Genomic DNA, 56,748 nt, shown 5'->3' on the forward strand with positions numbered 1-56,748 from the left:
CGCACTGAGCAACCCGACATCCCGCGTCGCGTTGTCCGACGAACGCCTCACCTGATACAGCGCCCCGTTGTACGAGGCATACAACGCCCGCGTCGTGCTGTGCGCGGCCACACACGGCGTACCGCCCGCAGCGTAGATGTCGCACGGCCCGTTGGACGGCGGCGGGGGCGGTGTGGAGGTCCGCGTCGGGGTCGGTGTCGGCGAGTTCGGTGGGGTGGGTGAGTTCGGCGGGGTGGGCGATCCGGTGACGCCGCCGGTGCAGGTCGTGCCGTTGAGGGCGAACGAACTGGGTGCCGGGTTGCTGCCGGTCCACGTTCCGTTGAACCCGAAGCCGGTGTTGCCACCGGTCGCGATGCCACCGTTGTAGGACACGTTGGTGACGGTCACCTGGGAACCCGACTGGGCGGACGAGCCGTTCCACAGTTGGGTGATGGTCTGGCCGGCGGTGAAGCTCCAGGTCAACCGCCACCCGCTGATCGGGTCACCGAGGTTGGTCACCGTCACGCTCGCGCCGAACCCGCCGGGCCACGAGTTGGTGACCGCGTAGTTGACCTGGCATCCGACCGAGGCGGCCGAAGCCAACTGCGTGCCGGTCAGGCCGGCGGCGGCCAGGATGAGCGCGCCGACGCCGGCGATCAGCGTCCACAGCCGGCGGGGGAAGCTGGCAGGTCGCACGGTACTGTCCCCTTCTCTGGATGATGACTTCCGCCGCCGCGATCCGACGGTCCAGGAACGACCGCGTCGCGTGCCCGCCGCCCTGCCCGGACATCCTTCAGGGGCGGTGGCACCGGCGGTTCGGTCGATGACGCGCGCGACGCGTTCGACTCCGCGCGCCGTTGCCGGTTCTCGCGTCAGTGGGTCGCGAACCGGCCGGCGCCGCCAGGAGTGAACCGTCCACACGCGACCGACGGTCCGTCAATCGCGATCGCCGGTGGTGGGCTCCGGCGCTCTCGGGGCCCACCACCACGTACTTATGATCGCCGATGTTAGCGGTAACAAGTGCGGCGGTCAAGACGGGCTCGGGTCGCGGCCCGTGCGCGCCGCGCGGCGATTCCCACCAAGGCTCATCCCAGCCGGGCTCAGCCCAGACCAGCGAGGCCCAGCCCAGCTCAGACAGCGAGGCTCAGCCCAGCGACACCAGGCGGGCGCCGCCGTCGGCCTCGATGACGGTACCCGTGAGGTTGGCGTTGGTCGCCGCCACGACGGTGACCTCGGCGATGTCGTCCGCGGTCGCGACCCGTCGGGCCGGCAGCACCTTGGCCGCCTGGGCGAAGTACCCCTTCCGGGCCTCCTCCGGCAGCCCGCTCCACCACGGGGTGTCCACCACGCCGGGCGAGACCGCGTTGACCCGGATCGGCGCGAGCTCCACGGCCAACGGCTTGACCATCGCCTCCACGGCGCCGTTGAGAGCCGCGATGCCGGCGGTGCCGGGCATGCCGGCGCGGGCGGTGATCGCACCGAGCAGCGTGATCGAGCCGTCGGGCGCCAGGTGCGGCAACGCCGCCTGGATGGTGGTGATGTGTGGCCAGAACTTCGCGTCGAAGGCCCGGCGCAGCATGTCCAGGTCCAGCCCGGCGACGGGGCCGACCCCCTCGCTGCCCGCCAGGCTGACGATCAGCCAGTCGATGCGGCCGATGGACTCGACCACGGCACCGATGGCGGCCGGGTCGCCGCCGTCGGCCCGGTGGCAGGTCAGCTCCGGGTCGCTCGCGGCGACGTTGTCCAGGCGCCGCTTGTCCCGCCCCACCACGTGGACGGCCGCGCCGAGGACGCGCAGCCGCCGGGCGGTGGCCAGTCCGATGCCGGATGTTCCCCCGACGACCAGTGCGGTGTGCTCGCTCATGTGCCTCTCCTATTTCGAACCGTGACGTCTCGTCTCGAATTAAGGTAGCATGGTCCCGTGAACGATCAACCGGCGCCGGAGGCGGCGCCCGAACCCGGTCGCCCCGGACGCAGGCGCAGCGAGGCGAGCCGGCAGGCGATCCTCGCCGCGACCAGCGAGCTGGTGGCCGAGGTCGGTTACGCGAACCTGACCATCGAGGGCATCGCCGCGCGCTCCGGCACCGGCAAGCAGACGATCTACCGCTGGTGGCCGTCAAAGGCGGACGTGCTGCTCGACGCCCTGATGACCAAGGCGGAGCTGCACATCCCGATACCGGACAAGGGCAGCTACGCCGACGACCTGCGCGCCTTCCTCACCGCGAGCTTCGCGCTCGGTCGGGATCGCCGGATCATGGACATCCAACGCGCTCTGATGGCGCACGCGCAGCTCGACGAGGATTTCGGCCGGCGGCTGCGCACCGAGGCCCTGCAACGCCGGCGCGACGCGCTCGCGGTCATTCAGGGCCGCGCCCGGGATCGCGGCGACCTCCCACCGAGCCCGTCCCCCGGCACCGCCGCCGACCTCGTCTTCGGCGTCATCTGGTACCGGGTGCTCGTCACCCACCAGCCGCTGGATCAGGCGCTGGTCGACGAGCTGGTAGCCATGCTCGCCCCGGCCGCGAACGGCGGCCGGCGCCGCACCACGTCATCGAGACCGAGACAAGGAAGCAACGGATGAACCAGCCCCGCACCGTCCTCATCACCGGCGCCACCGACGGGCTCGGCCGCGCACTCGCGGACCGGCTCGCCGCCGGCGGCACCACGCTGATCCTGCACGGCCGCGACCGGGACCGGCTCGACCGCGCGGCCGACGAGATCCGCGACGCGCACCGGGTGCCCCGGCCGCGCACCGTCCTGGCCGACCTGGCCGAACTGGCCCAGGTCCGCCGGTTGGCCGCCGACGTGCGGGCGGTCACCGACCGGCTCGACGTGCTGGTGAGCAACGCGGGCATCGGCGGCGGCGAGCCCGACGGCCGCACCCGGCGCACCAGCGTCGACGGGTACGAGCTGCGCTTCGCGGTCAACTACCTGGCCGGGTTCCTGTTGACCGTCGAGCTGCTCCCGCTGCTGCGCCGATCCGCGCCGGCACGCGTCGTCAACGTCGCCTCGATCGGCCAGCACCCGCTCGACTTCGACGACCTGATGATCGAACGCGGGTACAGCGGCGGCCGGGCGTACGGCCAGAGCAAGCTCGCGCAGATCATGTCCGGGTTCGAGCTGAGCCGGCGGGTGCCGGCCGCCGAGGTCACCGTCAACAGCCTGCACCCGGCCACGTACATGCCGACCAAGATGGTGCTGAAGGAGATCGGGTACCACATCGACGAGCTGGACGAGGGCGTAGCGGCCACCGAACGGCTGGTCACCGACCCGGCCGTGGCCGGCACCACCGGCCGGTTCTTCGACCGCACCCGCGACACCAGGCCCAACGCCCAGGCGTACGACGACCACGCCCGCGCCCGGTTGTGGGCACGCAGCCTCGACCTCGTGGGACTGCGCGACACCGAGACGACCTGACGTCCACCGCCCCGACCCAGGTCGCCGCTCGCCCGGTGATTACCAGAAATTCTTAAGGTTGTATCCAGGCGGTTCGGATTTCGCAGGGCTATCGTCACCCGGGACGGGGTGGGCGGCGATCGGGTGGCGGCGATAAGGAGCGAGGATGGCGCAGAGCGCGGAGTCGGGTCACGCCGCGACGGTCAAGGACCGTACGGCCACCGCGGAGGGCGGGCGTGGCGGGCACGTCGCGCACCTTGAGGGGCAGATCGAGGTGCTGCGCGGCCAGGTCGCCGCGCTCGAGGCGGCCGACGAGCACCACCGCGCCGAACTGAGCGCGGCCGTGGCCGAGGCGGCCGAGGCGCGCGGGACCCTGCGCGAGTCGCAGGCGCGCCTGAAGGAACGGCAGCAGGTCATCGACGATCTCCGCAAGCGCCTCGACACCGTGCAGGCCGCGCAGGCCCGCGCCGAGCAGGAGCGTTCGGCCGTCATCGAGGCGCTGGGCCGGCGCGCGAAGCGCCGGCTTGCCGCCACCGGCTGATCGGCGCGCGGCCCATCCGCTCATTCGCGCGCGGCACGACGCGCTGATCGGCGCGTGGTGCCGCGTGACTGCCTGGTCCACTGTGGCCAGTAGCGGGGATGGCCTGGTGTTCGCGGGTTGATACGCTCGGCGGCCGGTCGGTCCACGGTGGACCGCCCGCCGCCCGCCGTCCGCAAGGGAACATCATGGCAAACTCCTCGCGCCGCGACATGCTGCGCTCCGCGCTCACCGTCGGCGGCCTGACCGTCGCCGCCACCGCGCTGGTCCCACCGGACGGCGCCGCCGCGGCGACCACGACCGGGCTCGACTGGGTCGACGTGACCAGCCATGGCGCGGATCCGACCGGCGCCGCCGACTCGACCCAGGCCATCAACGCCGCACTGGCGGCGACTCCGGTCGGTGGCGTCTGCTACCTGCCCGCCGGGACCTACCGCACCTCCAAGCCGCTGGTCGTGCCGCCGGCCGTCACCCTGCTCGGCTCGCACGGTACGCATCTGGACATCACCACCTGTGCCATCAGGCCGTCGTCGAACTTCACCGGGCTTGCGCTGCCGGCGACCACCGTGGCGGGTGCCGCCTATCCGGCGGCCACCGTCTCGGCCGTCATCGTCATGCTCGACCAGGTCGCCGGCGGATACTCGGGACCGTCGCAGGAGCAGCGGATCGCCAACGTCTCGGTGGACTGCTCGGACCTGCCGGCCGGTAGCGGGATCGACGGGATCACGGCGGTCGGCTACGTCCACGGCGTGTGCCTGGACAACGTCGCGGTGAACAAGGCACCGGCGCACGGCTTCACCGCGACGGGCCGGGACGGCGGAAACCCCTATAGCTGGCGGCTGACCCGGGTGGCCGTCAACGCGGCGGGAACCTACGGGTTCAACGTGGCCAACCTCACCGACTCCACGTTCATCGACTGCGAGGCCATCGGCACCGGCGGGTCCGGCTGGTACATCGCCGGGGACAGCAACTCGCACTTCACCAACTGCCGCGCCGAGTGGGCCGGACTACACGGCTTCGAGGTGCACTCGTCCGGGCAGTCCTCGTACACGTTCACCGCCTGCTCCACCGACCGCAACTCCCACAACGGCATGTACATCGCTGACTCCGGCGGGGTGGGGCCGATCCTGCTGACCGGCTGCATGTTCAACCGCGACGGGCGCAACGGCGGTGCGGGCGGCGGCGGCTTCGCCGGCCTGGCCGTCTCGGGCAGCACCTCCCCGATCGTGGTGAACGGCTGTGTGACCGCGGTGCACGCGGACGATGGCGGCACCGGGGTGGAGTCTCCGCAGTACGGCATCTCGGTGAAGAGCGCCAGCTACGTCGCGGTGGACGGCGGCTTCTACTGGGGCGTGAGCGCCGGTTGGTTCGACGGCGGCGGCAACATCACGCTGCGGCGCGGACCGAACATCGCCGAGGCGACCGGGCCGCAGACGGCGCCGAAGCTGAACCTGCGCAACTCGTGGGGTACCGACAACGGCTCGGGGCTGGCGATCGCGCTCAACGGCGCCGACCAGACCGGGCTCACACTGTCCAATGTGGACAGCAACATCAACCAGCCGCTGCTGTTGATGACCGCGGGGGCCTCGGCCGCCGACGCGCTCATCAAGGGGCGGGTTGCCGGCGACACCTCCAGCCGCGTCGTGTTCAGCGCCGCCGGGTCGCTGTCGCTCGGGCCGGGCAACGCGACCACCGACGCCACCTGGGGCCGGCTGGCCAAGGCCCAGATCGGCAGTGCGGACTCGGACATCGTGGCCGGCCTCGCCGGCAAGGGGCTGCGGGTCAAGGAGGGCACCAATGCCAAGATGGGTACCCTCACCCTCAACGGCACCACCGCGGTGACCGTCGCCACGACCGCCGTCACCGCGAGCAGCCGCATCTTCCTGACCGTGCAGACGCCCGGCGGCACCCCGGCCGGCGTCGCCTACGTGTCCGCCCGGACGGCGGGCAAGTCGTTCAGCGTCAAGGGCGCGGCGAACGACAAGTCGGTCGTCGCCTGGCTGATCATCGAGCCCGCCTAACCGATTTCGAGACGCACCCTGGCCGGGCGCGGCGGCAGGCGGTCCCCCTGCTACGGTAAGCGGGGAGTTCCCCGATTGTCCTAGGAGGAGCATGCCACCGCCCGCCGCCGGGCCGGCACCGGATCAGGCACCGCCACGCCCGCGGCGCGCCGACGCGCAGCGCAACTACGACCGGCTGCTCGCGACCGCCCGCGAGGTGTTCGCCGAGCACGGCGCCGACGCCCCCCTGGACGACATCGCCCGCCGCGCCGGCATCGGCAACGCCACGATGTACCGGCACTTCCCGACCCGCCGCGAGCTGATCATCGCGGTGTACGCCGACGAGGTGACCGAGCTGTGCGCCCGGGGCGAAGCGCTGCTCGCGCACGAGGCGCCCGGCGAGGCGTTGCTGACCTGGCTGCGGGCCTTCATCGCGCACGTGGCCACCAAACGGGAGCTGGCACAGGCCATTCCCAACGATCGCGGCGGGCAGCGTTCGGCACTGTTCGACGGCTGGCACGACGCGATGCGCGCGACCGCGTCCCGGTTGCTGGCCCGCGCCCAACGCCGCGGTGCCGCCCGCGCCGGCCTCGATCCGGCCGACCTGCTGACGCTGGCCAACGGCATCGCGCTGACCAGCGCCGACGCCGACCAGGCCGGACGCTGCCTCGACCTGCTGCGCGACGGCATCGCACCGCTACCGGCGGGCCACCGGGCGCGAATCGCCGAACCGGGCTGAGGTCCGCGGGAGCACCCGGCCGCGCCGCAGAGTGCGCCCGCGGACCAGGGGCATCCGGCGGCGGCCCGTGCCGCCACGCTCTCGGGCGCGACCTGCTCCGGCTCGGCCGCGCCCGTCGCCTCGCGTCAGTGCCGGAACAGCCGCACGCCGGTGTGGCAGAGCGTCATGCCGTGCTCCCGGCACGCCGCCACCACGTCGCCGGAGCGCGCCGCGCCGCCCGGCTCGGCGATGTACCGCACCCCGTGGCGGCGCGCGTGGTCGACGTTGTCGCGGAACGGCAGCGCCCCGTCCGACGCCAGGCTCACCCCGTCGAGCCGGGCCAGCCAGTCACCGCGCTCGGCGGCCGCCAGCGGCGCAACGCCGGGCAGGTCCCCGTCGAGATAGCGGATCCGCTCCCCCACCCGATCCTGCACCCGCGCGGTCGCCTCGACGGGCACCGCGCGTACCGCCGGGTGCCGGCGCAGCCACCAGGTGCCGGCCTTGGCACCGGCCAGCCGGACACAGTCCACCCGGGACTGCTGCCCCGCCCCGACGCCCAGCGTCATCCCGTCGCGCACATACGCGACCGAGTTCGACTGGGTGTACCGCACCGTGATGAGTCCCAGCAACAGGTCGTCGCGGGCCGGCCCGGGCAGCGTGCCGCACACCGGGTCGGCCAGGTGCGCCGGGCCGAGTTCGATGTCGTCGCGCGGCGCCACGAACCGGTACCCGTACTCCTCGCGTACCTGCTCGGCCGGCGGCCGAAAGGCCGGGTCGGCCTCCAGCACCAGGAAACCGCCGCCCTTTTTCGCCGACAGGGTGGCCATCGTGCCCGGGGCGTAGCCGGGCGCCACGATTCCGTCGCACACCACGCGGCGCAGCAACTGGGCCAGCGCCTCGTCCACCGGTTCGGAGACGGCGACGAAGTCGCCGTACGAACTCTTCGGATCGGTGTCCCTGGCCCGGACGTACGCGCTGGCCACCCCGCTGAGGGCGGCACCGTCCACGCCGTAGGTCTCGGCCATCACCGCGTCGATCGGCCCGGCGGTCGCCGCCCCGGCCGGTGAGACGTGCTTGAACGACGCGGCGGCCGGGCGGCCCAGGGCACCCGCGGCCTCCCGTACGAGTTGCCACGCACCGAGGGCGTCCAGCAGATTGATGTAGGACGGCTCGCCGTGCAGCACCCGCAGCGGCGGGTGGGCCGCATCGAGGGGGGTGGCGGCGGCCGGCCGCTGGTGGGGATTCATGCCGTACCGCAGCGGAACGGCGGACGGTTGCGACCTCGGCGGTCGCATCATCGGCGGGCGCGTCATGGTTTGCCTCCGGCGCATCGAGCCTCGCGCGTCGCGGATGCCCAGGCGGTCGGCGCCGACGTGTCCTGCGGCCGCTTCCCGGTGGTGACCCACCTTCGCCAGTCGCGGCCACCGCCACGTTAACAGTTCGCGCCCGCGTCAGGCGCGCGCGGCCCAGTCCGTCGGTTGCAGGCACCGGACGGTCAGCTCCTCGGGGCTGCCAGGCTCCGGCCGCACATCGAACGCCCAGCCCGCCACCGCCGGCAGCGACATCAGGATCGCCTCGACGTTGCCCCGGGTCTCCAGCCCGAACCGGGTGCCCCGGTCATACACCAGATTGAACTCCACGTAGCGCCCGCGCCGCAGCAGCTGCCACTGCCGCTCCCGCTGGCCGTAGGGCGTCGCGCGGCGCCGCGCGACGATCGGCTCGATCGCGTCGAGCAGCACACCGCTGCCGTCCCGGACGAAGTCGAAGCAGCGCTGCCAGCTGACCCCGTCGGCCCCGGACAGCCGGTCGAAGAAGATGCCGCCCACGCCCCGCATCTCGGCGCGGTGCGGCAGGTAGAAGTACCGGTCGCAGGCTTGCTTCCAGGCCGGGTACCAGCCCGGATCGTACCGGTCGCAGCAGGCTTTCAGGGTGGCGTGGAAGTGCGTCGCGTCCTGCTCGAAGGCGTAGCACGGGGTCAGGTCGGCACCGCCGCCGAACCACCACGTGCCGTCCCGCTCGCCGCCGTCCACCTCGAAGTACCGGAAGTTGGCGTGGAACGACGGCGTGTACGGGTTCACCGCGTGCAGCACCACCGAGATGCCGGTCGCCACGAACGGCCTGCCGGCAAGCTCCGGCTGCGTGTCGGCGATGCTGGCCGGCACCCGGGCGCCGTGCACCAACGACACGTTCACGCCCCCGCGCTCGAACACCCTGCCCTGCTCGAGGATGCGCGCGGTGCCGCCGCCCAATTCGGGGCGGCTCCACGGCGCCTGCCGGAAGGTGGCCCGCCCGTCCATCCGCTCGAACCCGTCAACCAGCCGCGCCTGCTCCTGCCGCAGGAATTCGACGACCGTTTCGGCCCTGCCCATCCCGATGTGCCTCCCTGGCGCCATCGCGTCGCGTGAACGCGGAACCGGTCGGCCGGCCCGCGTGCCCACCGGCGGATGCGTGATCCGCGCCACCGCGCCTGCCGCGCGCCACGGTACCGCATCCACGCACCATGGCCGATCTCACATCCGAGCCGCTCGGATTGGTCAGAAGCGCGACTGGGTAGTCGGTGAAGCACGGCGACCGCTGGCGGCCGCCGGGTACTGGTTGGTGAAGGGGGCGCACATGACGACAACGACCGCCGCCGCCGGCGGGCCTGATGTGTTGGAGGCGTTGGACCAGCGGTCACCGACCGGCTTCTACTGGTCATTGACCATATTGGCCACCATCGGTGGGTTCCTGTTTGGATTCGACACCTCGAACATCGGATCGGCGCTGAACTTCGTGCCGTATCACCTCAGCGGGTTCGCCCTGGGCTATCTGGTGGCGGGTGCCTCGCTGGGCGCGGCGGCCGGCGCGATCCTGGCCGGTCCGCTGACCGACCGGCTGGGACGCAAGTACCTGCTGATCGCGGATGCCCTGATCTACGCGGTGGGCGCCCTGTTGTCCGCGTTCACACCGGACGCCGCGGTGCTGCTCGCCGCGCGCACGCTGATCGGCATCGCGGTCGGTGCCGACTCGGCGATCGCGACCGCCTACATCGCCGAGTACGCGCCGCGCAACCGGCGCGGGTCGCTGGGCATGCTGCAGCAGTGGATGGTGACTGTCGGCATCCTGGTGGCGTACGTGGTGGCGCTGGTCATCTTCAAGACGATGCCGCACAGCGCGGGGACCCTGGACTGGCGTCTGATCCTGGGCCTGGGTGCGGTGCCGGCGCTGATCGGGTTGGTGCTGCGCACCCGGATGCCCGAGTCACCGCGCTGGCTGCTGCGCCACGGCCGCTACGAGGAGGCGCGCAAGGCCGTCGCGATCCTGGGTGTGCAGGCGACCACCGAGGACGTCGAGCGGGCCGCCCGCCGGCTGGAGGCCAGCGAGCACGGGCGCGAGCGCGCCAAGTTCCGGACCTGGACCCCGGGCGTGCGCCGGGCGCTGATGGTGGTCTGCGTGTTCTTCGTCTTCCAGCAGATCACCGGCATCAACGTGCCGCTGTACTACGGCCCGCACCTGCTCGGCCCGCTGTTCCAGGGCAGCGACACCTCGAAGGTGGCCACCACGGTCGCCGGCGTCGAGGTGACCGCCATCATGACGGTGGTCAACGTGGCCGCCACGTACCTCGCGTTCCGCTACATCGACCGGATCGGGCGGCGCCGGCTGGCGATCGGCGGGTACCTGGGGATGGCCGTGTTCGGGGTGGTCGCTGCCATCGGCCTGGGGCTGATGACCGGGACGCCGCGCACGGTCGTGGTGATGATCGGCCTGTGCATGTTCATCGCCAGCTTCGCGGTCGGCGTAGGCGGCACCGGCTGGCTCATCCAGGGCGAGGTGTTCCCGACCGCGGTGCGCGGCCAGGCCGCCGCGATCGGCGCCACCGTCGACTGGCTCGCCAACTTCGCGCTCATCGAGGCCTTCCCGACCTGGCAGTCGGCGATCGGGCTGGCCTGGGTGATGGTCTGCTTCGCGGTGCTGTGTCTGATGGCTGTCGCGTTCGTCGGCCGGTTCCTGCCGGAGACCAAGGGCCGTTCGGTCGAGGAGATCACTGCGCTGTTCGATAAGCAGGCGGTCACCGGCGCCGCGGTCGCCTGACGCCGAAATATGCTCCACTGTGGATGGTGGGTCGTCGCGGATACCCGTGGCGACCCACCATCGTGTTCACCGCGATTCCGGTGCGCACATCCCCGCTGCCGCCGGGTCGGCAGGCGCGACGGCAGCGGGGATGGCTCGACGGATCGATCGCTCAGGCGCCGAAGGCGGCCAGGGCGGCCCGTACCGCAGCCGCGTCGGCCGCGACCCCGGTCTCGTCGCTGAACTGCCCGTACAGCCCGGCGTACGCGGGGGTGTTCGGCTGGAAGGCGCGCGAGTCGCGCAGCGAGCCGCCGTCCACCGCGTCGTACCCGATCTCGTCCAGGAACGTGGTGACCCTCGCCTTGGCCTGCGCGTCATCGCCGGCGATCGGGAGGGCGGTGCGATCCGCCGAACCGGCCGGGCGGGCCAGCGATCCGAGGTGCTTGAAGTAAATGTTGTTGAATCCCTTCACCACCTTGGCGTTCGGCAGGTGCGCCTGAAGCAGCTCGCTGCTGGCGGCCGAGTCGTCGTCCAGCTCGGCAACCTGCCCGTCACGCTCGGGGTAGTAGTTGTTCGTGTCGATGACCACACGCCCGGCCACCGCGTCGGCCGGCACCGACCGGTACGCCTTCAGCGGGACGCTCACGACCACCAGGTCGCCGGCCGTCGCAGCCTCTTGAGGGGTGGCGGCCCGAGCCCGGGGGCCGAGCTCGTCCACGAGGTCCTTGAGCGTCTCGGGTCCCCGGGAGTTGCTGAGGACCACGTCATACCCGGCCGCTATCGCCAGTCGGGCTACGGTGCCACCGATGTTTCCGCTACCAATGAAGCCCACAGTCGTCATGGTTCTGGGCAACCATCGGAGGGCGGCCAACATTCCTTGATGTGGTGACACCCACGGCGGGCCCGTCCCGGTGAACCAGCCGCCGGCGCCGGCCGTGAAGCATCCTGGGTGTTCAGTCCGGCAGCAGCGGCACGGCCGGCCCGCCGTCGCGGCCGAGCAGGGCCGCCCGGGTGACGGCCGAGGAGCCGAACCGCTCCCGCACGGCGTCCACCGCCGCGTCGAGGTCGGCGTCGGCCTCGGCCCCCGGGTGCAGCGGCAACTCCAGCTGGATGCCGCCGTCATCGAGGTTGCCCACGGCCACCCCGACGAGGGTGAGGCCCCGGTCGCGCACCATCGGCATGGCCGCGGCCAGCAGCGCCCGGGCGGTGCCGAGGATCGGACGGGTCCCGGAGGTCGGCCAGGGCAGCGTCTGTGAGCGGGTGATGCGGGAGAAGTCACCGAAGCGTAGCCGCAATACCACCGTGCGTCCCGGCCGCCCCGCGGCCCGCATCCGCCCGGTCACCCGGTCGACGAGCCCGGCGAGTACCGCGTCGAGTTCGGCCGGCGAGCGGTGGGAGCGGCCCAGGGCGCGCTGGGCTCCGATCGAGCCGCGGCGCCGGCCGACCTGGACGGGTCGGGAGGGGCGTTGGGCGTAGTCTCCCCCACGCCCCGGCCCGGCCGCGCTTCCCTGTGGGTCCAGGCCCAGCGCCAGAGCGTGCAGGTGCCGCCCTGACCCGGGGCCGAGTACCGAGACCAGCGCCGCCTCGCCGAGCCGGGCCACCTGCCCGACCGTGTGGATGCCGCGCTCCCGTAGCTTGCCGGCGGTGACCGGGCCCACGCCCCAGAGCGCCTCCACCGGCAGCGGATGCAGGAAGGCCACCTCGCCGTCTGGCGGCACCACCAGCAGGCCGTCCGGCTTGGCCACCCGGCTGGCCACCTTGGCCAGGAACTTCGTGCGGGCGACGCCGACCGTGATCGGCAACCCGACCCGGGACAGCACCTCGCCGCGCAGCCGGGCCGCTATCTCCGCCGGGCTTCCCGAGATCCGGCGCAGGCCGCCGACATCCAGGAACGCCTCGTCGATGGACAGGCCCTCGACCAGCGGCGTGGTCTGCCGGAACACCTCGAAGACCGCCTTGCTGGCCTGCGCGTAGGCCGACATCCGGGGCTCCACCACGACGGCCGACGGGCACAGCCGCCGGGCCTGCCGTCCGCCCATCGCGGTGCGCACCCCGCAGGCCTTGGCCTCGTAGCTCGCGGCGAGCACCACGCCCGACCCGACGATCACGGGCCGGCCACGCAGCCGGGGGTCGTCACGCTGCTCCACCGACGCGTAGAACGCGTCGAGGTCGGCGTGCAGGATGGTCGCCTCGCCAGGCACCCCCGCATCATCGCACATATGTTCTAATTCGTGGGTGGGGAGTGGGGATTTCAACGGTGTGCCTTGCAGGGTTCCTCGCGATGGCCAACATCGGCGTCACCCGGTTCGGTGCTACCGCCACCGCCGCCATCCTCGACGATCTCGCTCACCGCCAGAACCACGGCCGGCCGGCTGCCTGATCTGGACCTGGCGCTACGGCGGAGGTCGTCCCTGACTGCCGCTCATCGCCAGAGATGCAGGACGACCGGACGGGTCCGTTCGGTGAACTCGTCGCCAGCTTCCCTCAGCAGCGCGCGGAGGTCGCGGTCGAACGCGGACAGCTGGTCGCCGAACAGGTGCGGAGTGGATCTCGACAGGGAGTACACGGAGGCGACAATGTCGTCTGCCGACCGGTGGACGATGCGGCTCGGTAGCTCAATGTCGCGGGGACCCTCGAACCCGGCTGCCCGATAGATCTCGTCCTCGTTGCCGGGCGAGTCTCCCGGTACGGTCTGCTTCGGACCTAGGTACGTCTCGATCAGATCGGTGATCGCGTCCCAGGGCGGGTCCTGTTCACCGGTGGCGACGCCCCGGTGGGTCGTCGCGCTCACATGAACCAGGGCGCCGCCGAGCGCCAGGAGACGGCGTGCCGCTGCGGCGACCCGTGGTCGGTCCATCCAATGGAACGACTGCGCGAACGTGATGACGTCGACGGATGGCAGGTCGGCCGGTAGGTCCTCGGCCCGAATGCACCGCCATGACGCGTTGTCCACGTGATGCGCAGCCGCCTGTCTGGCGGCCTCATGGACCATCTCCTGGTCCGCATCGACGCCGATCGCCCGTGCGAAGTTCGGCGCGAGGAGGAGAGTCAGCGATCCGGGTCCGCATCCGACGTCGAGCAATGTGCCCGTGCCATCAAGGCCGAGTTCCGCGACCAGGACGGTGGCGAGCTCCGGCGGGTAGGCCATCCGGCCGGTGGCGTAGTGAGCGGCGCTTCCGGCATACAGCGACGGATCCCAGGACCAGCTACGGTGGTGGGCCGACTCACCGGAATTGTGAGCGGGCATCCGGGCAGAATGCCGGACGCCCGCACGTCCCGCAACCGAATTGTGCGCAGGGCTGAGGCGGGCAGGGGGCAGGATTTCAGGCGTCGCGCCGCAAGGACGACAGACCCCACAGCTCGGCGACACGACCGTTGTCCACCCGGAAAATCTCCAGCATGGTCGGTGACTGTCCGCCGGGAACACCGCGCACGCTCGTGCGGACGGCGACCCGGTCCGCCTCGACGATCAGGTCCTCGACGACCATCTGGACCTCGGGGAACGCTTCGTGGAAACGTTGCCACGCCCGCGCGACGCTCTCCGGTCCGGTGGCGGCCAGGGGATGGCTGTAGAAATCCGCTGTGAAGATCTCCTCGACGGCCCCGTAGTCGCGATCGTTGAACGCGGTATACATGCGCCGGGCCGCGGCCCGCACCTCGTCGGTCATCGGCTCTCCTGTTCGGTCACGTTCGCGCGCACGCGGCGCAGGACGCGCAGCACGACCTCCTGCTCGTGGGTGGAGACGCCGTCGAGCAGCCGTTCCTGGTACGACTGGTGCGATCGCGCCAGGTCGTTGGCCATCCGCTCGCCACTGGCAGTGAGTGCGGCCAGGGTGTAGCGGTTGTCCCCCGGGTCGAGGCGACGGCCAACCAGTCCTTCGGCCTCGAACTCCTTGACCAACCTGGTGACGGTCGCACCGTCGATGCCCAGTGCCTGGCGTAGGTTGCTGTGGCTGATCTCGCCGTCTCGTCTCAGCCGCACGAGCAGTTGCACTCGAAGCGGACTCATGCCCACGTGCCGCGCGAACGCCTGTCGCAGCTCGGCGTGAGCGGCGCCGAATTCGCGGAAGAACCTGTCCTCCGACGTCTCCTCACTCACCAATACTTTATACCTGCAACTCTTGATTACCTCAAGAGATTCCGCTCCGGGCGTGGGATCGCCCGTTCCCGGCTGTCGCGTCACTGTCAAGAGTATTTGACATGGAGTCCGGTCCGCTTTACATTCGGATGGTGTCAAAGATTCTTGACTCTGCGGAGGTCGCGATGTCGTACGAAGAGAAGGGCGTCTGGACCCAACTGCTCTCCTTCGCCTGCGCCTATATCGCCTATCTCGCGGTCGTCGTGCCCCGCCTGGTGCACACATCGGTCGCGCACGTGTCCTACGTCGCGCCGCTGGTGGTGACGACCGTGGCGTCGATCCTCATCGCGACGGTGGTCCGCAGCGCCCTGGAGGTGGCCAGGCCCAGCGATAGCAGCAAGGCCGACGTGCGGGACCGGGACATCGCCCGCTTCGGTGAACACGCCAGCCGCTGGTGCGTGATCGGTGGCGCGACCGCCGGGATCATCGGGGCGTTGGACCACTGGGCTTACTTCTGGATCGCCAACGTCATCTGGCTCGGGTTCGTGCTGTCGGCCGTGGTCGACTCGGTGATCCGGCTCGTCGCCTACCGCCGAGGGCTGTGACCGGTGGCACCGAGCAAACCCACCCGGATCACCAACCGGATCCGCGTGCTGCGCTTCGGCCACGACGAGATGACCCAGGCCCAACTGGCCGAGCGCATCGGCGTGACCCGGCAGACCGTCATCGCCATCGAACAGGGGCGCTACTCGCCGTCCCTGGAGGTCGCCTTCCAGATCGCCCAGGTCTTCGGCGTACCCCTCGACGAGGTTTTCCAGTACCCCGACGGGTCGACGGGCCAATGAGTAAGGGCAGCCGGGAGGCGGAACTCGTCAACGGATTCGGTGACCGGCATCAGTTGCGCACGGCCGACCTTCCAGACCCGGCAGCAGGTCCCGGCCAGGTCCGCATCTCCGTGCACGCGGCCGGGGTGAACCCCGTCGACACCGGCAACCGCCGGGACGGGAGTTGGGCCGGACTGTCCACGCCCTGCGTCCTCGGGTACGACGTGGCCGGCGTGATCGATCAGGTCGGACCGGGAACCACGGACCTGTCCTGTGGTGATCGGGCCATGGCCATGACGCGGTTCCGCGATGGCGCCGGCGGTTACGCCGAGTTCGCGGTCGTCGACGCCGCCGGAGGCAGGTGGTGCTACAGGTCCGCGACTGACACGCGCGGTCGCGGCGCTCACCGACGCAGCAGTTGCCGCACCCGGGCGGCCTCCCGGGTGAGGTGGTCGCGCTCCGGCACGCTGGTGGCGGCCCCAGATGCCTCGGCATACAACTCGGCGGCGTACCCCAGGTCGCCGGCGCGTTCGTGCAGGTACGCCGCCACCGCGGCGTAACGGGGCAGGTCGGGGCTCGCGTCGGCCAGCGCCGCCAGGCCGGCCCGCGCTCCGTCGGCCTCCCCGACCGCCACCGCCCGGTTGAGCCGCACCACCGGGCTGCCGGTGAGGAGCAGCAGTTCGTCGTACCACTCCACGATCTGCACCCAGTCCGTCTCGGAGGCGCTGAGCGCGTCCGCGTGCAGGGCGGCGATCGCCGCCTGCGCCTGGTATTCGCCCAGCCGGTCCCGGCCCAGCGCGGCCTGCAGGATCGCCACCCCCTCGGCGATCAGGCCGGTGTCCCAGCGCGATCGGTCCTGCTCGCGAAGCGGCACCAGGCGACCGCCCGGCCCGGTGCGCGACGCGCGACGCGCGTGGTGCAGCAGCATGAGCGCGAGCAGCCCGGCGACCTCGGGCTCGTCGGTCAGGGCGACGACCTGGCGGGTGAGGCGGATCGCCTCGGCCGCCAGGTCGACGTTCCCGCCGTACCCCTCGTTGAAGACGAGGTAGAGCACGCGCAGCACCGTCGCGAGATCACCGGGCTGATCGAGCGGCAACCCCGCGATCCGCCGCTTGGCCCGGCTGATCCGCTGCGCCATGGTCGCCTCGGGAACGAGGTACGCCGCGGCGATCTGCCGCGTGGTCAGGCCACCGACCGCGCGCAGCGTCAGGGCGACCGCCGAGGCCGGCGGCAGAGTGGGGTGCGCACACAAGAAGTAGAGCCGTAGCGTGTCGTCCACGCCGGGCGCCGGGCCGGCGGGAGGCTCGAGCTCCACGGCGAGTTCCCGCCCCCGCCGCGACGCCTCCGCACGGGCGGCGTCGAGAAACCTGTGCCACGCGGCCGTGACCAGCCATGCCTTCGGATCGCGCGGCGGATCGTCCGGCCAGGTCTCCAGCGCCCGGATCAGGGCCTCCTGCACGGCGTCCTCGGCCGACGCGAAGTCTGCCCCGCGCCGGACGAGGACACCGATCACCGCGGGTACGAGATCCCGCAGCAGCGACTCGTTCACTCGGTCGCGCTGGGCGAATCGGTGAGGAACGGTCGGACCTCCAGCCACTCGTGGATCGGCTTGCCGCCGGGGCCGGGCGCGGCGGACAGCTCCCCGGCCAACTGGACCGCGCGATCCCAGGACTCCACGTCGATGACCATCCAGCCGGCGATGAGGTCCTTGGTCTCGGCGAACGGACCATCGGTCACCGGCGGGCGCCCCTCGCCGTCATACCGCACGAACGCGCCCTCGGGCGCCAGTGCCTGGCCGTCGACGAACTCACCCATCCCCTCCAGGCGGGCCGCGAAGTCGCGCATGTACTGCATGTGCGCGTCGACCTCCTCCGGCGTCCATTGATCCATCGGCGGCCAGTCGACGGTGCGGGCCGGGCCACCTCGGTAGTGCTTCAGCAGCAGGTACTTCATGGTGGTTCTCCTTCATCCTCGGGCCCGTCGTGGGCGCTCGTGCCCCTGGGACGGAGCCGGCGCCGCGTTCTCGACACCGGCGGCGTACCGAACTCCAGGACCTGCTTCCGCCCCCGTACGGCCGGCGGGTTCCCGCTGGGTACAACCTGACCACGGCCGTCGGGGATCCTCAACCGGGCCGACTTCAACAATGTGTTGACAAACAGTTTGTTGAAGGACAGGCTGGGAGCGTGCGTGAGGGATCAGACGACCAGTCCACGGCGGCCCTCGAGCGGTCGGCGCGGCAGCGGTTGACCGCCCGAGGCGGCACGGACCTGCCCCGGTTGCCCTGGCTGGCCGACGGGCAGCCGCACGACGCGTTCACGCTGATCCGCCAGGCGTTGTGGCGAGCCAACGCCGACCGGGAGGCGCTGGAGCTGCCCGACGACCTGATGGCCGCGATCGCGCTGCTGGCCGCCGCACGCGCCGAACTGGACCAGCTCGAGGCGGGCCTGCTGTTCGTCGCCCGCGCCGAGGGGTTGACCTGGGCGCAGGTCGCGCGGCCGCTGGGCCTGCGGACCGCCCAGGCTGCGCAGCAGCGGCACGAGCGCGTGCTGGCCCGGCTCGACGGGGACACCGATTCGTGAGCGTCGTCCCGCTGATCCACGCGGGCCCCGCCTGCGGCCGCAAGGCCCACGCGCTCGCCACCCTGCGAAGCGCCGGCCTTGCCGTCCCGGACGGGTTCGTCGTCACCGACCCGGCCGTGGATCCCGGCTGGTGGCGGAGCACCTGGGCCGGCTGCGCGGCCGGGTGTTCGCGGTCAGGTCGTCGGGGCTGACCGAGGACGGCGTGGCGGCGTCCTTCGCCGGGCAGCTGGAAACCGTCCTCGGCGCCCGGGGCCTCGACGAGGTCCTGACCGCGCTCCGGCGCTGCGCCGCCTCGCCGCGCACCGACCGGGCGCGCGGCTATCGGGAACACCTCGATCTCGCCGACGAGCCCTCCGCGCCGGTACTCGTGCAGGAGTTCGTCGAGGCCGGCCACGCGGGCGTGCTGTTCACCCGCGACCCACGCACCGGCGCCGACGCGGTGGTGATCAACGCGTCCTGGGGCCTCGGGGAGTCCGTCGTCTCCGGCGCGGTGGTGCCCGACGAGATCATCGTGACCGGGCCGGCGCACCCCGCCCGGATCGCCGTCGGCGCCAAGCAGACCCGGCTCGACCTGGGCGAGCACGGGCTGGCGCGGGCACCCGTTGCCGCACAGGACCGCGCCCGGTGCTGCGTGGCGCCCGACGAGGTATCCCGGCTCGTCGCGCTCGGCCGGCGGTGTGCGGACATCTTCGGCGGGGCGCAGGACGTCGAGTGGGCGGTGCGGGACAACCGGATCTGGCTGCTGCAGGCACGCCCGATCACCGCCCTCGGCGCCTCCGCGGCATCGGGCCGCGCGGGCTCGGCTCCCCCGCTGGTCACCGGCGTACCCAGCAGTCCCGGCCGGGCCCGCGGACCGGCCCGCCTCGTGCGCTCGTCCGACGACTTTCCCCGCCTCCGGCGCGGCGACATCCTGGTCTGCCGGACCACCGATCCGGCCTGGACTCCCCTGTTCCGGCTCGCCGGCGCCGTCGTCACCGAGACCGGCGGCGTGCTCAGCCACGCGGCCATCGTCGCGCGGGAGTTCGGAATCCCCGCCGTCGTCGGCGCCGACAAGGCGATGAGTGCCCTGACCGACGGCGCACCCGTCACCGTCGACGGCACCGTCGGCACCGTCGACGTCAACGCCAACGTCACCGGCACCGAGGCAGGTGGCCGATGAACGGGCCGTCGCCCACCGACCTGCTGGTGCTGCACACCGTACGGCTCAAGGGGTTCGCCGACACCGTCGCCGTCGCCGCCCGGTTCGGCCTCGACCCTGACCAGACCCGCGAAGAACTCCTCGACGCCCAGGCGCGTGGCTGGATCAGCCGGTCCTCCTTCGGCGACCTGACCGGGTGGTCGCTGTCCGACCTCGGGTACCGGCACAACGAAGCCCAGCTGCGCGACGAACTCGACCGCACCGGCGCCCACGCCACCGTCGCCGCCGTCCACGAACGGTTCCTCCCGCTCAACGCCCGAGCGGCCGAGGTCTTCACCGCGTGGCAGTTGGGCGGCGGGAGTCCCACACACACCCTCCACCTGCTCGCCGACCTCGCCGACGAACTGCGCCACCTCGAACGGTCCCTGGCCGCGCGGCTGGGCCGGTTCGCCGGGTACCACGACCGGTTCACCGCCGCGCTGGCCCGGGCGAACGACGACCCGGCATGGCTCACCAGCATCGAGGTCGACTCGTGCCACCGGGTCTGGTTCGAGCTGCACGAGGACCTGATCGCCACCCTCGGCATCGCCCGGTAGCCGAGACGGCGCGCGGCTACCGGGTCCGGCGCCTTCCAACATCCCGCGCGGCGGCCGCGCCCGCTGACGCCGTACCACACGGTCGCGCCCCGACCCGTAGATTGAATAGATGGACGAGAGCACGCGCAACGGCGGCTCCGCCGCCGTCGAGCAGACCACGGTCGTCGTCATCGGGGCCGGCCCGACCGGGTTGACTCTGGCAAACCTGTTGCAGCGCAGCGACATTCCCTGTGTGCTGCTGGAGCGGCGCAGCCGGGATTTCGTGGAGAACCGCCACCGGGCCGGCATCGTGGACGCCCGGGTGCGCCAGCTGTACGAGGACTGGGGTCTGGCCGACGTGCTGGGCGGGCCGCCCGACGACGGGCTGCTGGAGTTCCGGGTCGACGGGGTGGCGCACCTGGTCGACCACGCGCGCCTGTCCGGCGGCCGGTACGGCTGGCTGTGCCCGCAGCAGGTGCTCGTCCGGAACCTGATCACGACCTTCACCGACGGTGGCGGCGATCTGCGCTTCGACGTGCCCGACGTGGCCATCCACGACCTGACCGCCGACCGCGCCAGGGTCACCTGCACCGGCCCGGCGGGCGAGCCGACCACCATCGAAGCCCGGTACGTCGCCGGCTGCGACGGTGCCCGCGGGCCGAGCCGGGTCAGCGTGCCGCCCGGCACGATGGCCACGTACACCTTCGACCACGAGGTGAGCTGGCTGACAATCATGGCTACCACGCCACCGCCGCCGCACCCGTTGCTGTCGGTCAGCGACCAGGGCTACGCCGCCCACTTCTACCGGGGACCACAGGCCAGCCGGTACTACCTCCAGTGCGGTCCGCAGGACGGGCCGCCGGAGTGGCCGGCCGAGCGGCTCTGGCCCGAGTTGCGCGTGCGGCTCGGCGACGCTCAACTGCCCGACGGCCCGATCACCGAGATCCGCCGGGTGGACATGCGCAGCGAGGTCTGCGAACCGATGAGTCACGGCCGGATGTTCCTGGCCGGCGACTCCGCGCACGTGATGACGCCGATGGGCGGCAAGGGCATGAACCTGGCGGTACTCGAGGCCGAGACGCTCGCGCTCGCGATCCGTGCCGCGGTGCGCGACGGCGACGAGGCCGGGCTGCGCGGGTACAGCACCACGTGTCTGGAGCGTGCCTGGCGGTACCAGGAGTTCTCCCGCTGGATGCTGGAGATGCTGCACGATTCCGGCGACTCGTCGAGGGTTGGGCCGTTCCGCCGCCGGCTGGCCCGCACCCGGCTGGCCGCGCTGTTCACCGACTCGACGGCGGCGCGGGTGTTCGGCGAGATGATGGCCGGCGTCGGCAACTGATGCCGGGCCATCGGCCTACGTCGAGCCGGCGCCGGGCCGGCGCCGGGGCGGGCGGGCCGGCGTCGGGGTGGGCGGGCCGGCGTCGGGGCGGGCGGGCCGCCACGGGATACTGGGGCGATCGGCCGGGCGCCCCGGCCGCCTGGACGTCCGACGAAGGTTGGTCAGCGATGACACAGCAGCCCGCCGAGCACCCGGTCGACGGGGCCGCCGACGCGTACCAGCGGCTGGTGTCGCTGCTCGACGGCGCCGGCGCCCGGTACCGGGTCATCGAGCACGCCCCGGAGGGTCGCACCGAGCAGGTCAGCGCCCTGCGCGGTAACTCGATCGAGTCCGCCGCCAAGTGCCTGGTGGTCATGGTCAAGATCGGCAAGAAGACCAGCCGGTACTTCCTGGCCGTCGTGTCCGGTGACGCGCGGGTGGACCTGCGGGCACTCAAGGAGCAGGCCGGCGGCACGTACGTGGCGTTCGCGTCCACCGACAAGGCCGAGGCGCTGGCCGGCAGCGTGAGCGGCACCATCCTGCCGTTCAGTTTCCACCCCGACCTGGAACTGGTGGTCGACCCCGGGCTGCTGGCGCACGACGAGATCTTCTTCAACGCCGCCCGGCTGGACCGCTCGCTCGCCCTCGACACCCAGGACTACCTGCGGCTGGCGGAGCCGCAGGTCCGACCGATCACCGCCACGGCGGACGCGCCCACCGCCTGACCTGAGCCGGCGCCCGGCCCGCGCACCACGGCTATCCGCACGCCGCCCCGGGCCGGCGTGGTACGACATCCCCAGAGCCGGTGCCCCTCGACCGGTCGCCTCCGCGCGGGCGGAGGCCCGGTCACACGGGGGAACGGGCGGACGACCTGACGGCCAGCGGCGAGCGGACCGAACCGCCGAGGCGCGGGGGTCGCGCTGGCACTCCTGGTGCCGGCGATGCTTCCGCTGCCGCCGATCGCGGCCGCCGGCGCGGCCGCCGCCGTGCTCGCCGCGGTCGCCAGCCTCGACCTGCTGCGCGCCCGGAGGTACCCCACCGAGACGCCCGCCCCGCCACCGCTGGGCGGACAACCCGCGGCCGGCTGACCCTGCGGGCTACCGGCCGCCGCCGGCCACGTCGCGTGGCCGCTCGGAGCTAGGCTCCCGTACGTGCTGGATCCCGCCGTGTCCTTCTTCCCCGGCCGTGATGACGCAAGGCTCGCCTACCGGGAGGTGGGTGCGGGCAGGCCCCTGGTCCTGCTGCACGGTCTGCTGGGAGACGCGACGCTGTGGCTGCGCCGCGGGCAGGCCGAGGCTATCGCCGCAGGCGGATACCGGGTCATCATGCCGGATTTCCGCGGCCACGGGAGCAGCGCGAAGCCTCACGACGCCGCCGCCTACCCCCTCGACGTCCTGGCCGACGACGGCTTCGCCCTCCTCGAACACCTGGGACTGGACGACTACGACCTCGGTGGGTATTCGCTCGGCGCGCGCATGGTGATGCGGATGCTGGTGCGCGGCGCGACACCGGGTCGGGCGGTCGTCGGCGGTCAGGGCCTGCGTGAGGTACTCGGCACCGGTGGCGGCGCGGGGGAACTGCTGCGGCGAGTGGTCGCCGGATCGGGGACGTTCGAGCCGGGGTCGTCGGAGGAGCGCTTCGATAGGTGGTTGCGGTCGAGCGGCGAGGATACGGTCGCGCTGCTTCACGTGCTGGATTCGATAGTTCCCACGCCCGCCGAAACGATCGGCCGGATCCAGGTGCCGACGCTCGTGGTGGTGGGTGCCGACGACGAGCGCGCCGCCTCCGCCGACGGACTGGTCGCGGCGTTGCCGTACGCGACTCGGGCCATGGTGCCCGGGGACCACGGGACGGCCGCCGCCACACCGGAGTTCGCCGCCGCGATCGTGGACTTCCTCGCCGGCCGGTAATCGAGGAGCGCGATCATCGGGGCGCTCGGCGTCGCGCCGTTGTCCCGAATCTGACCGCGCTATCGCTTGACACTTCGGCGACGCCACCTCCACGCGTACCCGCCGACGAAACGCCGCGCGCCGGTGCCCGAACCGTCCGCGGATTGTCGTGCCTAAGCGCGCGCGGAGGGTCGCCGTTCGGTATCCTCACTCAGCGCCCACCTGAGGCGACGGACGGTACCGAATGGAAGTTCCGGGGCACACGGCGTAGTGATCGGGGCATTACGCAGGCGATCCGGGATGGTGGCGTTGGTGAGGTCCTGCCCATGAATGGCTCCCCGATCGAGGCACCGGATGACCCCGGATCGCCGCGTAGCACCGGAACAACGAACGGCACCGGAACGACACACGGCACCGGAACGACGCACGGCACCGAATCGACGAACGGCACCGGCTTGACGAGCGGCACCGAGTCGACGAGGAACACCGGGGCACGCGGGTGCGGCCGTGAGTGACCTGTCGCGCCATCAGGTGGCCAGCCTGCATACCCTCGCTCAGCGGCAGCAGGCGCGGGCGCAGTGGGACGCCGCGCTGGAGACCCTGCGGCGGGCCGAACGCATCGCCCACGACGCGGGAGTCACCGGGGGTGCGCAGCTGCTGTCGACCGAGCGCATGCTCGCCGAGGTGCTTCGGGAACTGGGCGACCTGCCGGAGGCGCACCGGCTGGCGGCGGCGCTGGTGCCCCGCTGTGAGCGGCTGCTGGGCGCGGGTCATCCGGGCACGGTACGGGCCCGTGCCGTGCTGGCCACCGTGCTCTACGACTCCGGCGACCGGGATCACGCGTACGCCCTGTGCCGCCAGGTGCTCGAATCCGGCAAGGGTACGGACGGGCCGGCCGCCCGTGCCATGCTGCTCACGCAGTCCAATCTGGCCCGGCTGCATCACGATCGCGGGGAGCACGACCTCGCGTTGGCGATGCTGCACAGGGTCCACGACACGTTCCGGCGCCGATACGGCGACGAGGATCTGGACACTCTGCGGCTGGCCGCGCAGTTGGCCGGCCTGCACCTCGCCGCCGGCGACCGGCAGACCGCGCGCCAGCTGCTCACCCGCGCCCACCACCGGACCCGGGCACTGCTCGGTAGCGGTCACCCGCTCACCGAGCGGCTGGAGGCTCGGCTGGCCGAGGTGGAGCCGCCGATGCCCACCCACCCCGAGCCGGAGGCCGAGCCCCCGCGTCGACGCCGGTGGCTGCGAGGCATCCGCTCGGACGGCGACAGCCTCGCACCCGATCTCGGTCATGACTCCACTGTGGACGATCGGAGCCGGCCGCATCCCGCCTCCACCCGGGACACCGGTGCGGCGGAGAGACCCGAACCTTCGCGCGACGCGGCGATCCCGAAGGCTCCCGGCGCGGAACAGACTCCTGGTGGGGCTTGGGCTTCCGGTGGGACTTGGGCTTCCGACCCGGCGGAGAGCGCCGGCCGCCACGCGGCGCGGCCGGCCCATCGGGATGGCCCCGGAAGCGGCGCGAATCCGTGGGCGCCACCGGCGGCGCCGCCCCGGTTCACAGACCGGCGTCCGGAGACGCCCCACGACAAGCCGGCTCCGGCCAAGGAAAATTCTCCGGCCGAAAAACCCGCTCCGGGCCAGGAACCCGCCCCGGACGGAAGGAATACACCGGACGGAAGGAATGCACCGGTACCGCGGCACGCGGCGGTACCGGCAGCACAGCCAGTGGCGGAATCCACGCCGCCGTCTGCGGCGCGGCCATCGTGGCGGCCGTGGGCCCGGGAACGACTGGCCCGGCAACGGCTTGTCTGGCAACGCCTGCGCGCCCAGCGCCGCCTGGCCGCGCGCCGCCGGGCCGGGCGCCGGCTGGCTCGGCAGCGCACGGTTGCCCATCCCGCCGGCCCGCCACGCCAAGACCGGATGCCACCACGCCAAGACCCAAGGCCGCTACGCCAAGACCCGACGCCGCCACACCAAGACCCGAGGCCACCACGCCAAGACCCAAGGCCGCCACACCAAGACCCGACGCTGCCACGACAGCAGGCCCGGCAGGCGCCGGAGCACCAACCCCTGGCATTCGCGTCCGGCCCGCCGCGACAACCGACCCGATCGGCGCCGACCCACCAACCCACCGCGTCCGGACCGCCCCGGTCGCGGCGGCAACCGCAACCCTGGCAACGGACGGATCAGCCGCGGACCGACCGGCAGCGCACGGTCCGGCAGTGGCCGCCCGCGCCGGTACCGCAGCCCCAGCGCCTGCCCCCACCGCTCCGCGAGCGGAATCGCGGCCTGCGGCGTTACGGCAAGCCGCTAGTCCTCTCAGCGGCGGCGCTGGGTGCCGCCGCGGGGGTGGCCGCCGCCGTGATTCTGGTCGCGCCGTCGATCCTGCCCGGTCCGCACCGGGCGGGGGAGGCGCTGGACCGCTCCCCCACCTCCGCGCGCCCGACCGCGATGGCACCGGCGGGCCTGGCGATGCGGGACCATGGTGGCAGCATCACGGTCAGCTGGGTCGACCCCAGCAAGGGGTCCGCCACGGCCGTGGTCACCTTGTCCCACAACGGCACCCCGGTCGGCTCGGTCGTATCACTCAAGCGCGGAGTCACCAGTTACACGGCGACCCACCTGGATCCGACCGGCAACTACTGCTTCCTGATCGCGCTGCTCGCGCCGGGCGAGACAACCGCGTCGCCGACCTCGGTCTGCACCACCCGCCGACCGGCGACCGTCACCACACCCACGACCGCCCGGTAGGGGCCCGGCCCGCGTCCGGGCCGAGCACCCACCAGCCGCCCGGCCCGCGTCCGGGCCGGGCGGGCACCGTCTCAATGACGCCGCATCGAGGGCGCCGTCTCAAGAACCGCCTTGAGGACGGCGGGCGGATGGTCGCCGGGACCGTTCAGGCGCCCGCCGGCTGCGAGGCCGACTCGGGCACCGCCGGGCCAGGCACGGCCGGCTCGGGTACGGCCGGGCCGGACGACGCCGCCGCCCCGGGGACGGCCGAGGAGTCGCGGCCACGGCCCATCAGCATCAGGCCGGAGCCGGCGCACAGCGCCGCCAGCCCCGCCGCGATGGCCCAGCCGACCTTGAACTCGTGAATCGCTCCCGTGCCCACGCCGCTGCCCAGCAGGGTCACCAGGATGGCCACGCCCACCGCCGAGGCGATCTGGCGGTTCGAGTTGACCAGCGCCGAGCCGGTCGCCGACCGGTGGGCCGGCAGCGACGTCACGCCCGCCGCGACCAGGGTGCCCATGGCCAGGCCGACGCCGGCTCCGCCGAGCACCATGCTGGGGAACAGGTCGCCGAGGTAGTCGGGCCGGACCGCGACGAACACGACCCGCCACAGCATCGACGCCGCGAACAGGATGCTGCCGGCGACGATCAGCGGACCGGGCCCGAGCCGGCGCATGGCCCGGGCGGAAGCCACCGTGACGAGCGGTACGAGTGCCGGCCCGGGCACCATCGCCAACCCGGTACGCAGCGCCGACCAGTGCCACGCGTCCTGACACCAGAGCACGTTGGACAGCAGCATGATGGCGAAGGAGACGCTGAACAGCGCGACGCCCCCGCTCGCGATGGCGAACCGGCTCTCCCGCAGCAGGTGCAGCTCCATCAGCGGGGTGTGGTGGTGCAGGCTGCGCCGGACGAACCAGGCTCCGGACACCACCGCGACGGCGAGCAGCCCGGTGGTGCGCGCGGATCCCCAGCCCCAGCCGGGCGCCTGCACGAGCGCCCCGGTGAGTGTCGCCACCGACACCGTCACCAGCACCGCGCCCAGGACATCGGGGATCGGGCCGGATTCCCGGGACGCGGAGCGCGGCAGGGTACGCAGGCCGGCGGCGAGCGCGGCGACACCGATCGGCACGTTGACGATGAACACCCACCGCCAGTCGACCTCCACCAGCAGGCCGCCGAATACCGGGCCGGACGCCGCGGCCAGACCACCCACGGCGGCCCACCCCCGCGCGGCCGCCGGTCGGCTCGACGCCGGTACCGATGCCATCAGCAGCGCGAGCGAGGTCGGCAGCTGGGCCGCCGCGCCGATCGCCTGGAGCACCCGGGCCGCCACCAGCAGCGGCAGCGACGGGGCCAGGGCACATCCGATCGAGGCGAGGGTGAAGACCACGATGCCGGCGAGGAAGACCTGCCGCTGCCCGATCCGGTCGGCCAGCCGCCCGGCCACCACAAGCAGCGCCGCGAGCGTGATGGAGTACGCGTTGAGTACCCACGACAGGCTCGCCAGCGACGCGGGGTGCCCGCCCTTCGCGAAGCCCGCGCCCATCGAGGGCAGCGCGACATTGACGATCCAGAGGTCGAGATTGGTCATGAACACGGCCAGGACGACGACCACGGTCGGCACCCAGCGCCGCCGAGGCGCCCTATGGTTTGAATTTCGAACCGTCACCTGGGCAGGCTAACATCATCGGTTTGGAAAGCAAACCGTGTTGTGTCACGATGGCACGCATGGCACGACGTACCGAGCCCGCGGCCACCGCCACCGATCCGCACGAGGCGGCGCGCATCGATCCGGCCACCCTGCCGGGGCGGCCCTGCTCCATCGCCGCCGCCCTGGACGTGGTCGGCGACCGGTGGTCCCTGCTGATCGTGCGCGAGGTCATGTTCGGCAACGGGCGGTTCACCCAGCTGGTACGCAACACCGGCGCGCCCCGGGACCGCATCGCGGCCCGGCTGCGCACACTGGTGGACGCGGGCGTGCTCGAACGGCACGCCTACCAGGACTCACCCCGGCGGGAGGAGTACCGGCTCACTCAGGCCGGGCGTGAACTCGGCTCTGTGACGAGCGCGCTGCTGGCCTGGGGGGACAAGTGGGCGGTGTCCACGCCGCCGATGCGCCAGACCCACCACGACCACGCGTTCACGCCGAGCGTGCACTGCGCGGAGTGCGGCGAGCCGGTGACGCGATCCGACATCGTCCGCGAGGTGGTGGCCGACGGTTGGGACCTGCGCGGTCCGCTGGACGACGCCGACGACGCCCGGTCGTGACGCCGATCGAAGCGGCCGGCGCAGCGCCGGGTAGGTAGGACGCGGACAGCCACGCGGCGGATCGGGGCCGGCCGGGCAGGGCCGGTCAGCCCGCGCTGTCGGTGTTCGGCGCGAGCAGCGGGGTGTCGGCGAGCCGGTCGATGGCCTGCGCCAGCGCGTCCAACGCCGGCGTGGCGCGGGTCAGCGCGTTGCGCTGACCGGCCGTCAGGGTGGACAGCGCGAGGTTGAGCACGGCACTGTTGGTCGCCTGCCACGCGTGCACCGCGCGCAGCCCCTCCTCGGTGACGCTCAGCGAGATGGCGCGCCGGTCGCCGCCGATGGCGGCGGCACGGCTGATCATCCCCAGGTTGGTCAACGCGTTGACCAGGGTGGTGACGGTGTTGGGCCGCAGGTTGAGCCGGCGGGCCAGCTGACCGGGCCGGGTGCCGGGGTGCTCCGCCACGCTCGCGAGCAGCTCAAGCTGGGCGACCGAGAGCTGGTTGCCCGGGTCGGCGACGCGGGCGCCCCGGCGCAGGGCGCGGCGCAGCCGGCTGATGGTGTCGGCCAGGGAACTGCCCGGTGGATCCGAACTGTCCGGGGCACTCGCCGCCACCGGCGGGCTGATGCTCATCGCTGCGGACTCCTCGACGCCGTGGTACCGACCCGCAGGGTACCCGTGAACCGGCCGGATCCACCGCAGCCGGCGCGGAACCGCGGCGCCCCTCACGCCGCACCCACGCCGTCACCACCGGCGGAGACATCGGCGGGGACCCCGGCGATGACCTCGGCCGGGCCGGCGTGCGGTGCCCGGCCCGCCGCCCGCCCGGCCAGCGTGGCGAGCAGCGCGCAGGCCGCCAGGATCAGCATGGTCAACGGCGTGTCCAGGCCCGGGTCGGCGGTGGCCTGCCCCAGGTGCAGCGCCAGCGCGACGGCCGTGACCCCCAGCGCGGTACCCAGGCCGCGGGTCATGTTCACCATGCCGCCGGCGGTGGCCGCCAGCCGGTTCGGGATCGCCGCCATGATGGCCGCGTTGTTGGCCGGGATGTACACGCCCAGCCCGATGCCCAGCAGACCCAGCAGCAACACGGTGACCGGGACCGGTACCGAGGCCGCCAGCGCGGCGCCCGACACGGTCGCCACCAGCCCGCCCGCCACGCAGCGGCGCCGGTCCGACCAGCCCCCGGGCAGCAGCCGGTCGGCGGTCGCCGCGGCCAGGCCGAACCCGGCCGGCAGGGCGGTGAGCAGCAGCCCGGCGTGCAGCGCGCTGTCGCCTCGCGCGGTCAACGTCTGCGGGAACAGCACCAGCGGGCCGAACAGCACCATGTACCCGCACAGCGCCCCGCCCAGCCCGGGCGCCACCCCGTGGGAGGACACCATCGACAGGTCCAGCAGGGGCGAGGCCGCCCGGCGCTCCCACCACACCAGGCCGGCCACGGCGGCGACGGCCAGGAGGCTGAAGCCCGCCAGGGTGGCCGGGGACAGGTGCAGGCCGGAGCCGGCGGACAGCGCGATCAGCGCGCAGGTGCTGCCGACCGCGAGCAGGGCCACGCCGGCCGCGTCCAGCCCGCCCGAGGGCGCCCGGTTGCGGGTACGCGGCAGCAGGAACCAGCCGGCCGCCAGGGCGATCACCCCCACCGGCACGTTGATGTAGAAGATCCACCGCCAGCCGACCGACCCGACGAGCAGCCCGCCGATGGTCGGCCCCAGCGCCAGCCCCAGCGCCTGCGCGGCCGCCTGCACCCCGAGCGCCGCGCGCCGGGACGAGGGCGGCACGCTCGTCGCGACCAGCGCGACGCTGTTGGCCTGCAGCATGGCCGCGCCCGCCGCCTGGACGACCCGCAGGACCACCAGCGCCGTCAGCGACCAGGCCAGCCCGCAGGCCGCCGAGGCCGCGGTGAACACCACGAACCCGGCCAGATACACCAGCTTGCGCCCGGCCCGGTCCGACCAGCGGCCCACCGGCACCAGCAGGGCCACCAGCGTGAGCAGGTAGGCCAGCGACACCCACTGCACCGCCGCCAGCCCGATGCCGAAGTGGCCCTGCAGGGCCGGGAAGGCCAGCGTGACGATGCTGGCGTCCAGCTGACCCATGAACGCCCCGAAGCACACCGTGATGACCGCGAACCAGGGTGCCCACCGGTGCTCGCGCACCACGCGCGGCCGGGCCGGCTCGCGCAGCAGCAGGGTCACCATGCCGGCCGGCCGTTGGGGTCATCGTGGGCAACGCTCATGGTCATCTGGCTCACGGTGGTGCTCTCCGGCGCTGGGATCTACTTCTGCTACAGAACCTCTAAAGTTCTATCACAGAAGTATCCGGCGCCGCCCCTGGCGACCGGGTGGGCTACGTGACGGCCGGCACACCGCCGGGTGGGCCGCACGACAACCGGCACGCCGCCGGGTGGGGTACCCGGCGGCGTGCCGTTGAGGATGTCGCTTGCCGGTCAGGCCTCGGGGAACACCAGCCCGGCGTTCACTCCGTCGGCGAGCAGGAAGTATCCGAGGAAAGTGACGCCGTCGGACTGGGCGTCGAAGCGCGCGATGCGCACGCCCTCGGGCTCGTAGAACACGTCGCCGGGCGTGAGCACGGTCGCCGGCCCGCCCTCGATCTGGTAGACCACCGAGCCCGTCTCGATGCTGCCGAGGACCGGCCCGTTGTGGATGTGCAGGCCCGCGGCGTACCCGGGCGCGATGGTGATCCGCCGGATCTCGACGCGCTGGGTGGCCAGTGGCTCCGGCAGCCGCTGGTCCAGGACGATCACGCGACGCAGCGGCTCCGGGTCGGCCCGTTCCCCCGTTCCGCCCAGGTACTCGGCGTCGGCGACGGCGTCCGCGAACTCCGTCGCCCCGCCGTCGGCCGGCAACTCCTCGATGGCCAGGTGAGTCATCGCATCCTGGGGCGTCGCGCCATGCCAGTGCCACTCGCCCGCCTCGACCCGCACGCTGTCGCCCGTGCTGATGGTCTCGACCGGCCCACCGCGGCGCCGCACGAGCCCCGTGCCCTCCGTGACCACGAGCACCTGGCCGCCCGGGTGGCGGTGCCAGCGTGTGCGGGCGCCGGGCGCGAAGTGGACGCTGTCGACCTGCGTCCGCGATGGACCCTCGGGGGTGGCGAGCCCTTCGACGCGGGCCGAGCCGGTGACCCACTCGGGCGACGCCGGCACCTGGGTGTGCGGAGCGCGGGATATGCGCATGTTTTCACTCCTTCGATCTCGTGCGGTGGCAGGACGATCGAGGCGCAGTGTACATACTAGTAGGTACAGGAGCCGCACGGAGCGGCCGGCACGCACTCGCCACTCAGCTGAGGTGGGCGAAGCCCCAGCGGGGGCGGGCCGCTGGATCCGGCTTCGCCGCGAGGTCGTCGGCCACCTCGCCGGCGTACCGGGCCGAGTCGTCCACCGGCCGGTAGCTCAGCTCGGCGCCGGCCAGCGACCGGTCCCAGAGAGCACCGGTGTTGGCCGAGATGCCGTGGTAGACGCCGTAGTCGACGTTCGCGCGCAGCGCGGCGCGCACCAGCCGGCCCAGGTCGCCCGGGCTCAGCCAGCCGGGCAGCCAGCTGCGGGCCGCTGGCCGCTCGCGTACCCCACCCAGCCGCAGGCAGACCACCGACAGCCCCCACTGGTACGCGTAGGCCCGCCCGAGCGACTCGGCGAACACCTTCGCCGCCCCGTACGGGCAGCACGGCCACGCCGGCCAGTCCTCGCGCACGGGGGTACGCCCGGCGTCCACGTACCCGGCCGAGGCGTGCACCGAGCTGGCCAGCACCACCCGGCCCACGCCGGCCGCGACGGCCGCGTCCAGCACGTGCGCCACCATGTCGGCGTTGGGCACCCTCAGCCGGTCCCAGCCTCGTGACGGGTTAGGGTCGCCGGCCAGGTGCACTATCGCGTCGGCGCCGGCCACGACGCCGCGCAGGAAGTCCGGATCGGCCAGGTCGCCGGGGACCACGCCCGGCGCGTGCGCCCGGTCGGTGAGCACCAGCTCGTGCTCCCCGCGCAGCTCCGGCACCAGCAGCCGGCCCACTCCCCCGGCCGCGCCGGTGACGAGAACGATCACGACGGGATCCTAACCGCCCCGGCCGTCCGAATCATCCACTATGGACGATAGTGCGGCCCCGAACCTACGCGCCGGTACGGGCGAGCCGGTCGACCCGGCGCAACGCGTCCGGCATCCGGTACGGGCCGGCCATCTCCCGCACGAACTCGGCGGCCTCGCCCCGATCGAGGCCGGCGGCCGTGACGTACAGCGGGCGGATCGCCTCGCCGCGGACCACCGCGATGGCGTGGGTGGCGCCCTGGAAGGCGGTCTTCGCCACGCCGATCACCGGCACCCCGAACCGCGCGTGCGCGTGCGCGCCGAGCCCGGGCCGCCCGTCCGGGGACAGGTCCACGTACCCGTCCACGATCAGCAGGTCGATCGCGCCGGCCTTGGCCAGCACCGCGTCCAGCGCGGGCAGCTCCCGGGCGTAGAAGTGACCCGGCCGGTACGCCGCGACCTCGGCCAGCCGGGCCGTGTGCTCCGCCACGATCGCCGCGAACCGAGTGTCCTGGGCGAGCACCGCCGCGGCCAGCGCCCCACCGTCCGGTGTGTACTGCACGTCCACCGCCGCATATCGCCCCACGACCGATGACTGTATCCGCGGACCGGGTAACGCGGCGACGGATCCCCCACCGGCGGGCGCCGGATCGTTAGCATGTGGATTCGAGCGAGCAGGCCCAGGGTAGGCGAGTCCACGAGGGACACCGCGAGGAGCCATGACAACAGCACGCGACAGCACACACAGGGCCCGGCCATCCATGGCGGACGTGGCCCGCCTCGCGAACGTCTCCTCGCAGACGGTCTCGCGCGTCTCCAACGGCCACACCAACGTCGACGCCGCCACCCGGGAACGGGTCATCGAGTGCATGCGCACGCTCGGCTACCGACCCAACGGCGCGGCCCGCGCCCTGAAGAGCGGCCGGTTCCACACCATCGGCGTCATCATGTTCACCCTGGAGACGTTCGGCAACGTGCGCACCCTGGACGCCATCGCGATGGAGGCGGCGCGGGCGGACTACTCCGTCACGCTGATCCCGATCGCCAACCCGACCTCCAGCCAGGTGTCCGGCGCGTTCAGCCGGTTGAGCGAGGCGGCCGTCGACGGCGTCGTCATCATCTTCGAGGCGCACCTGCTCGACGACGCGAAGTTCACGCTTCCGCCCGGCATTCCGGTCGTGGTCATCGACTCCGGCGCCGGGTCCGGATACACCGTGGTCGACACCGATCAGGCGCTGGGCGCCCGGCAGGCCACCGAGCACCTGCTCGCGCTCGGCCACCGCCAGGTGTGGCACATCGCCGGGCCGCCCGCCTCGTTCTCCGCCAACCACCGGATGGATGCCTGGCGGCGCACCCTGGAGGACGCTGGCATCACCCCGCCCGAGGTGCGCCACGGCGACTGGTCGACCGAGTCCGGATACCGCGAGGGGCTGGTGCTGGGGGCCCGGCCGGAGGTCACCGCGATCTTCGCTGCGAATGACCAGATGGCGCTGGGCGCGATGCGCGCGCTGCACGAACTGGGGCGCGACATCCCCGCGGATGTCAGCGTGGTGGGCTTCGACGACATGGAGGAGGCGCGCTCCTTCTGGCCCCCGCTGACCACGGTGCGGCAGGATTTCGCCGAGGTCGGCCGGCTGTGCATCCGCAAGCTACTGGACAAGATGGACGGTGGCACCGGCGCGGACGGCGCCGCCACGGTCGCGACCCGGTTGGTGGTGCGCGCCAGCACCGCGGCCGTCCGGGAGCCGGTGCGCGGGTGAGGCGGGTGCCGACCCCGTCCGGGCGGCTGACCTGGTCGACGTATGGGCGATGGTGTATAAACCATGGCTGACGTTCACGCCTCGCACCGCGGCAAGGCGAGGCCGTGTTAGCGTAGCGCTTTGCCAAGACAATCGTCGATGTCTTCGTCCAACGGGTAGCGGAAAAGGGCCCGAGGCCGCGGCCTGGGGCCGAGCCGAGGCGGGGCCACGCGGGGCGCTGCCCGACCGGACGATGCGCCGACGATCTTAGCCTGGTTAGGCTAACCCGGCTGACCAGCCGTAACGGCAGAGGACAGGTGGTACCGATCGCCAGGGGGACGTCCCGCGACATCCGGGTGGCCAACCGCTTCGAGGTGCTCCGGCACATCATCGCCGGGTCGACGGTCTCCCGGCAGCGGATAGCGGCCGAGACCGGGCTGAGCCTGGCCACCGTGTCCAACCTCATCGGCGAACTGCTGGAGGCGGACGTACTGGTCGAGGTCGGCTTCGAGGACTCCAGCGGTGGCCGGCCGCGCGGGCTGGTGTCGGTGAACCCGGCCGGCGGGGTGCTGGTCGGCGTCGACGTGGCGGAGACCTACGTGCACGTCGAGCTGTTCGACACCGCGTTGTCCCTGCTGGCCAGCGTCGAGGAGGAGCTGCACCCGGAGGAGAACCGCCCCGCGCAGGTGGTCGGTCACATCGTCTCCGGGGTGCGCGCCGTGCTGGCGCGCGGCGGGGCGGCCCCACGGCGGATACTCGGCGCCGGCATCAGCGTGCCCGGCCAGGTCGACCGGGGCGGCGGGGTGTCGGTCTTCGCGCCGAACTGGAACTGGCACGACATCCCCCTGCGCGGCCTGCTGGCCGACGGCCTGAGCATGCCGCTGTACCTGGACAATCCACTGCGCGCCGCGGTCGTCGCGGAGCTGTGGTTCGGGGCGGGGCGCGGCCGCGAGGACGTCATAGTGCTCAACCTCGGCACCGGAGTCGGCGCCGGCCTGGCGTTCCGCGGCTCCCTGTATCGCGGGGCGACCAACAGCGCCGGCGAGTGGGGCCACACCACGCTGGTCCTCGACGGCCGCCCGTGCCACTGCGGCGGGCGGGGCTGCGTGGAGACCTACGTCGGGGCGCCCGGCATCATGCAGCACCTGCGCGAGCTCGACCCGGACAGCCCGATGCTGCGGGCCGGCGACCAGACAGCGACGATCGACGCGCTGGCCGCCGGGGTACGGGCGGGCGATCCCGTGGCGGCAAAGGTGATCGGCGAGACCGCCCGCTATCTCGGGGTCGCCATCGCCAACGTCATCAACCTGGCTAACCCCGAGGCGATAGTGCTGTCCAGCTGGGTCGCCGCCCGGCTGGGTGAGCCGCTGCTGGACGAGGTGCGGGCGGTGGTGTCCCGGCACGCGCTGCGCCACCCGCTCGCGGCCATCGACATCACCCTGTCGGAGCTGGTCGGCGATCCGGTCAGCCTCGGCGCGGCCACCCTGGCCCTGGAGGGTTTCCTGTCCGCGATCGGCACCCGGGCCGCCCACCTGCACCGGTAGCCCCGCCTTCGCCAGTCCCGCACCCCGCCAGACCGCCGGCGGCCCGGGGCGGCCTGTCCGGCGGGCGACGCCGGGACTTTTCCTGGCCCCTTGACGAAGGGGTACCGGATTCCTAGGCTGTGCCTCACCCGCATTGATCGATGTCCATGACTTTATCGTCGGCGGCGCGGGCCACCGGGCGGCGCGAGAAACAACGGCGGTCGACCGTCCGCTCACATACCGGAAGGGAACACACCATGTTCCGTCTCACCATCGGCGCCGCCCGCCGGCGCACCTCCTGGCGCCTGGCCGCGGCCACGGCCGCCGCCTGCCTGGTGACCACCGCCGCCGCGGTCGGCGTCGCGGGCCCGGCGACGGTCGCGCTGGCCGCCACCAACCAGTTCAAGGGGGTCAACTGGGCCGATCCCCGCGACAACTACGCCGACGACCCGGTCGTCCCGTCCGGTCTGTCCACATCGGATAGTTACGCCACCAGCTACGCGAAGGCGACCGCGGTCATCGGCGGGTTCCAGACCAACCTGGGCGCGAACACGGTGCGGCTGCCAGTCAACCCGTACACCGTCAACGGCTCCTTCTGGTCCTCCTACACCGGCGCCATCGACGCCGCCACGGCCAAGGGGTTCAACGTCATCCTCAGCTACTGGGAGGGTGTCGCGCACAAGGACGGGCAGGTCGACAACCTCACCTCGTACTGGACGATGTGGCAGACGGTCACCAGCAAGTACGCCGGCAACGGCCGGGTGTACTTCGAGCCGATGAACGAACCCTTTGGCTACAGCGCGAGCGCGTGGGCCAACCTCGTCGCCCAGTGGATGAGCACCTACCCGTCGATCCCGAAGAACCGCGTCTTCGTCAGCGGCACCGGGTACAACGACAACGTCACCAGCGTCTGCGCCGACAGCCGGTTCACCGGCGCCTACCTGTCGCTGCACGTGTACGGGTTCTGGAACACCAGCCAGACCGCGTACGCCGGCTGGGTCAGCGATCTGCGCAACCGGATCGGCTCGTGCGCCTCACGGACCGTGGTCGACGAGTGGGGCGCCGAGATGACCACCGGGCTGAACTACACCGGCCCCATCAACAACAACTACTTCGTCGCGTACGTGGAGGCCGACAGCGACATCATGCACGCGCTGGGCATGGGCTCGGTCTACTGGCCCGGGCTGCGCACCGGCGACACGTACAGCATGGAGACCCTGCACGGCAGCGGCACCGCGCTGACGCTGTCCAACAACAACGCCTCCGGGGTCACCCGGCTGCAGTGGGCGTGGGGCGGCGGCGGTGGCGGGGCCACCGTCGTGCGCGGTACCGGTTCGAACCGGTGCCTGGACGTGCCGGGCTCGACCACCACCAACGGTACCCAGCTGGACATCTGGGACTGCAACGGCGGCGGCAACCAGTCCTGGCTGCTGACCCCGTCCAAGTGGCTGGTGGTGTACGGCAACAAGTGCCTGGACGTCCCCGGTGGCGCCAGCGCGCCGGGCACCAAGGCGGAGCTGTGGGACTGCAACGGCGGCACGAACCAGCAATGGAACGTGAGTGGCGACGGCACCATCACCAGCGTCGCCACCGGGCTGTGCCTCGACGTCGCGGGCGCCGGCACCGCCAACCACTCCGAGGTCGACGTCTACACCTGCAACGGCGGTTCCAACCAGAAGTGGACCCGGGCCTAGCGGGCCGGACCGTGCGGCGGCCGGGGCGGTGCGCCCGCCCCGACCACCGCCGGCTCGGCCGACCGTGACGTCAGCCGACCGTGAAGTCCGCCATCATGGCCATGTCCTCGTGCTCGAGATTGTGGCAGTGCAGCAGGTACCGCCCCGGGTAGTCGGTGAACCTGGTGACCACCTCCACGGCCTCGGACGGCCGGACGTCCACGGTGTCCTTCCAGCCGGCGTCGTAAGCGCCGGGATCGCCGGCGTTGCGGGAGACCACCCGGAACGGGTCCAGGTGCACGTGGACGGGGTGGTGGAAGTCCGTGATGAACCGCCACACCTCGACCGTGCCCAGTTTCGGCCGGGCCAGCGCGCGCCCGGGACGGTAGGGGTCGCCGTTGACGGTCCAGGTGCCGTCCGAGCGCCGGTGGAACAGGAACGTGCGGGTGGCCGCGGCCCGATGCGGATCCGGCACGGCGGTGGCCCGGGCGAGCCGATCGGGCACCGCCGAGTCGTCCGCCCGGTCCGTCCCGACCACGTCGAAGCGCATCACGTCCACAGTGGAGCCGGAGCCGAGCCGGTTGACCAGGCGCACCCGGGTGCCCGGCCGGTACCGGCCGAAGTCCACCACCACGTCGAAGCGTTCCGCCGGGGCGATCTCCAGGGCGTCGTGCGCGACCGGGCGGTCCAGCAGCCCGCCGTCGCTGCCGACCTGCACCAGTGCCGCGCCGCCGGGCGGCTGCGGGTCCAGTTCGAGCCGGTACCGGCGGGCGTTGGACGCGTTGAGCAGCCGCAGCCGGTACCGCGCCGGATCGGTGCGCAGCACCGGCCAGGGTGCGCCGTTGACCAGGATGACGTCGCCGAGTACCCCGTTCATGTACGCGTCGGTGACGCCGGCCGTCGCGGCCGACGGGTACCGGAAGGACCCGTCGGCCGCGAAGGACCGGTCGGTCACCATCAACGGGATGTCCCGCTGCCCCCGTGGCAGCGGGAGGGCGTCGGACTCGTCGTCCCGCACCAGGTGGAATCCGGCCAGCCCGCGCCACACCCCCAGGCCGGTGCGGCCCATGCGGTGGTCGTGGTACCAGAGGGTCGCCGCCCGCTGGTTCATCGGGTACGTGTAGGTGCGCTGGCCGAGCCTGGTGTCGCCCATCATGGCCGACATCGGCATGTTGGGCATGTCGGGCATGGGCGGCGTGCCGTCGCCGGCGCCGGCCGCCGGCAGGATGAGGTCGATCGGGTAGCCGTCGCTGGCGGTCGGCGTGTGCCCGCCGTGCAGGTGCACCACGGCCGCCTGCGGCAGCTCGTTGCGGTGGTGCACCACGGTGCGCCGCCCGGAGCGGGACACGATCGTCGGCCCCGGGAAGCTCCCGCCGTACGTCCACGCCTCGGTGCGCAGGCCCGGCAGGATGGACAGGTCCGCCACCCGCTGGACGATCTCGTAGTAGTCGGTGGTGCCGTCGGTGCGCACCGGCGACAGTACCGGCGGCACCGGCAGCGGTACCCGGAACCGCGGCGGCAGCGGCGCCGTGCTGCCCAGCAACCGGCCGGGTTCGCCGGGGCGCCACAGCCAGTCCACGGCCGACCATCCGGCACCGGCGATCCCCGCACCCACCGCGCCGGCACCGGCCGCCGCCAACCCGATCCGCAGGGCGGTGCGCCGGTTCACGACAGCACCCCGGCGGCCTCGACCGGTCCGGCCGGCTCGACCGGCTCGACCGGCTCAACCGGCTCGCCGGGCCCGCCGGATCCGGCGCGGGCGGGCAGCGGCGTGCGCCACGCCCCGACCGCGAACCGGAACGACCCGACAATCATCAGTACCCCGAACGGGATGTGCAGGATCAGGATGTGCAGCATCCCCAGCCCGGCCTGCACCGCCAGCACCAGCGGTAACGTCAGGCATTCCCGCAGCACGGGGCGCGACCCGCCGGCCCGGTACTGGAACACCGCCACGGGCACCTGCAGCACCGCCAGCGCCACCAGGGAGATGCCCACCATCAGGTGCGCGGTCAGCGCGCCGTAATACCCGCTGAGGAAGCCGCCCGCGAGCACGGCCTGCGCCGCCGCCAGTACGGCCACCGCCGTCGTGGTCCCGCGCAGCAGCACGTACGGCCATCGTGGAACGCGTTCGTCCGCCTTCTTCACCGCCGACCTTCCTTGTCGCCCGGCCCGCCGCGACCGGACGGTCCGGCGGGCACCAGTGATCGATCACCCGGCAGGAAGCAGAATGCCGCTCCGGTGCGGTCCCGGTCGTCAGGCGAGGGAAGACAGTTCCGCTGCCGCCCCCGGTGCAGTGCGGCCCGGGAAACTACGTCCCGGGGGGTAGTCGCGGGCTACTCCGTCCGCCCGACGCGGCAGCCAGGGCCCGCTTAAGGTCGACCGGTGTGGCGTCCTTGCGCGGGTACCCGGTGGCCCGGCGTCCACCGGGCGCGGGATGTCGGCGGCGGTCTCGTACGTTGAGCCGCTAGCGCGCGGGCAACGGCACGCCGAGCTTGCCCGCGAGTTCGACTCTCGCCGCCCGGTCGCGGTCCGCCGCCTCGGTGAGCAGCTCCCACGCCTGCGCGCCGAGCGGGAACCGCAGCGGCGGCTGCGCGTCGTCGACCAGGGCCAGCACGGCCTCGGCGAACTCCGCCGGCTCGCTGAGCCTGAAGCCGGGCGGTATCTCACCGCGAATCAACGCGCCGGTGAGGTCGACGACCGGCCGGTAGTCGGGCAGCCGGGTGGCGGCCTCGACCAGCGCGGTGCCGTAGTTGGTCGCGAAGACGCCCGCCTCCAGCAGGGTCACCCGCACCCCGGTACCGGCGATTTCCAGCGCGAGCGTCTCGGTCATCCCCTCCAGCGCGAACTTCCCCGCGACGTAGGCGCCGAGGCCCGCCATCGCCGACCGGCCGGTTGTCGAGGAGACCATCAGCACGTGCCCGGAGTGCTGCGCCCGCATCAGCGGCAGCACCAGGCGGGTCATCCGCCAGGGCCCGAGCAGCACGGTCGCCAGTTGCGCCTCGATCTCCCCGTCGGTCAGCTCCTCGACCGCACCGAGAGTCCCGTACCCGGCGTTGTTGACCAGTACGTCCACGCCGCCGAACCGCCGCACGGCGACCCGTACGGCGGCCTCGCAGGCTGCCGGGTCGCGGACGTCCAGGGCGCAGGTCTCGACCGTGTCCGGGTACCGGTCGCGGATCTCATCCAGGGTCTGCGGGCGGCGGGCGGTGGCCAGCACCAGATCCCCCGCGGCGGCCGCGGCCCCGGCGAGCGCCCGGCCCAACCCTGATGAGCACCCGGTGATCAGCCAGCGTCGCACCATGACCCGCTCCTCAGCCTGCCCGATCAGCCACCCCGATCGGCATCGACCCGACAACTGTCCGTGGCAGCGCGGAAACCGGCAATCCCCAACCCGACAGGTACCGGCGGCGTGCGAGCAGGTGGGCCCGGCGGCATGGCGACCGCCGGGCCCACCGATGCCGGGCACGTCACCCGGTCACGTCGCTCAGCTGAACCTGACGTACGCCGAGTGGGTGGTCCCGTCGATGAGGCGCAGGTCCAGCCGCACGCAGCTCGTGGCCGGCTTGCGGTCGGTACGCCACGAGAAGGTGTACCGGTCGGCCCTGGCGTCGTAGTGCAGCGTCCCGGCGGTGGTGCTCGCCGTCCCGGTCGGCGTACCCGTTCCGCACGCGACCGGCTGTGCCTGAGGGTAGCCGGGGGCGAGGACGCCCAGTCCGTGGTCGCCGGTGAGGCCGAACTTCACTGGGATCGTGGAGCCCGCCTTGGCCTTGCTCCAGTTTCGCGGGTTGGCCAGCGGCGGCGCGAATCCGGTGAACCGGTACGGCACCGCGACCGGTTTACTGGCGGCGTAGTAGTAATACGCCTTGGTGGAAATGGTCAGGCCGGCGGTGTCGGACGGGTGTTTGAACGTCCCGGGCTGGAAGGTCAGCGTGACGCTGGTGGGCTCCACGTCGACTGCTTCGATCTTGCTGGCCGGAATGGTACGGGTGCCCTGCTTCACCACCAGGTCCGCAGGCGTGAGCCTGGACTCTTCCCGGACGTAGGTGTAGTCGCCGTTGTTGATGCTGTTCGAGTCCGTGATCCGGCGCTGCAGTTCGGTACTCGTGTCGAAGGTGATCTTGTTCGGCGCCTCGGCCCGGGCGTTGCTCAACGTCACGGGGTAGTTCAGGGCGGAGTCGCCTGTCTTCTCCACCGTGAGCGTGGCGGTGTCGTCGGCCGTGTAGGGGCTGTTCGCCGGGTCCGACGCCAGGTAGTCACTGACATCGCCGAAGTCGATGCGCACGCCCGTCTTCGGATCCTGGAACACGTCACCCGGCTGCCAGAGCGCGCCCTCGGTGTCCAGCCCGGACAGCGAGTTCGTGATGGGCCGCCACACGCCGGTCAGGTTCTGCGACCCGCCGACGGCCGGATCGTTGTAGTACTGCTTGGAGATGATCTGCAGATTCTCGTTGACGTCCTGCTGCTCCCACTGCGACGCGTCGAGCCGGTACAGCAGCATGCCCTGGTATTTGCCCCGGTTGTCGAGGCCGTTGACGCCGAGCTTGGTGCGGAACTCCACGGCGTAGGCGGTCGAGACCCCGGTGCGGATGACGACCATCTTGCTGCCGCCGGGCGTCTCGATCGGGCTGATGTGGTGCACGGTGGTGCTGTCCTGGCTCACCACGTCTACCTGATCGTCGCGCAGCCAGCCCACTTTCCATTTCTGGAAGCCGAGATAGTCGTTGGAGTGGCCGCCGATATTGCCCATGATGTCCCAGCCGCCGACCCAGAAGAACTGGTTGACGTTGACGCCGGCCACCTTGGTCGGTGAGTACATGTACAGGTCGGGGAACCCGATCGTGTGGCCCGCCTCGTGGTTCAGCCAGCGGTATCCCCAGTTGAACATGTCGTTGCCGGCGGTCAGCACCGTGCTGACGTAGTGCGGCTTGCCGTCGTGGTCGACGTAGGCGACCTGGTTGGTGTTGGTCTGCTCACCGTCGGTCGGGTCCCGGTTGATGTTGCCGGGGCCGTTGAACAGGCCGGAGGTTCCCCGGGCCGGCATGATGAGGGCCTCGTCGTAGTCGTCCGCCTTGATGCCCCAGTTGTCATAGGCGTGCTGGAATGCCTCGCGGGCGTAGGCGAACATGTTGTGCGTCTGGGCGTCCCAGGTGTAGGCGCTCGCGTTCTGATCCATCATGATCCAGCCCAGTCCGTCGCTGATCTGCGGCGAGACGAAGCTGAGCTGGAACTGGCCGTACGACGCGGTGTCGAAGAACTGCGCGGACGGTGCGATGTAGTCCTGGTACGGCTGCATCGTCTGGTACGGCGCCGGCGAGTTCGCGGCCAGCCGGTCCGGGAACTGCACGTACAGCACCAGCATGCGCATCGACTTGTGTGCCGGCGTCTTCACGTCGCCGTTTTTCCACGCCACCGGCTTACCGTTGGCGTCCTGGTCGGGACGGATGTCTTCGAACCGGTAGAGCCCGGTCTGACCGGTCGTCGGGTCGTAGAACGTCGGGTCGGTGTAGCTCGTGCTCCAGCCTTCGTCGGTCCACTGGCTGGACCCCAGGATGTGGCCGTTGCTGGCCGGTTCACCCGGTCGCAACACCGGCACCGGCCGTGACTTCCCGCGTGAGCGGCCGTCCCGGATGGCGATGGTGGTGCCGGTCGACGTCACGCGGGCGAACTGGTCGGCGGTGAGGTCCACCGTCAGGGTGCCCGGCCCCGCCGCGACGTGCGTGATCTTCGTCGGCGGAACCACCGTCCCGTCCGGCTTGGTCACGACCACGTCGTCGGCGGTGACGCCGGTGAGGTCGGCATTCGCGCTGGCGACGATCTCCGTCAGGCCGGCGAAGCTGGCGTGGGTCAGCGTCGCCGGCCGGTGCGCCCAGGCGGGCGCCGGCGCCGCGAGCAAGGCGAGGCCGAGGATCGCGGCCAGGCCGAATGCCGAGCGGATACGGTAGCGGCTCATCGGGTCCTTCCGATCACATACAACGTCAGCAGCTGAGTTCGGCGTCGAGGCGCGGGGTCCGCGCGTCGAGCGTCGCGCGTTGTTGCGTGGTCAGCTGGGTGCGGGCGACCGTGTGGAGCAGCGTCTGGAGACTGGCGCAGGCGGCCGGTGCCCTACCGGTCACCAGCCCGGCCACCGTCCACGCACGGTTGGTCAGGTCCGCGGTCACGCCCTGGTCGAGCCCGAATCCTTCGATCGTCTCGGCGAACTCCATCAGATCGACCTGGGCCGCGGCCGGCGTGGCGGTCAGGTAGGTCTCGTCCGGCAGGTAGACGGTCTTGCCGCCCGGGTCCGAGCACCCCAACTGCGTGCCGACCTGGCTCACCGACATGAGCCGCTGCGCCTGGTCGAGCGTCACCGTCGCGTTCGGACTCCCGGCGAGGTCGAACACCTGGCCCTGGAAGTCGCTCAGCGCGGTGCAGGCGGCCGGCGTGCCGACCTTCCGCGACGCGTCGATCAGCGCCAGCCGCAGCTGGTTGGCCACCGTGACGGGCAGGCCCATCCGGTCGACGGACACCCGCGCCGCGTCGACCTGCGCGGCGGGCGATCCCGCACCGATGGCCGCCGCGAGGGCCGCGGCGCCGCCCACCACCGGCAACTGCACGGTGCTGCGCGCGAGGTCCATCGTCAGCTGCGTCCCGGGCGCCGGACGGATCGTGTGCTCGTTGTCGCTGGAGAGGATCATGATCCCGATCCGGTGCCCGGCGAGGATCACCGCGTCCTTGGCCTGCAGATCGAAGTGCATCCGGTGGTACTGGCCGGGAGTGATCGCTTCGGTCGTCGCCGGCGAGTCACGGTTCTCCGGGTCGAGCCAGCCGCGCGACAGGATCGTCGGGCTGCCCGTCGGCGGGTAGTCGACCAGCACGCCGGTCAGGTTCGCCTTGGGCTTGCTGAACGACATCCACAGCGACAGCCAGGGCGTGCCGCTGAGGCGCACGTTCTGGGTGAGGGCCGGCGTCTGGTAGAGCAGCCGCACGTTCGACGAGGCGGCGTTCATCGAGGTGGTAGCGGTAACCATCGCGTTGTCGGTCAGCGTCTCGGTCGTGCCGCTGCCGGGCTGGAAGGTCAGCCCACCGATCGCCGGGGCACCCGCGGTGAAGTCGAGCGTCGCGGGGGCCGCGGTCGGGTCGGGCCACTCGGCGTACGGCGTCGGATTGGCGCTGCCGCAGGCCAGGCTGACCGACGCGCCGTCGGCGACCCGCTGCCCGGCGGCGGTGGCCACCGCCGAGGCGAGCACGATGTGCCGCGAGTCCGGGATCTTGCTGATCAGCCGCGTGGTGGTGGTCACCGTGCCGTTCGAGGCGGTGATGGGGATCGTCGCGGTGAGGCCCAGCGTCAGCTGCCCCGAGTCCGCCACCGTCAGCGTCGCGGTGTTCGACTGGTCGCCGACCACTGGGGTCTGCCGCGGCGGGCACGCGTTGGCCTCCCGCACCACGTACGACTTGGGCAGCTTCTCGACCCCGTTCTGGACCCCGTACAGGTAGCGGGTGAACCAGCGGTTGACCATGACGTCCGGCGGCGACCCGCCGTGCCCGCCCTGGTGGAAGTAGAACTCGTGCGGCACGCCCAGCTGCTTGATCGCGTCGTAGAACTCGGCCGCTTGCCTGGTCATCACGTTGTTGTCGTTGTCGCCGTGCGCGAGCAGCACCGCGGCATGGATCTTGTCCACGTCGTTCATCAGGTTGCGGTCGTTCCAGAACGAGGTGTAGTCCCCGGACGCGCGGTCGATGTTGGCGGTGATGTCCTGGATCACCGGGCGGCAGACCGAGGGGTCCGGCTGCCAGCCGGTGGCCGCCGACCGGCGGGTGTTCACGACGTCGGCGAGCACGTCGGAGTCCTCACCCTGGAATCCGCCCGGCCCGCGGACCATGCCGTTGGTGCGGTAGTAGTCGTAGTAGCTCACCACCGGCGAGATCGGGACGATCGCGTCCAGACCCTCGACTCCGGTGGTGGCCGCGGCGATCGGCAGGGTGCCGTTGTAGGACGTCCCCATCATGCCGACCTTCCCGGTGGTCCAGTCCGGGTCGGGAACGGTGGTGTTGCCGTCCACGCTCGTGTACGCGGTGGCCCGGCCGTTCAGCCAGTCGATCACCGCTTTCACACCCAGCGTCTCGTTGCTCGCGCCGTCGGTCGCGCAGCCGGTCGACCAACCGGTACCGAGGGAGTCGGCGTGTACCACGGCAAACCCGCGGGGCAGCCAGGCCGTGTTGAAGTCGTTGCTGATGATCGGGCTGGTGTTGCGGATCATGAACGGCATCTGGGCGGGCCGGGTAGCGGGCGGGTCACCGATCTCGTGGTCGACGCTCCAGTTCGCGTTCGGGCCGAGGTTCGCGAAGTACGGGCTGGCCTCGAAGATCACCGGCGCCTTGTAGCCACAGGACGGGTTGGCCGTCTCGGCGGGCCGGGTGATGTCGATGTGGACACGGTCGGGAATGCCGTCCCGGTCGCTGTCCACGCCGGGCACCTGCACCCAGGCCTCGCCGCGCACCCAGGTAGTGGAGTCCGCGGAGAAGACGTTCTGCGCCAACCCATCGGCGAACGTGGGCGTCGCGCACGCACCCGGCGCGTCGGCCGACGGCGAAGCGTCGCTCGCCGACGCGGCCTGGGCCACCTGCGCGGTGCCGGCCACCGCCACGAGTACCGCCACCGCCGGCACGACCAGCAGCCGTGCCCGCTTCCAGGTCCGTAGGAATGAGTATCTTCGCGCCATGCGCACGGTCCCCGCACCCCCCGCTCGGTGGAGATAACTTGATCGCATTCTGGCCGCCGTCGTACCGAGGCCGGAACCGACGACTGTCGAATCTCTTCATCGACGTATGCGACAGCCTCATGAACGGGGTCACCGACGCTGGCGCTGGCGCGCACCCTGTCACAGGCCCTGCGGCTGCCGGTGTTCAGCAAGGACACCATCAAGGAGACCCACGCGGACGTGCTGGGCAGCGCCCCGCCGCCCGGTTGGACCCAGCGGCGCTGGAACGCCGCCCTCGGCGCCGCGGCCAGCGAGACGATGTGGGCCCTGCTGGCCGCCACGCCGGTGTCGACGGCTTGGGTGGTATCCAGCCGGAGCAGCGGCCCGAGGTGAAGAGGTTGCGCGGTCACCGCCCTGGTCGCCTGGGTTGCCCAGCAGGGCATCGAACCGGCCGGGTCCACCGACGCGATGAGCGAGCATCAGTAAGCGTCTGCCGGCTTGCGCGCCAGCACGAGCCCGTACCGTGGGCTGCCGTTGGCCAGCTGACCCAGGGCCGTCAAGCCGACGACGTCCACCGAGAAGCCGGCCGCCGTCAGGTCGTCGCGGATCGCGGACAGCGGGGTGATCCGGTAGTACATGACGAACGGCGGGCGCCGCACGACGTTGCGGACCCGCATGGCCAGGTCGAAGCCGAGCGTGGTCCAGTGCGCGAGCGAGGTCAGGGGCGGCGGCGCGCCGAGCGGGAAGGCGAACAGCCCGTCGGGCCGCAGCGCGCGGTACACCCCCTCGAAGAGTGCCGGCCTCTCGGCCGGCAGGAAATGCCCGAGGGCCCCGAAGGTGACCGCGAGGTCGAAGTCCTCGACGAAGGCGAGGGCCCGGGCGTCGGCCCGCACCCATGCGGCCTCCGGGTGCGCGTCACGCGCCCGCGCGAGCATGCCGGCGCTGAAGTCGACACCCGTGACCCGTCCCTCGCACAGCGGCCCGAGGACCAGCATGCCCGCGCCGGTGCCGCAGCACACGTCCAGTCCCTCGCCGAACGGCCCGAGTTCGGACAGCGCCTCGGTGGTCGCGGCCAGAATGCTCTGCGGGGTACGGAACGGGGTGTGGTCGAATTTCGGCGCCAGCAGGTCGTAGCCGCGCTCGACCGAGGACAGCGCCTGGACGCACAGCTCACGCAGGGACGGGCCTTGGGGCGAGAACACCGCCCGAGGGTACCCGCCGCACAGCGGCATCGCGGGCGGAACCGCTCGGAACCCGGACAACCTAGTGCCACCGAGTCCGGCGCGCTCAGGCGAGGGCGGCGGGTGCGGCGGCAGGTGTGGTGAGTTCGTCCAGCGCCACCTGCGAGGCGGTGTCCGCCGCGCGGTACACGACCAGGCGGTGGCCGGTCTCCCCCAGCGGTACCAGCACCTCGTAGTCGAGGGCGAGCGGCCCCGCAACGGGATGGCGCACCCGCTTGCGGCCCCGGGCGTTGACCCGCACGTCGCGCCGCTCCCACAGGCGTGCGAACTCCTCGCTGCGGGAGGCGAGCTCCGCGACCAGTCGGGGCAGTTCCTCGTCGTCGGGGTACGCCGCCCACGCCGCGCGTAGGTCGGCGATACCTTCCCGGATGATCCGTTCCCGGTCGACGTAGAAGTCGACCATCGGCGGGTGCAGCAGGCACAGCCACAGCGTGTTGCGCCGCCGCGCGGGAAGCTCGTCGAGGCCGAGCATGAGCGCGGACATCTCGGGATTCCACGCGACGATGTCGAACCGGTGATTGATCAGCATGGCCGGCAACGGCGACAGTCCGCGTACCAGCGCGTCGAGCATGCCCGGTACGGCGGTGTCCCGTCGCCCGGCGGCGGGTCGCCGCTGGGTCAGGTCGAACAGGTAGACCCGCTCGTCGTCGGACAGCCGTAGCGCCCGGGACAACGCGTCCAGCACGTCCGTCGAGGGGCGCAGGCCGCGTCCCTGCTCGAGGCGGGTCACGTAGTCGACGCTGACGCCGGCCAGCTCGGCGACCTCCTCGCGGCGCAGGCCGGGGGTGCGCCGCGCCCGGCGCCGCCCGGGCACCATGACCTCGCCGGGCGACAGCCGCTCCCGGCGGCTGCGCAGGAAGGCGCCCAGCTCCTGGGTCGCGTTCACATCCCCGGCGAGTGCGTTGCTGGTCATCTGGTTGAGCCTATTCGCCAAGGGTGGGACGGCCAATCCCAGGATGCCGTTTCCCTTACCCACGCCGCCCGGCCGTCGCACCCTTGATCGCGGTCCGGCCGGCAGCGGTGCCGGACCCGCCGGAGACTCATCCGCTGTGCGAGCTGAGGAGAGCATTGTGGCACGGTTCACTTCCCTGGACACCTATCGGCTGCTGGGCCGGTCGGGGCTTCGGGTCTCGCCCATGTCGCTGGGCACCATGACGTTCGGCTCAGACTGGGGCTGGGGCGCGGACCGGGGCGAGGCGCGGCGCATCTTCGACGCGTACGTCGAGGCGGGCGGCAACTTCATCGACACGGCCAACGAGTACACGAACGGGACGGCCGAGCGGTTCCTCGGCGAGTTCGCCGGGGACCGGCGGGAGAGCCTGGTCATCGCCACGAAGTACACGGTCACGCGGCGCGCTGGCGACCCGAACGCCGGCGGCAACCACCGCAAGAGCATGGTCGCCTCGGTCGAGGCGAGCCTGCGGCGGTTGAACAGCGACTACATCGACCTGCTCTACCTGCACTCGTGGGACGGCACCACCCCGGTCGAGGAGGTGCTGCGGGCCATGGACGACCTGGTCCGCGCCGGCAAGGTGCTCTACGTCGGCATCTCCGACACGCCGGCCTGGCAGGTGTCGCGGATGCAGGCCATCGCCGACCTGCGCGGCTGGTCGCCGCTGATCGCGCTGCAGATCGAGTACAGCCTGATCGAGCGCACCGTCGAGCGCGACCTCATCCCCATGGCCCGGGAGATGGGCCTGGGCGTCATCCCCTGGTCACCGCTTGCCAGCGGGGTGCTGACCGGCAAGTACAGCCACGCCGACCTGGACCACGGCGGCGGCTCGGCCTCGGCCGAGGGCAGCCGCAGGAACGTCGCGGCGGCCAACGGCTCCCTGACCGAGCGCGGGCTGGCCATCGCGGACGTCGTCAAGGAGGTGGCGACCGAGGTGGGTGCGACGCCGTCGCAGGTCGCGATCGCCTGGACGCTGCTCAACCCGGGGGTCGCCGCACCGATCCTCGGGGTGCGGACACTGGCCCAGCTTGAGGACAACCTGGGCGCGCTGCGCCTGGACCTGGGCGACGATCAGGTGGCCCGGCTGGATCGGGCCAGCGCGATCGAACTCGGCTTCCCGCACGAGTTCCTGGCCCGGCCGCTGACTCGCAACGTCACGACCGGCGGCGTGACCATCGAGGCGGCGGGCCGGCGGTAACCGCCACGCGGCGGGCGACGTACCGGGAGAAGGCCCGTGCCGGATGGTGGCGCGGGCCACGCTTCACTCTGGTACCCTAGGGGGGTATGGTAGCTGTGACACGGCGGCGGAACGGGAGACGGCGATGGTGAGCTACAGCAACAACAAACAGGACTACCTGGCCCGGCTGCGCCGCATCGAGGGCCAGATCCGCGGCCTGCAGCGCATGGTCGAGGAGGACAAGTACTGCATCGACGTGCTGACCCAGGTGTCGGCCGCGACCAAGGCGCTGCAGTCGTTCTCCCTGTCCCTGTTGGAGGAGCACCTGGCCACCTGCGTCGTCGACGCCGCCCGGCAGGGCGGCGAACAGGCCGACATCAAGGTCAAAGAGGCCAGCGACGCGATCGCGCGCCTGGTCCGTTCCTGACCGCGCGGCCCTGCCGGATCGCGCCCGTTCCAGCCGAGTTGAGCGGCCCAGCCGCGCCGCCGAGCCGAGCCGAGCCGCCCAGCCGCGCCGCCCAGCCGCGCCGCCCAGCCCGACCGCAACGCCCGTCCCGGCGGCACCGGCCGCCCGGACCGCACCACCGCACGTTCGAGGAGGAACCGTTGAGCACCACCACCACGTACCAGGTCTCCGGCATGACCTGCGAGCACTGCGTGCGCGCGGTCACCGAGGAGGTCGCCGCGCTGCCCGGCGTCGAGAGTGTCGCCGTGGACCTGCCCACCGGGGCGGTGAGTGTCACCAGCGCGGCGTCGCTCAACCCCGACGCGGTGCGCGCGGCGATCGACGAGGCCGGCTACGAGCTGGTCAGCTAGGCGGCCGTCATGAGCACGGAGACCACGGCACCGGCGCCGGTCAGCCACGCGCGGATCGAGTTGGAGATCGGCGGGATGACGTGCGCGTCCTGCGCCGCCCGGGTGGAGAAGAAGCTCAACCGCCTGGCCGGGGTCAGCGCGACCGTCAACTACGCCACCGAGAAGGCGTCCGTCAGCTACCCGGCCGAGTTGCGCCCGGCCGACCTCATCGCCACGGTGGAGAAGACCGGATACGCCGCCTGGGTGCCCGCGCCCGCCGGCACCGCCGACTCCCCCTCCTCCGCCCGGGGCGGCGCCGGGGGCGACGGCGACGCCGGACCGCTGGCGGCGCTGCGCACCCGGCTGCTGGTCAGCGCCGCGCTCGCGATACCGGTGATCGTCCTGGCGATGGTCTCGCCGCTACAGTTCCGCGACTGGCAGTGGTTGTCGGCCATGCTGGCCGCCCCGGTCGTGGTCTACGGCGGGTGGCCGTTCCACCGGGCGGCGTGGACCAACCTGCGGCACGGCGCGGCCACCATGGACACCCTGGTCTCGGTCGGCACGCTGGCCGCCTTCGGCGCTTCGATGGTCGCGCTGTTCTTCGGCAACGCCGGCCGCCCGGACCTGCGCGAGCCGTTCTCCCTCACGGTCGACCGGATGTCCGGAATGTCCTCGGTGTACCTGGAGGTGGCCGCCGGCGTCACCGTGTTCATCCTGGCCGGCCGGTACTTCGAGGCGCGCGCCAAGCGCCGGGCCGGTGCCGCCCTTCGGGCGCTGCTGGAGCTGGGCGCCAAAGACGTCGCCGTGCTGCGCGGCGACCGGGAGGAGCGTGTCCCGGCCGAGCTGCTGGCGGTCGGCGACCGGTTCGTGGTGCGCCCCGGGGAGAAGATCGCCACCGACGGGGTGGTCGAGGACGGCACGTCGGCGGTCGACGCGAGCATGTTGACCGGCGAGCCGGTGCCGGTGGAGGTCTCCCCCGGCACCGCCGTGGCCGGCGCGACCGTCAACACCGGCGGCCGGCTGGTGGTCCGGGCCACCCGGGTCGGCGCGGACACCCAGCTGGCCCAGCTGACCCGCCTGGTCGAGGCGGCGCAGGCCGGCAAGGCGCCGGTGCAGCGGCTGGCCGACCGGATCTCGGCGGTGTTCGTACCCGTGGTCATCGCCTTGGCCCTGGCGACCCTGGCGGCCTGGCTGCTGCTCGGGCAGCCGCCAGCGGCGGCGCTCACCGCCGCGGTCGCCGTGCTGATCATCGCCTGCCCGTGCGCGCTCGGCCTGGCCACCCCCACCGCGCTGCTGGTCGGCACCGGGCGGGGCGCCCAGCTGGGCATCCTCATCCGCGGACCGGAGGTCCTCGAATCCACCCGCCGGGTCGACACCGTCGTACTGGACAAGACCGGCACCGTCACCACCGGACGCATGGCGCTGACCGGAATCGTGGTCGACGACGGCGGCGTTCCCGAGGCCGGCGTTCGTGAGGACGGCGTCGACGAGGACCGCGTTGGCGAGGACCGCGTTGGCGAGGACCGCGTTGACGAGGATGAGGCGCTGCGGCTGGCCGGCGCGCTGGAGAGCGCCTCGGAGCACCCCATCGCCGGAGCCATCGCGGCCGCCGCCGGCGCCCGGCTGGGCACCCTGCCCCCGGTCACCGGCTTCACCAGCCTGGCCGGGCTCGGCGTCACCGGCGTGATCGACGGCCGCGCGGTCGTGGTGGGGCGCCCCCAGCTGCTGACCGACCGCGGCCTGACGATGCCGAGGACGCTCGAGCGGGCACTGGCCGGGGCCGCCGGGCAGACGGTGGTCGCCGGCGGCTGGGACGGCCGGGTACGCGCGCTGTTCACCGTCGCCGACACGGTGAAGCAGACCAGCCCGGCGGCGATCGCCGCACTGCGCGGGCTGGGGCTGCGGCCCGTCCTGCTGACCGGTGACCGGGCCGCGGTGGCCCGCGCGGTGGCGGACGAGGTGGGCATCGACGAGGTGGTCGCCGAGGTGTTGCCGGCCGGCAAGGTCGAGGTCGTGGCGCGGCTGCAGGCCGAGGGCCGGGTGGTGGCCATGGTCGGCGACGGGGTCAACGACGCGGCGGCCCTCGCCCAGGCGGACCTGGGCCTGGCGATGGGTACCGGCACGGACGCGGCCATCGAGGCGGCGGAGCTGACCCTGGCACGCGGCGACCTGCGGTCAGCGGCCGACGCGATCCGGCTGTCCCGGGCCACCCTGCGCACCATCAAGGGCAACCTGTTCTGGGCCTTCGCCTACAACGTCGCCGGGCTGCCGCTGGCCGCGCTCGGCCTGCTCAACCCGATGATCGCCGGAGCCGCCATGGCCCTGAGTTCGGCGTTCGTGGTGAGCAACAGCCTGCGGCTGCGCCGGTTCACGCCGGCCGGCTGAGCCGGTCAGGCCAGCTGAGCCGGTGAGGCCAGCTGAGCCGGTCAGGCCACGCCTGGGCCGCCCGGGCCACGCGGTCGCGCGGATCAGCGCGTCGGGGCGCTGGCGACCTGTGCGATGTAGCGCTGCCGCAGTTGGGCCACCAGCTGCGGATGGGCGAAGGACCCGAAGGCCTGCGACTGGTACCGGGCCGGAATCAGCTGCCGGACCTGGGTGCGGTAGTCCAGCTGCGGTACCGGGAGCCGGACCGCGGGCGGGTTACCCAGGCCGATGGCGACCGGTCCGGCGCTCTTGGTCGCGTAGTCCCACGGCGTTCCGTCCTGCCCGATGACGCACAGGTGCAGCGCGTACACCCACCGGACCTGGGCGACGGTGGTGGCCGCCGGCGGGTCGACGCCGAACGGGTCGAGGGTGCACATCACCCGGCGGGGGCCGGCGTTGTCCTCGTCGTGCCCGAGGTGCTCGATCTGCGGCGACGACTCCAGCATCACCACCGCGCGCTGCGCCAGCGAAATCCGTAGCCGGTCGGGCAGCCCCCCGGAGCCCGACCCGTGAATCCACTGTGGATTCAGTACCAGCAGCGCGGCGGCCGGCAACGCCAGCGCCAGCAGCACCACCAGCAGGACGGGCCACCGCCGGAGCCTCTGGGCGGCCGGTGCGGTGGACGCGGATGTCGGCGCCGGCTCGGGTCGCGGCGCGATGTCGGGTGTCGGTTCGGCTGGCGGGCGCACGTTACCTCCGGCACGACCTGCGGGCACGCGTGTGAACGTGCGAGGATCGGGGACGCTCAACGCCAGCGCATCGATGCAACCACATGCCCCGGCCGGATGGCAACCGCCGGCCCGCGCCCGGTCAGCCGTGCAGCGCCAGGTACGGGGCCAGCGCCACGAGCACGGCGGCGAGCGTGTACTTGAGTTGCCGAGCGGGCACCGCGTGCGCGATCCGCCAGCCGATCAGCACCCCGGCCAGCTCGGGCACGCCGACCACCACGGCCAGCGGCCAGTCGATGGCGCCGTGCAGCAGGTACCCGACCGTGCCGACCGCCGCGATGACGACGGACTGGGCCTGCGCGGCGGCGAGCGCGGGCAGCACCGGCAGGCCGAAGATGACCAGCAGCGGCACGCTGAGCATCGGGCCGCCCAGGCCGAACAGGCCGGCGGCCACGGAGACGACCAACCCCACGGCGCCGATCAGCACCGGCGGCAGGCGTACGGTCCGGTCCGCGGCGGCCCGGTCGGCGGCGGGGGCGCGGCGCTCACGGACCCACACCAGCACGCCGGTGACGGCGACCACGGCCGCGAGCAGGAGCCCGAATCCCTCACCACCGACCAGCCCGTTGCACAGCACCCCGAGCGGCGTGCCCACCACCGCCGCCGCCGCGAGGATCGCCGCGATGCGCCGGGTCCCCGACTCGCGCAGCTGGCCGGAGCGGGTGTACGCGGCCGTGCCGAGGGCGCCGGTGGCCACGTGGGTCACGATGGCGGTGCCGGCCACCCCGGCGGGGGTCAGCCCGGTCAGCAGGAACATCCCGATGGTGGGTAGCACTCCGCCCGGCCCCACCGCGGTGATCCCGACTCCCCCGGCCAGGCCGATGAGCGCCAGCAGCCCCAGTGTGAGCGGGGAATGGGGGTCCATCGGCTCACCACCCGGTGCCAGACGACGTCGCTTCCTCCGGCCACCGTACCGAACCATCAGCCCCGGCGAATCCGTCAGCCCCGGCGAAGTTTGCCGGTGCGGCGGGTTGCCGGGCCGGGCCGCCGGCGGGCCGTACGCTGGCCCGGTGATCCGCACACGGGTACTGGTTGGCGGCCGGGTTCAGGGCGTCTCGTTCCGGGAGAGCTGCCGGGGGCTGGCGCAGCGCCACGGCGTGACGGGATGGGTGCGCAACCGGCCGGACGGCCGGGTCGAGGCGGTCTTCGAGGGGCCGGCCGACGACGTCCGTGACCTGGTCGAGTGGATGCGCCACGGCCCCGAGTCCGCCGTCGTCGAGGACATCGTCGTGCGCGACGAGCAGCCCGAGGGGCTCGACGGCTTCGTCATCGGCGCGACCTCCTCGGCAACCGGTCGCTGAGCGGGCAACGCCCGCGCCGCCGCAATCACACCATCGCGTCAGGCCATCGCCGGCTCGAGCAGGCGCTGGGCCAGGGCGCGGGCGTTGCGCGCCGGGCCCCCGTCGCCGAGCGCCTGCACGGAGGCGTACACGCCCTCCATGACCAGCGCCAGGTAGTCCGCGAGCTGCTCCGGATCGGTGACCGGAGTGGTCTCGGCGAAGTCCCTGACCAGCTCCCCGAAGCGCATCCGCAGCCAGCTCTTGTGCGCCACCGAGGCCCGGTGCGCCGGATGGTTGGCGTCCGGGAACTCGGCCAGTGCCATCAGGAACGGGCAGCCACGGCACTGCTCCGGGCCCACCTGCTCGGCGATCGCGTCGAAGACCGCGAGGATCTGGTCGCGCGGCACGTCTCCGCCCGAGCGTGCGGACGCGTCGAACCACTCCTGATAGAACGCCTTGGCGCGCTCGATGTACGCGGCGATCAGGTCGTCCTTCGACGCGAACAGCCGGTACAGCGTCGTCGGGGCTATCCCCGCCTCGGCGGCCACCCGGTCCACGCCGGTGGCCCGAATGCCGTGCCAGTAGAACAGCTCGTTCGCAACCTGAAGCACATGCTCACGAGTGTCCGCTCCAGCACGTCGCATATGCGACCCCTTCGACATTGACCTCTTTCCCACTGCCAGTGCGGGGCCTATAGTAGCCCGTTGTTAGGGGTCGTTCCCTAACAACAGGTGGGGTGGCCGCGTGAGCCGACGGGGCACTGGGGAGGCGCGACGTCACGGGGGTCGTCGATGCCGCACCCAGGTCGGCTCACGGCGGCTGGGCCCGCCCGACGGCAACCCGATAGCCGCCCGTTCCCGTAGCCACCGACCGGCCGAGCCGCCGATCAGCGCGCGGGAGCGCGGCGCGGCGCCGGGTGGGCGAGCCGATCGCCGTCCATCAGAGCGCCGGACTGCTTGAGCCGGTGCGACACCGGCGACACCTCCAACGCCACCACCCCGTCGATGACGCCCAGGTCGTTGGTGATCAGGTCGTACAGCGCGTCGAGGTCGCGGCAGACCACCGAGGCGAACAGGTTGGCGGCGCCGGTGACGGCGGCGATGAACTCGACCTCCGGCAGGGCGGCAAGCTGATCCCCCACCGCGGCCAACCGGTGCGGCACGACGGTCAGCCACAGATGGGCCGCGGTACCCAGGCCCAGCAGTCCGGTGGCGAGGTCGACGTCGAAGTACAGCGCGCCGCTGTCCCTCAGGGCGGCGAGCCGGCGGGCGGTGCGCCCCTCGCTTTGCCCACAGGCCCTGGCCAACTGAGCCAGGCTCGCCCGGCCGTCGCCGGCGAGCACCGCGAGCAGGGGTTCGTCGGCCGCGGTGAGCGTCGCCGGTTCGGAATCCTGGGAGACGGCCGGCCTCAGCGCGTCGACCTGCTGGGCGGACAGCACCTCCCCGATATTGATCAGTTTCGGTTCGCTGCGCGCCCGGAAGTGGTGCAGGATGACGTACGCCGCCATGCCGAGCACGGGAGCGGTCCGGGGCAGGCGCTGGGAGAGTAGGTCGTCGCGCTGCTCCCGGGTGCGCGAGCGCACCGAGCCGATGATCTCCGAACCGCCGGAGCTGACACTGACCCAGGCGACGTCGTCGCGCCTGGTCAGGGCGGCGGCCAGCCGCGCCGTACCGTCCGGCCGGACCTGCACCCGGATGACCCAGTCGCTCTGCCCGATGCGCCGCGGGTCGACCACACCGATCACCCGCACCACGCCATCGCCGCGCAGCCGCCGGTAGCGCCGCGCGACGGTCTGCTCCGAGACGCCCAGCACCTCCGCGGCACGACTGAACGAAATCCGTGGATCGATCTGCAGGGAGTGGATCAATTGCCTGTCGAGCAGGTCCACGACGGCGGATTTCGGCGCTGAGATGGGTGGCACCGGAGGAAGACTACGCGAACCCCGGTGTGGCTGGTCCCAGCCCGTACCCGCACCCGACACTGACGCCCGATAAGACCGAGAAAGGGAAGCACCAGATGCGTAAATGGGTGCCGTTGATCACGGTATGCCTGGGCACGTTCATGCTGCTCATCGACGTGACGATCGTGAACGTCGCGCTGCCGGACATGGCCCGGGACCTGTCCACGTCGTTCTCGGCCCTGCAGTGGGTGGTCGACGGGTACGCCCTGTCGCTGGCGGCGCTGCTGCTGGGCGCGGGCTCCATAGCGGACATGGTCGGGCACCGCCGGACGTACGTGGCCGGCCTGGCGCTGTTCGCCCTCGCGTCGCTGGTCTGCGGCGTGGCGCCGAACGCGGGCGCGCTGGTCGGCGCCCGGCTGGTACAGGGCGTCGGCGCCGCCGCCATGTTCGCGACGACGTTCGCCCTGCTCAACAGCTCGTACCAGGGTCGCGACCGGGGCACCGCGTACGGCCTGTGGGGTGCCGTCTCCGG

At 72.3% G+C, this 56,748-nt stretch carries 55 protein-coding genes, 1 pseudogene and 1 riboswitch (1 of these 57 only partly in view); of the genes and pseudogenes, 28 read left to right on the top strand and 28 right to left on the bottom strand.

Translation table 11 applies throughout. From position 1 onward, the window contains the following. Together ABEA87_RS38615 and ABEA87_RS38620 are read right to left on the bottom strand one after the other, a co-directional pair. Positions 1-675 (bottom strand): cellulose binding domain-containing protein (locus ABEA87_RS38615; protein WP_345638328.1); only part of this gene is annotated, 675 nt, incomplete at its 3' end. Positions 676-1,123: 448 nt separating this feature from the next. Further along, entirely contained in the window at positions 1,124-1,843 is a 720-nt protein-coding gene (locus ABEA87_RS38620) for an SDR family oxidoreductase (RefSeq protein ID WP_345638329.1), read from the bottom strand. A 57-nt stretch (positions 1,844-1,900) separates the two neighbouring features. On the opposite strand from ABEA87_RS38620, the gene ABEA87_RS38625 reads away from it, so the two are divergent. The 5 genes from ABEA87_RS38625 (at position 1,901) to ABEA87_RS38645 (ending at position 6,652) form a co-directional block, all read left to right on the top strand. Then, positions 1,901-2,560: a TetR/AcrR family transcriptional regulator gene (locus ABEA87_RS38625; protein WP_345638331.1), complete on the top strand. Its 660-nt coding sequence runs from the start codon at positions 1,901-1,903 to the stop codon at positions 2,558-2,560. Beyond that, positions 2,557-3,396, top strand: coding sequence for an SDR family NAD(P)-dependent oxidoreductase (locus ABEA87_RS38630; protein ID WP_345638332.1), 840 nt, complete (start codon positions 2,557-2,559; stop codon positions 3,394-3,396). The genes ABEA87_RS38625 and ABEA87_RS38630 overlap by 4 nt, the downstream gene beginning before the upstream one ends. Positions 3,397-3,541: 145 nt before the next feature. Continuing rightward, the gene (locus tag ABEA87_RS38635; protein WP_345638334.1) at positions 3,542-3,916 is read left to right on the top strand and encodes a hypothetical protein; all 375 of its coding nucleotides are present in this window, start codon (positions 3,542-3,544) and stop codon (positions 3,914-3,916) included. A gap of 185 nt (positions 3,917-4,101) precedes the next feature. After that, on the top strand, positions 4,102-5,934 hold the full coding sequence (locus ABEA87_RS38640) for a right-handed parallel beta-helix repeat-containing protein (protein WP_345638336.1): 1,833 nt from the start codon (positions 4,102-4,104) through the stop codon (positions 5,932-5,934). A 91-nt stretch (positions 5,935-6,025) separates the two neighbouring features. Further along, the gene (locus tag ABEA87_RS38645; protein WP_345638338.1) at positions 6,026-6,652 is read left to right on the top strand and encodes a TetR/AcrR family transcriptional regulator; all 627 of its coding nucleotides are present in this window, start codon (positions 6,026-6,028) and stop codon (positions 6,650-6,652) included. A 125-nt stretch (positions 6,653-6,777) separates the two neighbouring features. Here ABEA87_RS38645 and ABEA87_RS38650 read toward each other — a convergent pair whose 3' ends face one another. Both ABEA87_RS38650 and hemF read right to left on the bottom strand, forming a co-directional pair. After that, complete coding sequence (locus ABEA87_RS38650) at positions 6,778-7,962, bottom strand: phosphoribosylaminoimidazolecarboxamide formyltransferase (RefSeq protein ID WP_345638340.1); 1,185 nt, start codon at positions 7,960-7,962, stop codon at positions 6,778-6,780. 14 nt (positions 7,963-7,976) lie between these two features. Next, a riboswitch (ZMP/ZTP riboswitch) is annotated at positions 7,977-8,060 on the bottom strand. Positions 8,061-8,082: 22 nt separating this feature from the next. Next, positions 8,083-9,000 (bottom strand): oxygen-dependent coproporphyrinogen oxidase, encoded by a 918-nt coding sequence (gene hemF, locus ABEA87_RS38655; RefSeq protein WP_345638342.1) that lies wholly within the window; start codon positions 8,998-9,000, stop codon positions 8,083-8,085. 244 nt (positions 9,001-9,244) lie between these two features. On the opposite strand from hemF, the gene ABEA87_RS38660 reads away from it, so the two are divergent. Further along, entirely contained in the window at positions 9,245-10,702 is a 1,458-nt protein-coding gene (locus tag ABEA87_RS38660) for a sugar porter family MFS transporter (protein ID WP_345638344.1), read from the top strand. Positions 10,703-10,853: 151 nt separating this feature from the next. Here the strand turns inward: ABEA87_RS38660 and ABEA87_RS38665 are convergent, their stop codons facing one another. The 5 genes from ABEA87_RS38665 to ABEA87_RS38685 all read right to left on the bottom strand — a co-directional run bounded on the left by ABEA87_RS38665 (position 10,854) and on the right by ABEA87_RS38685 (position 14,780). Then, positions 10,854-11,522, bottom strand: coding sequence for an NADPH-dependent F420 reductase (locus ABEA87_RS38665; RefSeq protein ID WP_345638345.1), 669 nt, complete (start codon positions 11,520-11,522; stop codon positions 10,854-10,856). 112 nt (positions 11,523-11,634) lie between these two features. Further along, a complete protein-coding gene (gene dinB / locus ABEA87_RS38670; RefSeq protein WP_345638347.1) occupies positions 11,635-12,882 on the bottom strand; it encodes a DNA polymerase IV in 1,248 nt (415 codons plus the stop codon). A 221-nt stretch (positions 12,883-13,103) separates the two neighbouring features. Beyond that, positions 13,104-13,928: a class I SAM-dependent methyltransferase gene (locus ABEA87_RS38675; protein WP_345638349.1), complete on the bottom strand. Its 825-nt coding sequence runs from the start codon at positions 13,926-13,928 to the stop codon at positions 13,104-13,106. Positions 13,929-14,004: 76 nt separating this feature from the next. Further along, entirely contained in the window at positions 14,005-14,349 is a 345-nt protein-coding gene (locus tag ABEA87_RS38680; RefSeq protein ID WP_345638352.1) for an ester cyclase, read from the bottom strand. Continuing rightward, positions 14,346-14,780 carry a MarR family winged helix-turn-helix transcriptional regulator gene (locus ABEA87_RS38685; protein ID WP_345638354.1) on the bottom strand — a complete coding sequence of 145 codons (435 nt, stop codon included), beginning with the start codon at positions 14,778-14,780 and terminating at the stop codon, positions 14,346-14,348. The genes ABEA87_RS38680 and ABEA87_RS38685 overlap by 4 nt, the downstream gene beginning before the upstream one ends. 164 nt (positions 14,781-14,944) lie before the next feature. Here ABEA87_RS38685 and ABEA87_RS38690 point away from each other — a divergent pair, with 164 nt between their 5' ends. The 3 genes and pseudogenes from ABEA87_RS38690 to ABEA87_RS42815 form a co-directional block, all read left to right on the top strand. After that, on the top strand, positions 14,945-15,364 hold the full coding sequence (locus ABEA87_RS38690) for a hypothetical protein (protein ID WP_345638356.1): 420 nt from the start codon (positions 14,945-14,947) through the stop codon (positions 15,362-15,364). A gap of 3 nt (positions 15,365-15,367) precedes the next feature. Further along, a complete protein-coding gene (locus ABEA87_RS38695) occupies positions 15,368-15,604 on the top strand; it encodes a helix-turn-helix transcriptional regulator (protein ID WP_425571033.1) in 237 nt (78 codons plus the stop codon). After that, a pseudogene (locus ABEA87_RS42815) lies at positions 15,601-15,924 on the top strand (alcohol dehydrogenase catalytic domain-containing protein); the annotation flags it as partial. The gene ABEA87_RS38695 and the pseudogene ABEA87_RS42815, both read left to right, overlap by 4 nt. 62 nt (positions 15,925-15,986) lie before the next feature. Here ABEA87_RS42815 and ABEA87_RS38700 read toward each other — a convergent pair. Continuing rightward, a complete protein-coding gene (locus ABEA87_RS38700) occupies positions 15,987-17,132 on the bottom strand; it encodes an RNA polymerase sigma factor (protein ID WP_345638358.1) in 1,146 nt (381 codons plus the stop codon). Then, positions 17,129-17,536, bottom strand: a complete 408-nt coding sequence (locus ABEA87_RS38705) for a YciI family protein (RefSeq protein WP_345638360.1) — start codon at positions 17,534-17,536, stop codon at positions 17,129-17,131. Before ABEA87_RS38705 ends, ABEA87_RS38700 begins: the two co-directional genes overlap by 4 nt. Before the next feature lie 230 nt (positions 17,537-17,766). Between ABEA87_RS38705 and ABEA87_RS38710 the strand changes: the two genes are divergently transcribed. The 8 genes from ABEA87_RS38710 to ABEA87_RS38745 all read left to right on the top strand — a co-directional run bounded on the left by ABEA87_RS38710 (position 17,767) and on the right by ABEA87_RS38745 (position 25,845). Next, a complete protein-coding gene (locus ABEA87_RS38710) occupies positions 17,767-18,162 on the top strand; it encodes a DNA-binding protein (protein WP_345638362.1) in 396 nt (131 codons plus the stop codon). A 130-nt stretch (positions 18,163-18,292) separates the two neighbouring features. Then, positions 18,293-19,321: a PEP/pyruvate-binding domain-containing protein gene (locus ABEA87_RS38715; protein ID WP_345638364.1), complete on the top strand. Its 1,029-nt coding sequence runs from the start codon at positions 18,293-18,295 to the stop codon at positions 19,319-19,321. Beyond that, complete coding sequence (locus ABEA87_RS38720) at positions 19,318-19,896, top strand: transcriptional regulator (RefSeq protein WP_345638366.1); 579 nt, start codon at positions 19,318-19,320, stop codon at positions 19,894-19,896. Before ABEA87_RS38715 ends, ABEA87_RS38720 begins: the two co-directional genes overlap by 4 nt. A gap of 109 nt (positions 19,897-20,005) precedes the next feature. Continuing rightward, positions 20,006-21,214 (top strand): 4-hydroxybenzoate 3-monooxygenase, encoded by a 1,209-nt coding sequence (locus ABEA87_RS38725; RefSeq protein WP_345638368.1) that lies wholly within the window; start codon positions 20,006-20,008, stop codon positions 21,212-21,214. A 167-nt stretch (positions 21,215-21,381) separates the two neighbouring features. Beyond that, positions 21,382-21,918, top strand: coding sequence for a YbaK/EbsC family protein (locus tag ABEA87_RS38730; protein ID WP_345638370.1), 537 nt, complete (start codon positions 21,382-21,384; stop codon positions 21,916-21,918). A gap of 216 nt (positions 21,919-22,134) precedes the next feature. Beyond that, the gene (locus ABEA87_RS38735) at positions 22,135-22,281 is read left to right on the top strand and encodes a hypothetical protein (RefSeq protein WP_345638372.1); all 147 of its coding nucleotides are present in this window, start codon (positions 22,135-22,137) and stop codon (positions 22,279-22,281) included. A 63-nt stretch (positions 22,282-22,344) separates the two neighbouring features. Further along, complete coding sequence (locus ABEA87_RS38740; RefSeq protein WP_345638373.1) at positions 22,345-23,103, top strand: alpha/beta fold hydrolase; 759 nt, start codon at positions 22,345-22,347, stop codon at positions 23,101-23,103. A 486-nt stretch (positions 23,104-23,589) separates the two neighbouring features. Continuing rightward, the gene (locus ABEA87_RS38745) at positions 23,590-25,845 is read left to right on the top strand and encodes a tetratricopeptide repeat protein (protein WP_345638375.1); all 2,256 of its coding nucleotides are present in this window, start codon (positions 23,590-23,592) and stop codon (positions 25,843-25,845) included. A 145-nt stretch (positions 25,846-25,990) separates the two neighbouring features. On the opposite strand, the gene ABEA87_RS38750 is transcribed toward ABEA87_RS38745, so the two are convergent. Further along, positions 25,991-27,442 carry an MFS transporter gene (locus tag ABEA87_RS38750; RefSeq protein WP_345638377.1) on the bottom strand — a complete coding sequence of 484 codons (1,452 nt, stop codon included), beginning with the start codon at positions 27,440-27,442 and terminating at the stop codon, positions 25,991-25,993. Between the two features lie 113 nt (positions 27,443-27,555). Here ABEA87_RS38750 and ABEA87_RS38755 point away from each other — a divergent pair, with 113 nt between their 5' ends. Then, positions 27,556-28,095: a winged helix-turn-helix transcriptional regulator gene (locus tag ABEA87_RS38755; RefSeq protein ID WP_345638379.1), complete on the top strand. Its 540-nt coding sequence runs from the start codon at positions 27,556-27,558 to the stop codon at positions 28,093-28,095. A gap of 85 nt (positions 28,096-28,180) precedes the next feature. On the opposite strand, the gene ABEA87_RS38760 is transcribed toward ABEA87_RS38755, so the two are convergent. From ABEA87_RS38760 to ABEA87_RS38780, 5 genes are all read right to left on the bottom strand, one after another. Beyond that, the gene (locus ABEA87_RS38760; RefSeq protein ID WP_345638381.1) at positions 28,181-28,705 is read right to left on the bottom strand and encodes a MarR family winged helix-turn-helix transcriptional regulator; all 525 of its coding nucleotides are present in this window, start codon (positions 28,703-28,705) and stop codon (positions 28,181-28,183) included. Between the two features lie 92 nt (positions 28,706-28,797). Further along, the gene (locus ABEA87_RS38765) at positions 28,798-30,267 is read right to left on the bottom strand and encodes an MFS transporter (protein ID WP_345638383.1); all 1,470 of its coding nucleotides are present in this window, start codon (positions 30,265-30,267) and stop codon (positions 28,798-28,800) included. Positions 30,268-30,515: 248 nt separating this feature from the next. Next, entirely contained in the window at positions 30,516-31,265 is a 750-nt protein-coding gene (locus ABEA87_RS38770) for a cupin domain-containing protein (RefSeq protein ID WP_345638385.1), read from the bottom strand. Positions 31,266-31,368: 103 nt separating this feature from the next. Further along, positions 31,369-32,127 (bottom strand): NAD-dependent epimerase/dehydratase family protein, encoded by a 759-nt coding sequence (locus ABEA87_RS38775; protein WP_345638387.1) that lies wholly within the window; start codon positions 32,125-32,127, stop codon positions 31,369-31,371. A gap of 64 nt (positions 32,128-32,191) precedes the next feature. Next, positions 32,192-32,692, bottom strand: coding sequence for an endonuclease V (locus ABEA87_RS38780; protein WP_345638389.1), 501 nt, complete (start codon positions 32,690-32,692; stop codon positions 32,192-32,194). Positions 32,693-32,825: 133 nt separating this feature from the next. Between ABEA87_RS38780 and ABEA87_RS38785 the strand changes: the two genes are divergently transcribed. The 3 genes from ABEA87_RS38785 to ABEA87_RS38795 all read left to right on the top strand — a co-directional run bounded on the left by ABEA87_RS38785 (position 32,826) and on the right by ABEA87_RS38795 (position 37,062). Continuing rightward, the gene (locus ABEA87_RS38785; protein WP_345638391.1) at positions 32,826-33,866 is read left to right on the top strand and encodes a LacI family DNA-binding transcriptional regulator; all 1,041 of its coding nucleotides are present in this window, start codon (positions 32,826-32,828) and stop codon (positions 33,864-33,866) included. A 296-nt stretch (positions 33,867-34,162) separates the two neighbouring features. After that, positions 34,163-35,389 carry an ROK family protein gene (locus ABEA87_RS38790; protein ID WP_345638393.1) on the top strand — a complete coding sequence of 409 codons (1,227 nt, stop codon included), beginning with the start codon at positions 34,163-34,165 and terminating at the stop codon, positions 35,387-35,389. Positions 35,390-35,625: 236 nt separating this feature from the next. Further along, positions 35,626-37,062, top strand: a complete 1,437-nt coding sequence (locus ABEA87_RS38795) for a ricin-type beta-trefoil lectin domain protein (protein WP_345638395.1) — start codon at positions 35,626-35,628, stop codon at positions 37,060-37,062. Between the two features lie 70 nt (positions 37,063-37,132). On the opposite strand, the gene ABEA87_RS38800 is transcribed toward ABEA87_RS38795, so the two are convergent. From ABEA87_RS38800 to ABEA87_RS38820, 5 genes are all read right to left on the bottom strand, one after another. After that, positions 37,133-38,710 carry a multicopper oxidase family protein gene (locus ABEA87_RS38800; RefSeq protein WP_345638397.1) on the bottom strand — a complete coding sequence of 526 codons (1,578 nt, stop codon included), beginning with the start codon at positions 38,708-38,710 and terminating at the stop codon, positions 37,133-37,135. Continuing rightward, positions 38,707-39,186: a hypothetical protein gene (locus ABEA87_RS38805; protein ID WP_345638399.1), complete on the bottom strand. Its 480-nt coding sequence runs from the start codon at positions 39,184-39,186 to the stop codon at positions 38,707-38,709. The genes ABEA87_RS38800 and ABEA87_RS38805 overlap by 4 nt, the downstream gene beginning before the upstream one ends. A gap of 319 nt (positions 39,187-39,505) precedes the next feature. Further along, positions 39,506-40,342, bottom strand: a complete 837-nt coding sequence (locus ABEA87_RS38810; protein WP_345638401.1) for an SDR family NAD(P)-dependent oxidoreductase — start codon at positions 40,340-40,342, stop codon at positions 39,506-39,508. 183 nt (positions 40,343-40,525) lie between these two features. Beyond that, complete coding sequence (locus ABEA87_RS38815; protein ID WP_345638403.1) at positions 40,526-42,991, bottom strand: PxKF domain-containing protein; 2,466 nt, start codon at positions 42,989-42,991, stop codon at positions 40,526-40,528. 25 nt (positions 42,992-43,016) lie between these two features. Then, a complete protein-coding gene (locus ABEA87_RS38820) occupies positions 43,017-45,740 on the bottom strand; it encodes a Xaa-Pro dipeptidyl-peptidase (protein ID WP_345638405.1) in 2,724 nt (907 codons plus the stop codon). A 180-nt stretch (positions 45,741-45,920) separates the two neighbouring features. Between ABEA87_RS38820 and ABEA87_RS38825 the strand changes: the two genes are divergently transcribed. Beyond that, entirely contained in the window at positions 45,921-46,112 is a 192-nt protein-coding gene (locus tag ABEA87_RS38825) for a hypothetical protein (RefSeq protein ID WP_345638406.1), read from the top strand. Between the two features lie 86 nt (positions 46,113-46,198). Here ABEA87_RS38825 and ABEA87_RS38830 read toward each other — a convergent pair whose 3' ends face one another. Together ABEA87_RS38830 and ABEA87_RS38835 are read right to left on the bottom strand one after the other, a co-directional pair. Further along, positions 46,199-46,921 (bottom strand): class I SAM-dependent methyltransferase, encoded by a 723-nt coding sequence (locus tag ABEA87_RS38830; protein ID WP_345638408.1) that lies wholly within the window; start codon positions 46,919-46,921, stop codon positions 46,199-46,201. A gap of 85 nt (positions 46,922-47,006) precedes the next feature. Continuing rightward, complete coding sequence (locus ABEA87_RS38835) at positions 47,007-47,873, bottom strand: helix-turn-helix domain-containing protein (protein ID WP_345638411.1); 867 nt, start codon at positions 47,871-47,873, stop codon at positions 47,007-47,009. Between the two features lie 157 nt (positions 47,874-48,030). On the opposite strand from ABEA87_RS38835, the gene ABEA87_RS38840 reads away from it, so the two are divergent. From ABEA87_RS38840 to ABEA87_RS38855, 4 genes are all read left to right on the top strand, one after another. Next, positions 48,031-49,110, top strand: coding sequence for an aldo/keto reductase (locus tag ABEA87_RS38840; protein ID WP_345638413.1), 1,080 nt, complete (start codon positions 48,031-48,033; stop codon positions 49,108-49,110). Positions 49,111-49,234: 124 nt separating this feature from the next. Continuing rightward, positions 49,235-49,516, top strand: coding sequence for a metal-sensitive transcriptional regulator (locus ABEA87_RS38845; protein WP_345638415.1), 282 nt, complete (start codon positions 49,235-49,237; stop codon positions 49,514-49,516). A 179-nt stretch (positions 49,517-49,695) separates the two neighbouring features. After that, entirely contained in the window at positions 49,696-49,905 is a 210-nt protein-coding gene (locus ABEA87_RS38850; protein WP_345638418.1) for a heavy-metal-associated domain-containing protein, read from the top strand. Positions 49,906-49,914: 9 nt separating this feature from the next. After that, on the top strand, positions 49,915-52,269 hold the full coding sequence (locus tag ABEA87_RS38855; RefSeq protein ID WP_345638420.1) for a heavy metal translocating P-type ATPase: 2,355 nt from the start codon (positions 49,915-49,917) through the stop codon (positions 52,267-52,269). A gap of 83 nt (positions 52,270-52,352) precedes the next feature. Here ABEA87_RS38855 and ABEA87_RS38860 read toward each other — a convergent pair whose 3' ends face one another. Then, the gene (locus ABEA87_RS38860) at positions 52,353-52,997 is read right to left on the bottom strand and encodes a hypothetical protein (RefSeq protein ID WP_345638422.1); all 645 of its coding nucleotides are present in this window, start codon (positions 52,995-52,997) and stop codon (positions 52,353-52,355) included. Between the two features lie 121 nt (positions 52,998-53,118). Next, a complete protein-coding gene (locus tag ABEA87_RS38865) occupies positions 53,119-53,901 on the bottom strand; it encodes a sulfite exporter TauE/SafE family protein (protein ID WP_345638424.1) in 783 nt (260 codons plus the stop codon). A gap of 145 nt (positions 53,902-54,046) precedes the next feature. Between ABEA87_RS38865 and ABEA87_RS38870 the strand changes: the two genes are divergently transcribed. Then, positions 54,047-54,337 (top strand): acylphosphatase, encoded by a 291-nt coding sequence (locus ABEA87_RS38870; RefSeq protein WP_345638426.1) that lies wholly within the window; start codon positions 54,047-54,049, stop codon positions 54,335-54,337. A 38-nt stretch (positions 54,338-54,375) separates the two neighbouring features. On the opposite strand, the gene ABEA87_RS38875 is transcribed toward ABEA87_RS38870, so the two are convergent. Beyond that, positions 54,376-54,927: a TetR/AcrR family transcriptional regulator gene (locus ABEA87_RS38875; protein WP_345638428.1), complete on the bottom strand. Its 552-nt coding sequence runs from the start codon at positions 54,925-54,927 to the stop codon at positions 54,376-54,378. A 275-nt stretch (positions 54,928-55,202) separates the two neighbouring features. After that, positions 55,203-56,237, bottom strand: coding sequence for an Lrp/AsnC family transcriptional regulator (locus ABEA87_RS38880; protein WP_345638430.1), 1,035 nt, complete (start codon positions 56,235-56,237; stop codon positions 55,203-55,205). A gap of 95 nt (positions 56,238-56,332) precedes the next feature. Between ABEA87_RS38880 and ABEA87_RS38885 the strand changes: the two genes are divergently transcribed. Continuing rightward, on the top strand, positions 56,333-56,748 hold the beginning of the coding sequence (locus tag ABEA87_RS38885) for an MFS transporter (protein ID WP_345638432.1). 1,198 nt of this gene lie beyond the right edge of the window; the window shows 416 of its 1,614 coding nt (coding positions 1-416); it begins with the start codon at positions 56,333-56,335; its stop codon lies off the right edge, out of view.

The organism is Rugosimonospora acidiphila, from assembly GCF_039543385.1.
Lineage (GTDB): Bacteria > Actinomycetota > Actinomycetes > Mycobacteriales > Micromonosporaceae > Rugosimonospora > Rugosimonospora acidiphila.

Bases quoted from the DNA above. Each gene is read 5' to 3' on its own strand.
- ABEA87_RS38620 (WP_345638329.1), bottom strand. From the start codon at position 1,843: ATGAGCGAGCACACCGCACTGGTCGTCGGGGGAACATCCGGCATCGGA.
- ABEA87_RS38690 (WP_345638356.1), top strand. From the start codon at position 14,945: ATGTCGTACGAAGAGAAGGGCGTCTGGACCCAACTGCTCTCCTTCGCC.
- ABEA87_RS38720 (WP_345638366.1), top strand. From the start codon at position 19,318: ATGAACGGGCCGTCGCCCACCGACCTGCTGGTGCTGCACACCGTACGG.
- ABEA87_RS38865 (WP_345638424.1), bottom strand. From the start codon at position 53,901: ATGGACCCCCATTCCCCGCTCACACTGGGGCTGCTGGCGCTCATCGGC.
- hemF (WP_345638342.1), bottom strand. From the start codon at position 9,000: ATGGGCAGGGCCGAAACGGTCGTCGAATTCCTGCGGCAGGAGCAGGCG.
- ABEA87_RS38795 (WP_345638395.1), top strand. From the start codon at position 35,626: ATGTTCCGTCTCACCATCGGCGCCGCCCGCCGGCGCACCTCCTGGCGC.
- ABEA87_RS38755 (WP_345638379.1), top strand. From the start codon at position 27,556: ATGGCACGACGTACCGAGCCCGCGGCCACCGCCACCGATCCGCACGAG.
- ABEA87_RS38845 (WP_345638415.1), top strand. From the start codon at position 49,235: ATGGTGAGCTACAGCAACAACAAACAGGACTACCTGGCCCGGCTGCGC.
- ABEA87_RS38640 (WP_345638336.1), top strand. From the start codon at position 4,102: ATGGCAAACTCCTCGCGCCGCGACATGCTGCGCTCCGCGCTCACCGTC.
- ABEA87_RS38725 (WP_345638368.1), top strand. From the start codon at position 20,006: ATGGACGAGAGCACGCGCAACGGCGGCTCCGCCGCCGTCGAGCAGACC.
- ABEA87_RS38680 (WP_345638352.1), bottom strand. From the start codon at position 14,349: ATGACCGACGAGGTGCGGGCCGCGGCCCGGCGCATGTATACCGCGTTC.
- ABEA87_RS38705 (WP_345638360.1), bottom strand. From the start codon at position 17,536: ATGAAGTACCTGCTGCTGAAGCACTACCGAGGTGGCCCGGCCCGCACC.
- ABEA87_RS38660 (WP_345638344.1), top strand. From the start codon at position 9,245: ATGACGACAACGACCGCCGCCGCCGGCGGGCCTGATGTGTTGGAGGCG.
- ABEA87_RS38770 (WP_345638385.1), bottom strand. From the start codon at position 31,265: ATGCGCATATCCCGCGCTCCGCACACCCAGGTGCCGGCGTCGCCCGAG.
- ABEA87_RS38810 (WP_345638401.1), bottom strand. From the start codon at position 40,342: ATGGTGCGACGCTGGCTGATCACCGGGTGCTCATCAGGGTTGGGCCGG.
- ABEA87_RS38645 (WP_345638338.1), top strand. From the start codon at position 6,026: ATGCCACCGCCCGCCGCCGGGCCGGCACCGGATCAGGCACCGCCACGC.
- ABEA87_RS38675 (WP_345638349.1), bottom strand. From the start codon at position 13,928: ATGCCCGCTCACAATTCCGGTGAGTCGGCCCACCACCGTAGCTGGTCC.
- ABEA87_RS38820 (WP_345638405.1), bottom strand. From the start codon at position 45,740: ATGGCGCGAAGATACTCATTCCTACGGACCTGGAAGCGGGCACGGCTG.
- ABEA87_RS38635 (WP_345638334.1), top strand. From the start codon at position 3,542: ATGGCGCAGAGCGCGGAGTCGGGTCACGCCGCGACGGTCAAGGACCGT.
- ABEA87_RS38735 (WP_345638372.1), top strand. From the start codon at position 22,135: ATGCTTCCGCTGCCGCCGATCGCGGCCGCCGGCGCGGCCGCCGCCGTG.
- ABEA87_RS38785 (WP_345638391.1), top strand. From the start codon at position 32,826: ATGACAACAGCACGCGACAGCACACACAGGGCCCGGCCATCCATGGCG.
- ABEA87_RS38650 (WP_345638340.1), bottom strand. From the start codon at position 7,962: ATGCGCCGGAGGCAAACCATGACGCGCCCGCCGATGATGCGACCGCCG.
- ABEA87_RS38855 (WP_345638420.1), top strand. From the start codon at position 49,915: ATGAGCACGGAGACCACGGCACCGGCGCCGGTCAGCCACGCGCGGATC.
- ABEA87_RS38665 (WP_345638345.1), bottom strand. From the start codon at position 11,522: ATGACGACTGTGGGCTTCATTGGTAGCGGAAACATCGGTGGCACCGTA.
- ABEA87_RS38730 (WP_345638370.1), top strand. From the start codon at position 21,382: ATGACACAGCAGCCCGCCGAGCACCCGGTCGACGGGGCCGCCGACGCG.
- ABEA87_RS38835 (WP_345638411.1), bottom strand. From the start codon at position 47,873: ATGACCAGCAACGCACTCGCCGGGGATGTGAACGCGACCCAGGAGCTG.
- ABEA87_RS38760 (WP_345638381.1), bottom strand. From the start codon at position 28,705: ATGAGCATCAGCCCGCCGGTGGCGGCGAGTGCCCCGGACAGTTCGGAT.
- ABEA87_RS38815 (WP_345638403.1), bottom strand. From the start codon at position 42,991: ATGAGCCGCTACCGTATCCGCTCGGCATTCGGCCTGGCCGCGATCCTC.
- ABEA87_RS38630 (WP_345638332.1), top strand. From the start codon at position 2,557: ATGAACCAGCCCCGCACCGTCCTCATCACCGGCGCCACCGACGGGCTC.
- ABEA87_RS38765 (WP_345638383.1), bottom strand. From the start codon at position 30,267: ATGGTGACCCTGCTGCTGCGCGAGCCGGCCCGGCCGCGCGTGGTGCGC.